Annotated in this window: 58 protein-coding genes and 1 pseudogene (2 of these 59 cut by a window edge); 31 read left to right on the top strand and 28 right to left on the bottom strand. The window is 68.0% G+C overall.

All coding sequences use genetic code 11. From position 1 onward, the window contains the following. Both ABD747_RS26240 and ABD747_RS26235 read left to right on the top strand, forming a co-directional pair. A protein-coding gene (locus tag ABD747_RS26240) for a helix-turn-helix transcriptional regulator (RefSeq protein WP_344810113.1) crosses the window boundary here: on the top strand, positions 1-1,031 show its 3' portion. Its footprint begins 1,897 nt before the window's first position; only the last 1,031 of its 2,928 coding nucleotides appear in the window; its start codon lies beyond the left edge, outside the window; it ends in the stop codon at positions 1,029-1,031. Positions 1,032-1,195: 164 nt separating this feature from the next. Further along, positions 1,196-1,783 carry a hypothetical protein gene (locus ABD747_RS26235; RefSeq protein WP_344810112.1) on the top strand — a complete coding sequence of 196 codons (588 nt, stop codon included), beginning with the start codon at positions 1,196-1,198 and terminating at the stop codon, positions 1,781-1,783. A gap of 124 nt (positions 1,784-1,907) precedes the next feature. On the opposite strand, the gene ABD747_RS26230 is transcribed toward ABD747_RS26235, so the two are convergent. Beyond that, on the bottom strand, positions 1,908-2,261 hold the full coding sequence (locus ABD747_RS26230) for a hypothetical protein (RefSeq protein WP_344810111.1): 354 nt from the start codon (positions 2,259-2,261) through the stop codon (positions 1,908-1,910). A gap of 216 nt (positions 2,262-2,477) precedes the next feature. Here ABD747_RS26230 and ABD747_RS26225 point away from each other — a divergent pair, with 216 nt between their 5' ends. Continuing rightward, on the top strand, positions 2,478-5,333 hold the full coding sequence (locus tag ABD747_RS26225) for a M15 family metallopeptidase (RefSeq protein ID WP_344810110.1): 2,856 nt from the start codon (positions 2,478-2,480) through the stop codon (positions 5,331-5,333). A 157-nt stretch (positions 5,334-5,490) separates the two neighbouring features. Then, entirely contained in the window at positions 5,491-6,081 is a 591-nt protein-coding gene (locus tag ABD747_RS26220) for a dihydrofolate reductase family protein (protein ID WP_344810109.1), read from the top strand. A 115-nt stretch (positions 6,082-6,196) separates the two neighbouring features. Here ABD747_RS26220 and ABD747_RS26215 read toward each other — a convergent pair whose 3' ends face one another. Beyond that, positions 6,197-7,483 carry a nickel-dependent lactate racemase family protein gene (locus ABD747_RS26215; RefSeq protein ID WP_344810108.1) on the bottom strand — a complete coding sequence of 429 codons (1,287 nt, stop codon included), beginning with the start codon at positions 7,481-7,483 and terminating at the stop codon, positions 6,197-6,199. A 185-nt stretch (positions 7,484-7,668) separates the two neighbouring features. Next, a complete protein-coding gene (locus tag ABD747_RS26210; protein WP_344810107.1) occupies positions 7,669-7,986 on the bottom strand; it encodes a hypothetical protein in 318 nt (105 codons plus the stop codon). 21 nt (positions 7,987-8,007) lie between these two features. Here ABD747_RS26210 and ABD747_RS26205 point away from each other — a divergent pair, with 21 nt between their 5' ends. Continuing rightward, entirely contained in the window at positions 8,008-8,430 is a 423-nt protein-coding gene (locus tag ABD747_RS26205; protein ID WP_344810106.1) for a TrmH family RNA methyltransferase, read from the top strand. Between the two features lie 84 nt (positions 8,431-8,514). Here the strand turns inward: ABD747_RS26205 and ABD747_RS26200 are convergent, their stop codons facing one another. Continuing rightward, on the bottom strand, positions 8,515-9,039 hold the full coding sequence (locus ABD747_RS26200; protein ID WP_344810105.1) for a DUF6326 family protein: 525 nt from the start codon (positions 9,037-9,039) through the stop codon (positions 8,515-8,517). 269 nt (positions 9,040-9,308) lie between these two features. On the opposite strand from ABD747_RS26200, the gene ABD747_RS26195 reads away from it, so the two are divergent. Both ABD747_RS26195 and ABD747_RS26190 read left to right on the top strand, forming a co-directional pair. Continuing rightward, complete coding sequence (locus ABD747_RS26195; protein ID WP_344810104.1) at positions 9,309-10,346, top strand: sensor histidine kinase; 1,038 nt, start codon at positions 9,309-9,311, stop codon at positions 10,344-10,346. Beyond that, on the top strand, positions 10,343-10,990 hold the full coding sequence (locus ABD747_RS26190) for a response regulator transcription factor (RefSeq protein ID WP_344810103.1): 648 nt from the start codon (positions 10,343-10,345) through the stop codon (positions 10,988-10,990). Before ABD747_RS26195 ends, ABD747_RS26190 begins: the two co-directional genes overlap by 4 nt. Positions 10,991-11,106: 116 nt before the next feature. Here the strand turns inward: ABD747_RS26190 and ABD747_RS26185 are convergent, their stop codons facing one another. The 9 genes and pseudogenes from ABD747_RS26185 to ABD747_RS26150 form a co-directional block, all read right to left on the bottom strand. After that, on the bottom strand, positions 11,107-11,853 hold the full coding sequence (locus ABD747_RS26185) for a nucleotidyltransferase domain-containing protein (RefSeq protein WP_344810102.1): 747 nt from the start codon (positions 11,851-11,853) through the stop codon (positions 11,107-11,109). Further along, a complete protein-coding gene (locus ABD747_RS26180) occupies positions 11,853-12,305 on the bottom strand; it encodes a hypothetical protein (RefSeq protein WP_344810101.1) in 453 nt (150 codons plus the stop codon). The genes ABD747_RS26185 and ABD747_RS26180 overlap by 1 nt, the downstream gene beginning before the upstream one ends. Positions 12,306-12,362: 57 nt before the next feature. Continuing rightward, entirely contained in the window at positions 12,363-12,893 is a 531-nt protein-coding gene (locus ABD747_RS26850) for a PLL family lectin (RefSeq protein ID WP_425562588.1), read from the bottom strand. Beyond that, positions 12,869-13,204, bottom strand: a pseudogene (locus ABD747_RS26845) (hypothetical protein); the annotation flags it as partial. The pseudogene ABD747_RS26845 and the gene ABD747_RS26850, both read right to left, overlap by 25 nt. 2,026 nt (positions 13,205-15,230) lie before the next feature. After that, a complete protein-coding gene (locus ABD747_RS26170) occupies positions 15,231-15,794 on the bottom strand; it encodes a GrpB family protein (RefSeq protein WP_344810099.1) in 564 nt (187 codons plus the stop codon). 242 nt (positions 15,795-16,036) lie between these two features. Further along, positions 16,037-17,104: an NHL repeat-containing protein gene (locus tag ABD747_RS26165; protein ID WP_344810098.1), complete on the bottom strand. Its 1,068-nt coding sequence runs from the start codon at positions 17,102-17,104 to the stop codon at positions 16,037-16,039. A gap of 674 nt (positions 17,105-17,778) precedes the next feature. Then, positions 17,779-18,714, bottom strand: a complete 936-nt coding sequence (locus ABD747_RS26160; RefSeq protein WP_344810097.1) for an aldo/keto reductase — start codon at positions 18,712-18,714, stop codon at positions 17,779-17,781. A gap of 84 nt (positions 18,715-18,798) precedes the next feature. Further along, entirely contained in the window at positions 18,799-19,275 is a 477-nt protein-coding gene (locus tag ABD747_RS26155) for an SRPBCC family protein (protein WP_344810096.1), read from the bottom strand. A 101-nt stretch (positions 19,276-19,376) separates the two neighbouring features. Then, positions 19,377-19,991, bottom strand: coding sequence for a GNAT family N-acetyltransferase (locus ABD747_RS26150; RefSeq protein WP_344810095.1), 615 nt, complete (start codon positions 19,989-19,991; stop codon positions 19,377-19,379). 134 nt (positions 19,992-20,125) lie between these two features. On the opposite strand from ABD747_RS26150, the gene ABD747_RS26145 reads away from it, so the two are divergent. From ABD747_RS26145 to ABD747_RS26135, 3 genes are all read left to right on the top strand, one after another. Next, positions 20,126-20,932: a class I SAM-dependent methyltransferase gene (locus tag ABD747_RS26145; RefSeq protein WP_344810094.1), complete on the top strand. Its 807-nt coding sequence runs from the start codon at positions 20,126-20,128 to the stop codon at positions 20,930-20,932. Between the two features lie 191 nt (positions 20,933-21,123). Further along, complete coding sequence (locus tag ABD747_RS26140) at positions 21,124-21,621, top strand: DUF6278 family protein (protein ID WP_344810093.1); 498 nt, start codon at positions 21,124-21,126, stop codon at positions 21,619-21,621. Positions 21,622-21,645: 24 nt separating this feature from the next. Further along, positions 21,646-22,425 carry a class I SAM-dependent methyltransferase gene (locus tag ABD747_RS26135; protein ID WP_344810092.1) on the top strand — a complete coding sequence of 260 codons (780 nt, stop codon included), beginning with the start codon at positions 21,646-21,648 and terminating at the stop codon, positions 22,423-22,425. A 95-nt stretch (positions 22,426-22,520) separates the two neighbouring features. Here the strand turns inward: ABD747_RS26135 and ABD747_RS26130 are convergent, their stop codons facing one another. Then, entirely contained in the window at positions 22,521-22,943 is a 423-nt protein-coding gene (locus tag ABD747_RS26130) for a VOC family protein (RefSeq protein ID WP_344810091.1), read from the bottom strand. Further along, positions 22,940-23,503 (bottom strand): dihydrofolate reductase family protein, encoded by a 564-nt coding sequence (locus tag ABD747_RS26125; RefSeq protein ID WP_344810090.1) that lies wholly within the window; start codon positions 23,501-23,503, stop codon positions 22,940-22,942. Before ABD747_RS26125 ends, ABD747_RS26130 begins: the two co-directional genes overlap by 4 nt. Positions 23,504-23,579: 76 nt before the next feature. Between ABD747_RS26125 and ABD747_RS26120 the strand changes: the two genes are divergently transcribed. After that, on the top strand, positions 23,580-23,753 hold the full coding sequence (locus ABD747_RS26120) for a hypothetical protein (protein ID WP_344810089.1): 174 nt from the start codon (positions 23,580-23,582) through the stop codon (positions 23,751-23,753). Positions 23,754-23,877: 124 nt separating this feature from the next. Here the strand turns inward: ABD747_RS26120 and ABD747_RS26115 are convergent, their stop codons facing one another. Both ABD747_RS26115 and ABD747_RS26110 read right to left on the bottom strand, forming a co-directional pair. Further along, positions 23,878-25,395, bottom strand: a complete 1,518-nt coding sequence (locus ABD747_RS26115) for a serine/threonine-protein kinase (RefSeq protein ID WP_344810088.1) — start codon at positions 25,393-25,395, stop codon at positions 23,878-23,880. Between the two features lie 293 nt (positions 25,396-25,688). Further along, complete coding sequence (locus ABD747_RS26110; protein WP_344810087.1) at positions 25,689-26,567, bottom strand: oxygenase MpaB family protein; 879 nt, start codon at positions 26,565-26,567, stop codon at positions 25,689-25,691. A gap of 228 nt (positions 26,568-26,795) precedes the next feature. On the opposite strand from ABD747_RS26110, the gene ABD747_RS26105 reads away from it, so the two are divergent. Both ABD747_RS26105 and ABD747_RS26100 read left to right on the top strand, forming a co-directional pair. Further along, entirely contained in the window at positions 26,796-27,059 is a 264-nt protein-coding gene (locus ABD747_RS26105; protein ID WP_344810086.1) for a hypothetical protein, read from the top strand. Positions 27,060-27,253: 194 nt separating this feature from the next. After that, positions 27,254-28,180, top strand: coding sequence for an arginase family protein (locus tag ABD747_RS26100; protein WP_344810085.1), 927 nt, complete (start codon positions 27,254-27,256; stop codon positions 28,178-28,180). A gap of 156 nt (positions 28,181-28,336) precedes the next feature. Here ABD747_RS26100 and ABD747_RS26095 read toward each other — a convergent pair whose 3' ends face one another. Then, positions 28,337-28,795 carry a nuclear transport factor 2 family protein gene (locus tag ABD747_RS26095; protein WP_344810084.1) on the bottom strand — a complete coding sequence of 153 codons (459 nt, stop codon included), beginning with the start codon at positions 28,793-28,795 and terminating at the stop codon, positions 28,337-28,339. 146 nt (positions 28,796-28,941) lie between these two features. Between ABD747_RS26095 and ABD747_RS26090 the strand changes: the two genes are divergently transcribed. Beyond that, positions 28,942-30,168 carry a phosphotransferase gene (locus tag ABD747_RS26090; RefSeq protein ID WP_344810083.1) on the top strand — a complete coding sequence of 409 codons (1,227 nt, stop codon included), beginning with the start codon at positions 28,942-28,944 and terminating at the stop codon, positions 30,166-30,168. A 132-nt stretch (positions 30,169-30,300) separates the two neighbouring features. After that, positions 30,301-30,438, top strand: coding sequence for a hypothetical protein (locus tag ABD747_RS26085; protein WP_344810082.1), 138 nt, complete (start codon positions 30,301-30,303; stop codon positions 30,436-30,438). Positions 30,439-30,531: 93 nt separating this feature from the next. Here ABD747_RS26085 and ABD747_RS26080 read toward each other — a convergent pair whose 3' ends face one another. Next, positions 30,532-30,954: a VOC family protein gene (locus ABD747_RS26080; RefSeq protein WP_344810081.1), complete on the bottom strand. Its 423-nt coding sequence runs from the start codon at positions 30,952-30,954 to the stop codon at positions 30,532-30,534. Between the two features lie 61 nt (positions 30,955-31,015). On the opposite strand from ABD747_RS26080, the gene ABD747_RS26075 reads away from it, so the two are divergent. Then, positions 31,016-31,303 carry a hypothetical protein gene (locus tag ABD747_RS26075; RefSeq protein ID WP_344810080.1) on the top strand — a complete coding sequence of 96 codons (288 nt, stop codon included), beginning with the start codon at positions 31,016-31,018 and terminating at the stop codon, positions 31,301-31,303. Between the two features lie 214 nt (positions 31,304-31,517). Then, positions 31,518-32,693 (top strand): MFS transporter, encoded by a 1,176-nt coding sequence (locus tag ABD747_RS26070; RefSeq protein WP_344810079.1) that lies wholly within the window; start codon positions 31,518-31,520, stop codon positions 32,691-32,693. A gap of 73 nt (positions 32,694-32,766) precedes the next feature. Here the strand turns inward: ABD747_RS26070 and ABD747_RS26065 are convergent, their stop codons facing one another. Next, complete coding sequence (locus tag ABD747_RS26065) at positions 32,767-33,708, bottom strand: ketopantoate reductase family protein (RefSeq protein ID WP_344810078.1); 942 nt, start codon at positions 33,706-33,708, stop codon at positions 32,767-32,769. Positions 33,709-33,784: 76 nt separating this feature from the next. Between ABD747_RS26065 and ABD747_RS26060 the strand changes: the two genes are divergently transcribed. The 5 genes from ABD747_RS26060 (at position 33,785) to ABD747_RS26040 (ending at position 39,462) form a co-directional block, all read left to right on the top strand. Beyond that, the gene (locus ABD747_RS26060; protein ID WP_344810077.1) at positions 33,785-34,333 is read left to right on the top strand and encodes a TetR/AcrR family transcriptional regulator; all 549 of its coding nucleotides are present in this window, start codon (positions 33,785-33,787) and stop codon (positions 34,331-34,333) included. Positions 34,334-34,399: 66 nt separating this feature from the next. Then, positions 34,400-35,257 carry a PHP domain-containing protein gene (locus ABD747_RS26055; RefSeq protein ID WP_344810076.1) on the top strand — a complete coding sequence of 286 codons (858 nt, stop codon included), beginning with the start codon at positions 34,400-34,402 and terminating at the stop codon, positions 35,255-35,257. Positions 35,258-35,343: 86 nt separating this feature from the next. Then, complete coding sequence (locus ABD747_RS26050; RefSeq protein ID WP_344810075.1) at positions 35,344-35,847, top strand: hypothetical protein; 504 nt, start codon at positions 35,344-35,346, stop codon at positions 35,845-35,847. A 466-nt stretch (positions 35,848-36,313) separates the two neighbouring features. Next, positions 36,314-37,606, top strand: a complete 1,293-nt coding sequence (locus ABD747_RS26045) for a BtrH N-terminal domain-containing protein (RefSeq protein WP_344810074.1) — start codon at positions 36,314-36,316, stop codon at positions 37,604-37,606. Positions 37,607-37,743: 137 nt separating this feature from the next. After that, positions 37,744-39,462: an alkaline phosphatase family protein gene (locus ABD747_RS26040; protein ID WP_344810073.1), complete on the top strand. Its 1,719-nt coding sequence runs from the start codon at positions 37,744-37,746 to the stop codon at positions 39,460-39,462. 73 nt (positions 39,463-39,535) lie between these two features. On the opposite strand, the gene ABD747_RS26035 is transcribed toward ABD747_RS26040, so the two are convergent. Further along, positions 39,536-40,669: an LLM class flavin-dependent oxidoreductase gene (locus ABD747_RS26035; protein ID WP_344810072.1), complete on the bottom strand. Its 1,134-nt coding sequence runs from the start codon at positions 40,667-40,669 to the stop codon at positions 39,536-39,538. A 177-nt stretch (positions 40,670-40,846) separates the two neighbouring features. Here ABD747_RS26035 and ABD747_RS26840 point away from each other — a divergent pair, with 177 nt between their 5' ends. Further along, entirely contained in the window at positions 40,847-41,008 is a 162-nt protein-coding gene (locus tag ABD747_RS26840) for a GNAT family protein (RefSeq protein WP_425562590.1), read from the top strand. A 113-nt stretch (positions 41,009-41,121) separates the two neighbouring features. Here ABD747_RS26840 and ABD747_RS26030 read toward each other — a convergent pair whose 3' ends face one another. Further along, the gene (locus ABD747_RS26030) at positions 41,122-41,766 is read right to left on the bottom strand and encodes a nucleotidyltransferase domain-containing protein (protein ID WP_344810071.1); all 645 of its coding nucleotides are present in this window, start codon (positions 41,764-41,766) and stop codon (positions 41,122-41,124) included. Between the two features lie 138 nt (positions 41,767-41,904). Next, complete coding sequence (locus tag ABD747_RS26025; protein WP_344810070.1) at positions 41,905-43,671, bottom strand: GMC oxidoreductase; 1,767 nt, start codon at positions 43,669-43,671, stop codon at positions 41,905-41,907. A 268-nt stretch (positions 43,672-43,939) separates the two neighbouring features. On the opposite strand from ABD747_RS26025, the gene ABD747_RS26020 reads away from it, so the two are divergent. Both ABD747_RS26020 and ABD747_RS26015 read left to right on the top strand, forming a co-directional pair. Further along, on the top strand, positions 43,940-46,537 hold the full coding sequence (locus tag ABD747_RS26020; RefSeq protein ID WP_344810069.1) for a WD40/YVTN/BNR-like repeat-containing protein: 2,598 nt from the start codon (positions 43,940-43,942) through the stop codon (positions 46,535-46,537). Between the two features lie 89 nt (positions 46,538-46,626). Continuing rightward, entirely contained in the window at positions 46,627-47,058 is a 432-nt protein-coding gene (locus ABD747_RS26015) for a PPOX class F420-dependent oxidoreductase (protein ID WP_344810068.1), read from the top strand. A gap of 298 nt (positions 47,059-47,356) precedes the next feature. Here ABD747_RS26015 and ABD747_RS26010 read toward each other — a convergent pair whose 3' ends face one another. Both ABD747_RS26010 and ABD747_RS26005 read right to left on the bottom strand, forming a co-directional pair. Next, positions 47,357-47,740 carry a cytochrome c maturation protein CcmE domain-containing protein gene (locus tag ABD747_RS26010; protein WP_344810067.1) on the bottom strand — a complete coding sequence of 128 codons (384 nt, stop codon included), beginning with the start codon at positions 47,738-47,740 and terminating at the stop codon, positions 47,357-47,359. Positions 47,741-47,776: 36 nt separating this feature from the next. Beyond that, positions 47,777-48,250 (bottom strand): SRPBCC family protein, encoded by a 474-nt coding sequence (locus ABD747_RS26005; protein WP_344810066.1) that lies wholly within the window; start codon positions 48,248-48,250, stop codon positions 47,777-47,779. 161 nt (positions 48,251-48,411) lie between these two features. Here ABD747_RS26005 and ABD747_RS26000 point away from each other — a divergent pair, with 161 nt between their 5' ends. Beyond that, positions 48,412-48,627: a hypothetical protein gene (locus ABD747_RS26000; protein WP_344810065.1), complete on the top strand. Its 216-nt coding sequence runs from the start codon at positions 48,412-48,414 to the stop codon at positions 48,625-48,627. A 175-nt stretch (positions 48,628-48,802) separates the two neighbouring features. On the opposite strand, the gene ABD747_RS25995 is transcribed toward ABD747_RS26000, so the two are convergent. Then, the gene (locus ABD747_RS25995; RefSeq protein ID WP_344810064.1) at positions 48,803-49,303 is read right to left on the bottom strand and encodes a hemerythrin domain-containing protein; all 501 of its coding nucleotides are present in this window, start codon (positions 49,301-49,303) and stop codon (positions 48,803-48,805) included. A gap of 264 nt (positions 49,304-49,567) precedes the next feature. On the opposite strand from ABD747_RS25995, the gene ABD747_RS25990 reads away from it, so the two are divergent. From ABD747_RS25990 to ABD747_RS25970, 5 genes are all read left to right on the top strand, one after another. Further along, positions 49,568-49,813, top strand: a complete 246-nt coding sequence (locus ABD747_RS25990; RefSeq protein WP_344810063.1) for a hypothetical protein — start codon at positions 49,568-49,570, stop codon at positions 49,811-49,813. A gap of 348 nt (positions 49,814-50,161) precedes the next feature. Continuing rightward, positions 50,162-50,455 (top strand): hypothetical protein, encoded by a 294-nt coding sequence (locus ABD747_RS25985; protein WP_344810062.1) that lies wholly within the window; start codon positions 50,162-50,164, stop codon positions 50,453-50,455. 409 nt (positions 50,456-50,864) lie between these two features. Continuing rightward, entirely contained in the window at positions 50,865-51,887 is a 1,023-nt protein-coding gene (locus ABD747_RS25980) for a 3-oxoacyl-ACP synthase III (protein ID WP_344810061.1), read from the top strand. After that, entirely contained in the window at positions 51,884-54,454 is a 2,571-nt protein-coding gene (locus ABD747_RS25975; RefSeq protein WP_344810060.1) for an alpha/beta fold hydrolase, read from the top strand. The genes ABD747_RS25980 and ABD747_RS25975 overlap by 4 nt, the downstream gene beginning before the upstream one ends. Then, positions 54,451-55,440, top strand: coding sequence for an NAD-dependent epimerase/dehydratase family protein (locus tag ABD747_RS25970; protein WP_344810059.1), 990 nt, complete (start codon positions 54,451-54,453; stop codon positions 55,438-55,440). The genes ABD747_RS25975 and ABD747_RS25970 overlap by 4 nt, the downstream gene beginning before the upstream one ends. Positions 55,441-55,534: 94 nt before the next feature. Here the strand turns inward: ABD747_RS25970 and ABD747_RS25965 are convergent, their stop codons facing one another. Next, a complete protein-coding gene (locus ABD747_RS25965; RefSeq protein WP_344810058.1) occupies positions 55,535-56,410 on the bottom strand; it encodes an SDR family NAD(P)-dependent oxidoreductase in 876 nt (291 codons plus the stop codon). Continuing rightward, a protein-coding gene (locus tag ABD747_RS25960; protein ID WP_344810057.1) for a flavin-containing monooxygenase crosses the window boundary here: on the bottom strand, positions 56,407-56,429 show its end. The gene runs 1,465 nt beyond the window's last position; the window shows 23 of its 1,488 coding nt (coding positions 1,466-1,488); the start codon falls outside the window, past its right edge — the gene reads right to left on this strand; the stop codon is at positions 56,407-56,409. Before ABD747_RS25960 ends, ABD747_RS25965 begins: the two co-directional genes overlap by 4 nt.

The following is a 56,429-nucleotide window of genomic DNA, read 5'->3' as shown; positions in this document are numbered from 1 at the left end:
GTGGGGACTGGCGATCGTGCCAAGACAGGTTGAGGGTGACATTCGGCGGCGACCCGGGGTCGTTCGCCGACGTGACCGCCCGACTGACCGCGGCTCGGCTCGCGGCTTGGCAGGGCCGGCTGGACGAAGCCGTCGCACATCTCGAGCGGGCGCAAGAGCTGGTCGACGAGCCGCGGCGCTACCTCAACTTCCCGTATGCCACGGTGCGCACCGAGGTGCTGTTGGCGAACCGGCGAGCCACTGAGGCCTACGAGGCAACGGTCGCCGGATTGTCGGGCACGGGTCCGTGGCCCGTGCTCAGCGAGTGGTTGGTCCCGCTGGCGGCGCGTGCACTCGCCGACTCGGCCGAGGATGCACGCGGCGCCGGCCGCTCCACGACAGCCATCCTTGCCGAGCTGAGCTGGTTCGTCGAGCGCTATCCGACCGTCGGCGCGGTCTCCTGGGATCCCCGCCCGGCTTCCCCATCGTCGGTCTTGACCTGCTGGTACCAGGCGGAGGTTGCCCGCGCACGGCATGATGCGTCGGCTGCGCGGCGCTGGCAGGCGACCAGAGACGCGGCCGCGAGCGGACGAGCGCCGTGGCTGCGCGCGTACGCCGGCTGGCGCACTGCCGAGGCCATGCTCGCGAGCGGGCAGGTACCGCGAGTCGAGGCACGCCGCGTGGTGCACGACACGTACGCGCTGGCGGTGCAGCTAGGGGCCAAACCCATCCTCGACGAGCTCCGCGAACTGACCCGGGTCGCTCGGATGGACCTCGTCGAGCCCGATCAGGAACCAGCCGTCGCCGTGCTGCCCGGCCTCACCGCTCGTGAACGCGAAATCCTCGAGCATGTCGTCCGAGGTTCGACCTACGCCGAGATCGCCCGATCCATGTTCATCAGCGAGAAGACCGTCTCGTCCCATATCTCCAATCTCCTGCGCAAGACGGGCACGGCCTCCCGGATCGAGCTCTCCCGGCTCGTCACTCGGGTCGACCGCACCGGCGCCGACCACCCGGCTGACGACACCCGGGATCGGCGTCGGCAAGGATGACCTACGGCGCAGGAAGCCGACGAGACCGCGGGCGCTCGAAGGCTCGTCCACCTCGGTTGCCACCGACTCATCAACTCGCGGAAGGTCACCGCGGCAGGCTGTTCGCGCGCCGCTCGCACGCCGAGACGCTCACCCCGCCCCGATCTCGCGACTAGGGTGAAGCGATGGGTGGGTGGCAGGCACTGAAGGGCGGCCCGCGGATGATCGTGATCGGCGAGCTCCTGCTCGTGCTCTGCAGCCTGTGCTACCTCGTCTGGTGGACGATCGCGTTCCGGCCGTCGGCGCGGACTTCCTCCGGCGGCGGGCTCTTCCTCGCGGGAGCCGTGCTCGGCGGGCTCGGCGGCTTGGTTTTGCTGGCCGTCGGCATCGCAGCTCTTCTCCCGAAGGCATCATCGCGGGCGGTCGGAGCGACGATCGTCGGCGGGGTGTTGGTCGGTGCGCTGTTGCTCTACCTCACCTCGAGCGTCGCCCACCGGCGCATCACCACCGAGCTGCCGCTGATCATTGTCTGGGCCACCCTGCAACTCACTGCCGGCATCACGTTGCGGACGTCCGGCGCACTGAGGGCGCCGGCGGCATCCGCTTGGATTGTCGCGACAGCGATCGCGACGCTGGTCGGGCTCGCCTGCTATCTGGTGTTCTATCGGCTCGATCCGATCCCCGCCTACTGGATCGGCATGGTCCCCCTCGCCGTCGACGGCGTGGTGGCGGCGATCCTGGCCGCCATCGCGGGGCTGGCGCGAGTTCCCTGAGTGACCACCTGTCGGTCCACCGGCGGCTGCCGGCTGAGGATCTCGAACGGGGTGCGCCCGAGCGTGACGGTGCCGAGTGCGGCAGGTGCCTGACGCCGGAACCTCCAGCTGCCTATCTGGAGGGTCAACGCAGCAGAGCCAGATCCCGTTGGATGTAGCGCAGGTGTGCCCACTCCTCCTCCAGAATCACCCGAATGCAGTCTCCGACGGTCGGGCGCCAGTCGCCGCCCCAAGGGCCCTCCCGGTCCTCTCCGAGCACTTCGTCCGTCGCCAAGACGAGGTGCCGCACAGTCTGGGCCAATGACCACTCATCCTCGACGTGGGCGTCAGCCAGGTCCGCCGGCGTGTCCGCCACCGTTGCCCGCCGGGCGGACTGGACGGCGGCCCAATCCTCGCGTAGGCCGGCCAGCGATTCCGCCTTCTGCAGTTCGCGGCCCGGGAACCGCCGGTTGAGTTCGGCATCCACGAGCGGCACCACGTCGACCCCGTTGACGACGAGACTGCCGAAGAAGAGATCGTGAGGGCCCGGGCGGCGCGTTCTTCGCCGGCGCCTGCGCCCGCAGGGCAGACCTGGGCGCCCTTTCGGGCACACCTTCGTTCGTGTCGAGGCTGCAGGACGCGGCCGCACTTATCATCGAATGTCATGGCCGGTGGCGTGCACCGCATAGCCGACGGGTCGGGGAACGAGGCCGTCATGTCCCGGCCTGTCCGTCGTCCGCCGCTGCAGAGCCAGCCCCCGCAACCCTGGCTGATCGCAGCCGAGGATCGTCGGCCGACCAGCGCGCCGGCCATTCTGGAGGTGCAGCAGACCGCCGGCAACCGGGCGGCGAGCGCGCTCGTCCGTCGGATCGCGGCGGACACCATTCAGCGCGACCACTCGGACGCGACGTCCGGCGGTGCGACCACGAAGACCGGCATCACGGTGCCGAAGAGTGGCAACTGGAACGCTCAGGACATCGTCATCGGCGCTGTACGACGCAAGCCGATCGAGGGCCTGACCGCCGGCAATGTACGCGACGACGCCAAGCTCGGCGACGAGTGGGGCGGCGAGGGGCGGGTGGCGACGATCACCGCCGAGAAGTCCGCCGTGAAGGAGACCCCGAAGTCCACCGGGAAGGAGCCGGGGAAGGAGCCGGCGAAGGAAGCCGGAAAGTCCACCGGCAAGGCGATCGTGCTGCTTCCGGAGCCGCTCGGCGCGGGGGTCAAGACGGTGGACGTGATGATCTATCTGCACGGCTTCGGGATCGGCTTCCGGCAACGCATCCACAGCCGGCAGAAGACGATCAAGGTGAAGGGGCGCAAGAAGAAGGGCGACACGGAGGAACCGAAGGATCGCGAGATCCAGGTCGACGAGGAGGGGATGGAGACCGGTACCGTCCGCGACATCGAGGTCGACCACATGGAGGAGCAGCTCGAGGCGGTGAACGCCGCCGCCGCGAAGGGGGGCGGCCGGCCCATGATCGCGGTGATGCCGCAGGGGACGTACACCGCAGGGAAGGACCGACCGCAGTTCGGCGAGAAGTTCCTCAGCGAGGCGTACCTCGACGATGTCTGGGGCAAGATACCCGCGCTGAAGGGGGTCGCTCGTGGTCGAGCCGTGCTGGCCGGTCACAGCGGCGCCGGCGGCACGCTGACCCCGCTGCTCGGCCGGGCCGTCGACGACAAGGGCCAGCTCAAGGACGCCGCCGACGCCGAGGCCGGTGGGCTGCCGAAGAACCTCGCCGAGGTAGTCCTGTTCGACGCGCTGAACTCGGAGGGCTTCTACGCGGGCCAGCGGGACCAGGTCGAGCGCTGGCTGATCGCCCAGATCCGCAAGGACATCCGGGCAATGGCGGATCCGAGTGTCGATCGGGACGCCTACCTGCAGAAGCAGATGGTGCGCTTTCGCGGCTACTACAGCAAGGGATCGGATTACGAGACCCGCTACAAGCACCTGAAGGAGAATGTCGCGGCCGCGCTCAAGGCCGAGCTCACCAAGGCGGAGGCGGGGAAGAAGGCGTCCAAGGATCGGCCGGCCATTCCAGGTTGGAGCCTGACCGCCGCTCAAAAGCAGGCAATGACCGACAACTACGTCGACAGCATCCAGGGCGTGGCCACCAGCCACGAGAAGATCATGGGACAGGGCAAGGTACGCGAGGCGCTCGGTGCGCTCCCGGTCCAGAAGGTGCAGGCTCACGATCGCCCGGCACCGCCGACGTACGCCGTCCAGCGAGAGCTCGTCAGCCTCCAGCGCGCCCCGGATCCGGATCTCATTCAATGGACCGCGGACTGGAACGACGCCCAGTACGCCGGCGCGCGAGGCTACTTCAGCGAGACCACCCGGCCCTCCGGCACGCCGGAGGACCGCTACAAGATCCTCTGTCCGCTGTACAAGGCGCATGGGATCGCACGTCCCCTGCCGTACCTGAAGAACTCGATCAACGGCAGTACCACGTTCTTCGGCGACAAGACGCCGGCGCACACGGGCATGCAGGCCATGCTGGCAGCGGCCGAGAAGACGCTGCGCGACCTCAAGGACGACAAGGGCAATCCGCGCTATCCGACGACGCCGCTGAAGCAACGCCCGTGGGCGCTCACGGTGCGGACCACCAGCTCGAACAAGTGGAGCAATCACGCCGACGGCCGGGCCATCGACCTCGACCCGGACACCAACCCGCACCTGGACAATGCCGAGCATCGGGCCATCATCAACGAGCTGACCGGCATGGATGTCGAGGCGCGCAACCCCGGTGCCTCTCTTCCCCTGCCGGCCCTGCTGACGCCGGACAGCTACGACTCGGTGAAGCTCATCAGCGACCAGTTCTCGGCGAACTACACCGAGGCCGGGCTCACCGCCCGATCCGACCAGCTCGCGGCAAGCCGGGCCGCGCTGGCCACCGAGCGGGACGGCATGAAGACCAGCCGAGCCGATCTCACCAAGCAGGCGAAGGACGTCGCCAAACAACGTGACCTCGCCGTCCGCCGCAAGGGGGCTACCGGGGCGGAGAAGACGGCGGCGCGAGAGCAGGCCAAGTCCGCTCTCAAGGACATCGCCGCCAAGCAGGCGGCCCTCAAGGGTCAGCTCGCCGCGAAGGACAAAGAGGTCGAAGCGATGACGAAGCGAGCGGACCGGATCGCCGCCGAGCTACGCAAGTTCACCCGCGAGCAGAAGCGGTTCGACGCGACCGTCGCCGCCGTCGGCGCGGCCGAAGCCGCGGTCGGCGCCGACACGACCGACCTCGCGGCCGCCACCGCGGCGAAGGTCACGGCGGATCAGGCACTTGCCCAGGCCTTGCAGGCGAAGAAGCCGAAGGCCGAGATCGCGTCACTCCGCAAGGAGCTGGCCAAGCAGATCCGCGCCGTCTCGGCGGCGAAGGCCGCGTTGCGCAAGCACCAGAAGTCGTTGAAGGACAAGACTGAGGATCGCGATCGGTACACGCTCCGCAAGTACGCCCGTGAGGGCATCCTCAATCTGCCGAAGGACGTCGTCGAGGCGATGACGAAGGCCGGCTTCACCTGGGGTGGCGACTGGGCCGTGCACAAGGACCTCATGCACTTCGACATGCCCTGACCACGCCAGTACCTGCGGAAGATCTGGCGGAGCGGGTAGAGGACATGATGGACCGCACGCCGGCGCGGTCGCAGGAGCCCGACGCGTACTGACGAGATGGCAGGGGCACCATTCGGGCTGGGAGACTCTGTACGGTCCGGTGACAGGCGATGAGGGCATGAAGGGGGAGCACAACAAGATGAGATCACTTCGATACTCGATCAACGTCACGCTCGACGGCTGCTGCCATCACGAGGCAGGGCTTCCCCCCGACGAGCAGTCGATGCGTTACTGGACCGCTGAGATGGAACGAGCCGATGCCCTGCTGTTCGGCCGGGTGACGTACGAGATGATGGAGGCGGCGTGGCGGCGGCCGGCCACGGGCACGTGGCCTGACTGGATGGGTGATTGGCAGGTCCCGTTCGCCGAAGCCATCGACCGGGCGAAGAAGTACGTCGTGTCGAGCACGCTGAGCCGGGTCGATTGGAATGCCGAACTGGTTCGAGGCGACGTGGGGCAAGCGGTACAGCGGCTCAAGGACGAGCCAGGGGAACGTCTGTGGGTGGGTGGTGTGACGCTCCCGTTGGCATTGGCAGATCTGGGATTGATCGACGAATACGCGTTTGTCGTGCAGCCGGTTCTTGCCGGACACGGGCCGACCCTGCTCGCCGGTTTACGCGAGCACATCCAGCTCGAGCTCGCGGATCGCCAGCAGTTCGGGTCGGGGGCGGTCGCCCTGCAATACCGGCCCACGCGCGTAGCAGGCTGACGCGATCTAGTCCGCAGATCCCCGATCCCGCCAGCCAGTTGCCAGTCCGAGGAGCATCCGGAGCGCTTTCGCGGTTGTCCGCGACAGAGTCGCATGAGCCGCGCAGTCGTTGTCCTCAGCCGATCACCGGCACGAGATACGGCCCCTCGGGGATCACCGCGACATGTGGGTCACCATGGCGGGCGACGGCCCGGGACAGTGCGACGGACACATCGTCGATCACCTCGACGCCGGTCGCCGCGCGCTCGGGTCCGTCGAGTCCACCGGTGAAGAGCTGAACGTCGGCGATCACCTGGGATCGCAGCTGCATCTGGGTCTGCCATTCGTCGATGTCGGCCAGTCGCTTGCCGGCCAGCTCGGCGAGGAATCCGTCGATGCCTCGGCTGCCGAGCCGGCGCTGCGCATCGGCGTACTCGGCCGAACCGAAACCCTCGCTGCACTCCGAGACGACGATGAGGGTGCCGCCGGGTCGCAGGATCCCCAGCGGTGTCACCATCGCCTTGACCGTCTGATAGTAGGTCTTGTCCAGCGGGTAGCCGGCCGCCGAGGTCAGCACGGTGCTGAAGCTCTGCTCGACCGGAACCTTCGACAGTTCCTCCGCGCGCCGGACCGCGTCCAGGTGGGACGCGCGGACCTCGCCGAAGTTGACGAAGAGCAGCCGCCGGTCCTCGTCGATGATCGTGTTGACCGCGTACACCTCGCCGACCATTGCCGCGATCTCGAGCTGCTCCTCGTGCAGTGGATTGCCGACGAGACGGCACTGGGTAGCGGCCGGATCGGCCATGAAGCGGTACGAGTGGAACGTGCGGATCGTCTCCTGGCCGGCGATGCCGGGGGCGATCACCTTGCGACCGCCGGACCAACCGGCCATGAAATGCGGCTCGACCAGGCCGGTCACGATCCTCAGCTCGGCATCGACGAAGAGCCGGTTGATCGCCACCGGAGTCCCGCGAGTACGGGTCCGGCCGAGATCGACGAGCTCCGACGAGGCGCGGGCGTCGTGATCGAGGACCCGGACGTTGGCCAGCACCCAGGGGTCGCCGACGATCTCGGCTAGATCGTCGCGTCCGCTGGGTCGATGGAGACCGGTCGCGACCAAGATCGTGATCTGCTCCAGTGCGATCCCGGCGGCCAGCATGATCTCGATCATCGGGCGCAGGAAGACCCCGTTCGGGACAGGCCGAGTGATGTCGCAGACGACGATGCAGGCGCTCCGCCGTCCGGCCGCCAGTGCGGCGAGGGTCGCGGCATCGACAGGCTCGGCCAGTGCCCGACCGACCGCTGCCGCCGGGTCGACGAGGGGTGTTCCGGCAGCCTTCGTGATCAGGGTCGGAACCACCTCCGCCGGCAACGACACGTCCAGCCCGCGGCGGCCGTACGCCATCGTTACCACGGTCTCCACAACACGTCATCCAAGCCCACCGGCCGACCTCGGTCCAGCCCGGCGACCGCCCGAACCAGCACCGCAGGCTCCGGTGATAGCGGAAACGACCGGCCGCGCAGCGTCTGACGAGCCGATTTGGAGAGGAGCTGGAAAGCGCGGACCAGTGTCCGCGGGAGGAGCCACGTGGTCGCGGGCAGCGAGCTTCAGCCTCGCGACTGGGTCTGGCGGACGACCTGACCGACGTCCAGGACGTGGCCCGGGTCGAACAGGTCGCCGAGTTCCGCCGGCCGGTGCCGGGTCTCCTCGTCGTAGCAGCGGCCGATCTCGGCCGGGTCGCTGCTTCCGGCGAAGTTGGCCAGCAGACCCTCGTCACTTCGTCGATGGACCGGCGCCGCCGCCGAAAGGCGCCTTCTGATGACCAGTTCGGGAGACCCGACGCTGCGCCGATGACCGGCGCCAAGTTCGACCCCAACGAGCTCCGGACCCAACGACGACGGGCTCAACACGGCTGTTGGGATCACCTGATCGTCGCGCCACTGTGGGTGGCCTACGAAGCGAACCTCGGCACGCTGCTGCGCACCTGCGACGCCGTCGGCGCCTGCCTTGCCGTGCCGCGCACCCCGCACTGTCGAGAGGCGCTCCGCATCGGTGACACACTCCGCAATCGGCGCCCATGCATCCACTGGGTGACGCCATCGAAGGAGCGTTGGCTCGACGACCAGCGGTCGGCCGGCAGACGGCTTCTTGCGCTGGAGCTCGCGGAGGACGCGACGCCACTCGCCCGACTGGCACCAGCGCGTACGTCGTCGGTGCTGCTGCTCGGTCATGAGCACTCCGGCATACCCGACGCGGTGCTGGTCGGTGTCGACGAATGTGTCGCGATCCCGATGATCGGCTGGGGCGCCAGTCTCAACGTTGCCGTTGCCGGCAGCCTGGTCGCCTACCGCCTCGCCGGACTGTCGTGAGCATTCGACGGCGGAGCCGCCGCCACCTCACCAGTCAGCGATTGCGTGCATCTTGCACGACGAGTGGTCGGGGCGCGGCGGCAGTCACGCCTGCTGCGGGGTGCGGAACGGCTCGCTCTCGAGGCTGCCTTCCAAGGTCACCGGCGATGCGCTGCGGCGTGGCCAGGTCCAGGCGGAGCGCAGGATGAAGGCCAGGAGCAGCACCTCCAGTCCGATGGACAGGCCGTAGAAGTAGAAGTAGGTCCAGGACTCTCCTGCCGCGTTGTACACCGTGACAGGGATGTAGAGCGTTGCGACCACGAGGTTGGTGATGCGGTTGACGCGGGCGTGCAGCGTCGCGGACAGCAGGATCATGAGGATCGGGACGGCGACGAGCGTGAGCGCAATGGCGACAAACGTCGGGCCGATATCGAACTCGTGGACGATGCCGGCCAGGATGTCGTCGACGACGCCGGGCTTGTACAGGGCTAGGTAGTCGACGTAGATGTAGAGGAACATGAAGCTGGTCCAGGCTGCTGCGAGTCGGGCCCGCACGGGCATGCGCTGATCGTCCAGCGCGCTCGGGGACGGCGGATTCTCCAGTGCGGTGTGGGATCGACGTGCTCTCATCGCAGGGCTCCTTGGCTTGATGGGGTTGGTGCTTCCACCTTCACGGATGCCGGCGCCGGGCACATCGGCCAAGGAGCCCGATTCGACGTGGCCGTTGGCACAGCCGAACTCTCGTACTTTCGGTGGATACGCCGAGCAGGCGGGTTGCCTAGGCTGCTCAGGTGGCCGCCGACGTACTTCGCTCGCTGTGGGCCGAACCCCGCCCCTCGAATGCCCCGGACCCGGGGCTGCGGGACTGGGCCTTGGTCGGAGTCCTGGTCGGCTGGTCCGTGCTCGACGTGGTGGTTCGCCAAGACATAGCGCCACGCCCGCTGCTGCTGCTCGCGATGCTCGCGGTCCTCGGCCCCCTGCTGTGGCGACGCACGCACCCGCTCGTAGCGGTTGCGGTCTCCTTCGGCACGTTGACGATCGTCGACACCGTCAGGATCCTCACCGAATCGCACGGCGCCCTGCTGAACAGCATCTCCGCGGCGCTGATCCTGGCCTACGCCCTGTTCCGGTGGGGCTCCGGTCGGGAAGCCGCATGCGGGCTCGGCGTCATCATGCTCTGGCTGGCGATCACCTACGTCGCCGACCCCATGAGCGCGTGGGAGACGGTCGCAGGGTACGGGTTCTTCCTGTTCGCCGCCGCGCTCGGCGCCGCGGTCCGCTATCGCGCGAAGGTCCGCATCCGCGACATCGACCAAGCCAAGGCGCGCGAACGCGAACAGCTCGCTCGTGAACTCCACGACACCGTCGCCCACCATGTCTCGGGCATCGCCATCCAGGCCCAAGCCGGTCGTGCGGTCGCGGCCTCCCATCCCGAGCGTGCCGTCGAAGCCCTGGCAGTCATCGAGGACGCAGCGACCCGCACCCTCACCGAGCTGCGCACCATCGTCGGCGTGCTCCGCGCCACGCCGGACGCCGAGTTCGCGCCGCAGCCCGGCGTGGCCGAGGTCGAGCAGCTCGCTAGCGATGGACAGACGCGTCCCCGCGTCGAGGTGCGGCTATTCGGCGAGTTCGACGACCTCAGCCCGGCGGTCGGGGCCGCGATCTATCGTCTGGCCCAGGAATCCATCACCAACGCTCGACGGCACGCCCGCCACGCGACCCGGGTCACCGTCAGCGTCACCGGCGACGCCGACAAGGTACGCCTGACCATCGACGACGACGGCTCCGCCGCTGGCGGCCGCGTCCCAGCAGGCTACGGTCTGGTGGGCATGCAGGAACGTGCCTCACTGCTCGGCGGCACCTTCCGCGCAGGCCCCGCCGCCGAGCGGGGCTGGCGGGTAGAAGCCGTCCTGCCCCGAACCGGGACTCCACGATGAGCATCAGGGTCCTCATCGCCGACGACCAGCCCATCGTGCGTACCGGGCTGGCGATGCTGCTCGACGCCCAACCTGAGATCGACGTGGTCGGCGCGGCCGCCGACGGGCGCGAGGCACTCCGCTTGGCGCTCCAGCTGCGACCCGACGTCGGCCTGTTCGACATCCGAATGCCGCTGATGGACGGCATCGAAGCCACCCGACGGCTCGCCGGTCCCGACGTCACCGACCCGCTGCCGATCGTGATCATCACCACCTTCGACCTCGACGAGTATGTTTACGGCGCGCTCAAAGCCGGCGCCCGAGGGTTCCTGCTCAAGGACGCCGGACCCGCCCTGCTGACCCAGGCCATCCGGGCCGCCGCCGACGGAGACGCACTGATCGCACCCAGCGTGACTGTCCGACTCCTCTCAGCGTTCGCGCAGGCACAGACCTCACCACCAAGGCAGCCGATGGAACCACTCACCGCCCGCGAGGAGGAAGTCCTCTTGCCTGTGGCTCAAGGCCTCACCAACAACGAGATCGCCAGCGAGCTCAACATCACCCCAAGCACCGTCAAAGCCCACCTCGCCAGCCTGATGCGAAAGCTCGGCGCCCGAAACCGCGTCGAGGTCGCCATGTGGGCTCACGAGACCGGCCGCATCTAGGAGCCAAAGCGACGTCGTCGAGCCAGCCCATGGTGCCGGCGATGCGACCGCACCTGCGGGTGGGTCGGCTGCATCCTGCGTGCCGCACGACGGCCCTTGGCTGAAACAGCTATCGGCTAGCTCTCAGCTCGCTGGAGCGGCGGAGCATTGAGATAGAAGCCGTCGCCGAGCCGGCCGCCAGCCTGTTGGAGGATCTCGTCGGCTACGACCGTCAGCGCGTCGGGCCGGCCGTCCAGCGCTTCGTGCAACCCGTCGTGCAGCCGATTCGCATAATCGCTTCCGTCGTCCTCATCGAGCGCCTGCACCTCCCGCACCAGCCACTTGCCAGTTCCCGTCCATCGCCCGGCACACGCAAGAAGCAACTCCGCCGAGCCACGCCATACATCGAACGCGATCGCGTCACGGACCGGTGGCGCAGCCCCGCCAGCCAGATCATCGAGCTGATCAGTGAGCGTGTACCGGGCGTACGCCAAGCCGACCGCGTCCAGGAACCCGGGGCCAGCAGCCAAGACGGCAGCACATTCGCGCCGGACTCCGTCACCGGCCGTGCCGGACACCAGGGGCACACCGGTGGAAATCATCCGAGCCAGCGATGGTCGCCGACGTGCCAGATCGAGGGCGAGGAACTGGTGAATCGACGCCTCGGTATGGACGAACAACTCGACCGGCCATCCCCGATACCTCAGCGTCTCGCGGTGCACCTCCACGGCGTCCAGCAGCACCGGAATGTCGAGGTCAGACGTCTCGGTCGCCAGCCCGAGCACGACCGAGCCTGCCAGCCACGCCTGACGCGCCTGAGGGAACCGTTCGACAACCAACTCACGTGCCGTTGCGACAGGATCAGCCTTGGTCATGATGAGCATCATCGCGCGGCATGGCGACGCCCAGGAGACGACCGCCGGCGTGCGGCAATGGGCAACGACCCCGCAGGAGGGCGCGGGCAACTGTCGTCCTCGATCTCGTCTTCGTGCGGCTTCCCGCTGATCAGTCCGACGACTTGATGATCAAGATCGGTGCGGATCGTCCTCGACGTCCTCGAGGTAGGGACGTTCACCAGGTGCTCGGTGCAGAAGGTGAGGCTTCCCGTCACGCGACCGTTCACCGCCGCCTCAAAGCCCGTCAGGTCGTCGAAGGATCCGGCGTTGCCGTAGTCGCTGTTGCGGAACGCGCGCAGGAGCCAGCCGCCGGACGCGTCCTCGACCCGGCCCTGTCGCACCACGTCGTGCAGATCAGGCGGCACATCGGCTGCGCCCACCTGAGTCAGCGTGTCCTCGGGCACGAGCCGCCAGAAGGCTTCATGGGCCCACATCCGCACATGATCGAGACTGTGACCGTGCCGTAGGAGGGTCTCGCATCGCGTCCTGCACCGACGTCAGGGGGTCCAACCTTTGTCATACCAGGTGTGTCGCAAGGTGTTGTCCGTGCCCTTGCTGAAAACGTCGATCCGGCCTTCGTCCCAAGAGACCGCAGCAGGCGTGGAAGCGGGGTCTCCGCCGAGCGACTGCCATCCGGTCCAGGAGTTTTCGTACGATCGCTGGTAGAGCGTGTGGTCGGAGCCGCGAGCGAACACGTCCAGCCGCCCAGCGGCCCACGAACTGGCCGCCGGCCCGGACGTCAGTACCCCACCCAACGACTCCCATGTCGACCAGTGGCCGTCGTACCAGACGTGCTTCAAGGCATTGTCCGCGCCGCGGGCGAACACGTCGATCCGCCCGCGGGCCCACGACACAGCGGCCGGATCAGAGGTGAGCACTCCGCCCAACGACTCCCACGCCGACCAGTTGCCGTCGTACCAGAGGTGCTGCAACGCATTGCCCGTGCCCCCAGCAAAGACGTCCAGTCTCCCTGGGGCCCAGGAGCTGACCGCGGGCCCGAGGTGAACGCACCACCTAACGATTCCCATGCCGACCAGTTGCCGTCGTACCAGACGTGCTTCAAGGCATTGTCCGAGCCGCGGGCGAACACGTCGATCCGCCCGCGTGTCCACGAAACAGCCGCGGGCGCCGACGCGAGATCCCCGCCGAGGGATTCCCAGCCCGACCAGGCGTTGCTGTCGTACCAGCGGTGCCAGAGTGCGTTGTCGGTACCGCGGACGAAGACGTCCAACCGGCGCGGTGCCCACGAGCTGACGGCCGGTTGCGATGTCAGCACCCCACCCAGCGACTCCCACGCATCCCCGGCCAAGAACGCAAGGATCTTGCCGCCCAACAGCATCGGTCGTTCCGCGTGCGCGGAATGGCCCGTCTGGTCGATGAAGAAGCTGTCGCCCTTCGTCTGACCCAGCCGCTGAGCCACGGCTCGCGTGTTGCTGAAGATGAGAGCCGGATCGATGTCGTCGGCTGCGCCGGCGCCGAGCAGTAGGCGCGACCGGAAATCGTGCAGAGCGGGGTCCTTCCAGCTGAACACCAGTTCCTCGAGGCTGATCCGCCAGTGCCAGTCGCGGAACAGACGCGTATAGGTCTCCCGACGATCCCTCCGCGCCTGGTCGATGTACGCGCGTTTCCACGGGAAGTCGTCGCGGAACCACTGCTCCGGCTGGGTCTTGACGGGAATGTGCTTGTCTAAGCAAAAGGCGAAGAAGTCGTCTCTGCTGGCGCCGGTCTCCGGTTGGTTGATCTGGGCGAAGGCGCCCGGCTGGCCCGGGAGTCCGCGAATGCCGGTCCAGAACTCGGTCAGGTACCACCCGGCTCGGATACCTCGATCCAGGTCCAGTGTCGTGGACAGCCCGATCGACCCGGGCGACCAGGCGACTGCGTTGCGGATCCAGGCGCCACGGCGCGCGAGGCGCAGCGAGAGGTTGCCGCCAAGGCTGCCGCCAACCACCGCGGCCAGCCGCGATTCGACCAGACCCGGCTGGCCGAGTTGTTCGCTGAGCGCCGCAATGAACCGGAGGACGAACTGCTCGAGGAAGTTGAGCATCGAGAAGGTCGCCGGCGCCAGGCCGGGAAAGGGCGGGAGGAGTGACCCGGCGGCGGGCGGCCAGACGCCGACGTCGGTATGCGCGATCGGGTTGGCGTAGCCCGATCCCGGCATGTCCATCGAGATCACCGCATAACCGGTCGGTCGGCCATCGGGCCAGAACAGAAGGCTCGGGATGAGCGCCTCCGACTCCTCCAACCGAGAATCCGATCCGTGGATGAACAAGATGACTCGGTCCCCGGCCGGCAAGTGCGGCGTGCTGTCCGCCGGCATGTCCCGACGCGGAACGGACGGTCCCAGCGCCGGCGGTCCGGCCGATGTGGCGATGGAATACCGGGTCTGCACGGCGACGGGCCCGAGATCGCCCGGAACCGTCACGGCCAGATCATGTTGCGGGTACGCGGTCCGAGGCACGTTGACCGGCCGGTGCGGCAAGTCGTCCTCACCCGACGTCGCGATCCACCGCAGGCCTCCTCGGTCCGTCGCACCGCGCAGGAACCAGGCAACCTCATACGCACGGTCCAAGACCTTCGTCGCGGCACTTCGTACCGACGCTGTGCTGACGTCTGGTCGGCCGCGAGCGGTGAGGATGGCCAGGGCCGCAGCTTCCTCGGGACCGCCCTCTTGTGGTCTGCGAGCAGCGAACGCGGCGAAGCCACGGCGGCCGGACACCAGCAGGTCGGCTCGGGCGGTTGCGTGACCCGGAGGTGAAATGCCTAGCCGGTCCTCGTGGGCCGCAACGATCGCGTCCGTCAGGTTCTGCGCCGCGTTCAGGGATCGGGCTGCATCACCCAGTTCCCGCACCAGTCGTCCTTCACGGCCCTGGGTGAGATAGACCGGTGCGTCCAAGGACAAAGCGGTAGGCGGCGCGGGCAGCTCATTCGGGACAGGCGACTCCAGATCACGAACTCTCATCAGACCCCGCAGACACCGGCACCGCGTCCGGATCTCAACTGGTGCCAGGCCAATCAGCGTCCGACCGCGTCGCACGACAATTTCCACCAGTGTCATCTCAGAGGGCCGGCAGGCAAGGGTCTACCGGAAGTGCGGCCGACTGGTCGCGCCTGCGACGGCGCCCTGCTGATCATCACACGCATCGTCGATCCCGGCGGGTTTCGACTCCGCCGATTCACTCGTGCTGGGTGGGGTAGTCGGATGCAGCGGTCGGCATCTCGCCTGGGAGAGAGTCGGCCCAGGCCCCGCTGTTGAACAGACAGCGGCGGGGCCGCCCCCTGGCCATGCGCTGACGGGCGTTGCCCGAGTTGTCGGCAGCTCCTCGACCCCTTGCGCGGTGTCCGACACGACCGAGATGGGTGGGTGCTCACACCTCGTCAGCGGCAGCTGTTCGTGCTCTGGAAATGACTTCCTCCACCACCGGCGACTTGGCGTCGGCGTAATCCTGGCCGTACGCCCACGATCTGCCGGCCAGCTCGCGTTTGATGCGCTCGTATAGTTCTCGGTCCTCGATGCAGCTGCGGAGCCGGTCACGGAACAACAACATGCGCTCCACCTCAGGTGATCCGGTGGTGAACACATGGAGATGCACCTGCGGGTCATGATCGACGAGGAACCGATGCTCATACCAAGACGGCTCGCGAAACTGCAACCGATAGCCGGCGGCCTCCAGATCCGGAACGTATCCGATCTCATCGGACGAATCAGTGACGACCAGGACAATGTCGATGACTGGTTTCGCCGCAAGGCCCGGTACCGACGTCGACCCGACGTGCTCGATCTGCACGACTCGTTCGCCAAGCGCGCGGCGGATGCGGCTCTCCTCCTGCGCATACCAGCGCGCCCACGAAGGGTCGGGCTCCGCGAGGAGCACCGGTCCGTCCAGCCTCGTGCGTGGGATCACGAAATCCGGTTGCGGAGTTTCGGTCACAGCGCCAATGGTCGCACCAACGCCTATCCCGCTTCGGCAGCTGCGCCGATGGCCCCGTCAGACTGTCAGTTCATGTTCAGTCGCCGGATGCCACCGACCGCGTCGAGGGTCTCGACGACGACCCCGCTGCGGGGCCACGGCTGCACGGGTTCACCAACGTTGCCCTGCGCAGCTGGACTTGCCCAACGCGAGTCACGACGGCTCGGACGGGCATTTGGAGCGTTGATCATGGCGTCAGCGGACTACTCGTTGGGTCTGATTTGCTCGCGCCAGACCGAGTCTGTGTAGTAGTTGACGATCCACAATGAGCCGAACGCGATGAGTGGAATCCCGCCGGCGCTCTGCGACTCCGCGGGATACAGGCCGGAGATCCGCTGGGTTGACGGATTGATTCGGGCGATGGTGGCGTTGTCGCGTCGAATCCACAGACTTCCGGCTCCAACCGCGACCGGTTGATCGGGTGCGGTGAGTTGCTCCCAACCGAAGACGGGTTTCTCGGTCGGCGTGCCGGAGGCCAGTTCGAAACGATACATTGTTGGGTTTGTAAATGGTTTGAACCATAGCGCCCCGAAACCGTACGTCATGTACGGGCCATCCATGCGCGATAGCCGGTATCGGGCCACGACGCGATTGGTGATCGGATCGATCTTGGCCAGGTGCCCGTTTGACTGCGAGCTCAGGTCGGCTGCGCCGGACCAGATGAATCGGCCGTCGAACGCCACCATGCCGGTCTCGACGCGGATCCTCTTTTCAATTTTCAGGGTCCGTGGGTTGATCCGCTTGAGCGCTGTTCCGCGATGGTTCGGAATCCACAACGAGTCGGCACCAGCCGCGGCGTTCATGCCTCCCGAGTCGGGGATGGTGCCTCGAATCGATCCGGACCGGCCATCCACCACGATGCTTTGTGTGCTGTCGATGCATGGCATGGTCAGCAGGTCGCCGAAGGCCTCGAGCAGTTGGCCGCAGGAGGCCTGACGGATGTCGACCGTCTGCACCACCCGATTGGTCGTCGGGTCGATCCTGAACAGATCGGGAGCGTTCTGGCTGGCGACCCACACGTCGCCGTCGACTGCGGCAAGACTGAGCGGGCGAGCGAAGTGTTGGAGGTGAATCGACGCAACAACCTCGGGCGGTAGCGACGCGGAGGTCGACGCCGCTGGCCTTGGCGATGCGTTGGAGGGCAGAAGTCCTGGCTCCGGACCGCCGGAGAGAAGGCTGCAGCCTGTTCCGGCGGCGAGTGCCGGCGCGCCAAGGAGAACGGTGATAGCGGCAGCCAGACGGCTGCGGAAATTCCGCCTTTGCGCCCTCATCGAGTCACCCCCCGAGGTATACGGCGATCATTCCCGGCCGCACCAGGTGATCTCCCCGACGCTCGACGATTTGCATCGCACTATAGTCCCGATGTGATTGCACGTCGATGCGGATGAATTTCCTCATTCCGCCTTGCTTAGTTTGGTCACGCATGTTCCACTCGCGTGCGCGCTGGAATGGGCAGCGTGCGAGCGCCTCTCCGCACGCTGACCGCGGCAGCCGCGCAGCGGGGCACTTCACGGTCAAGGGAGTAGGGGTCGGTGCGGCGCGTGGGTGAGGTCGAGGTCTCCTGAGGATACGAGTCCTCACGCTGATCTCCGACCACACTCCCACGGCGCGTCGATCGTGATGCGAGGACGTCTGTCGTGATGTGCCGCTTCTTCGAAGAAGAGGCGTACCTCCTCGGCGGACTCGGTCACGAACCGAGCTACGGCGCGCACCCCATTCGTCGTGATGATGAAGTCACCGACGACGTTCGACACACTCTGGCCCAGCCATCAAACGGGCAGGAGGCGATCTCAACGGGGTCCCAATGAGCGGTCGGCCTTAGGCGACCAGAGGCCCGACGAGGCGAGTAATCACCTCCGCACGATGGGCGGGGAAACGATCCTCCCTCAGCCAGGCTCAGGCCGTCGGTCCAGCGGACCGGCGTCTCGCAAGAGCCGCAAACAGGTCACGGAACCCGGTAGCCGGCCGCACGGAACAACTCGTACCACTCGGCCCTGGTCAGTGGCAGGTCCGAACCGGCCGCGGATCCAACTACGCGCTCCGGCGTCGTCGTGCCGAGCACGACCTGCATCCGTGCCGGATGACGGGTGATCCAGGCCGTCGCGATGGCGATCGGCGCGACGTCGTACGCCTTCGCCAGTCGGTCGATGACCTCATTGAGCTCCGGGTAGTCGTCCGAGCCCAAGAAGACACCGGTGAAGAATCCGGCCTGGAACGGCGACCACGCCTGCACGGTGATGTCGTGCAGGCGGCAATAGTCCAGGATCCCGCCACCGTCTGAGGTGACGGACTGGTCCAGATCTGCCATGTTCGCCGCGATTCCCTGAGCCACGATCGGCGCATGGGTGATGGACAGCTGCAACTGGTTGGCCACGATCGGCTGCGTCACAGACTTCTTCAGCAGGTCGATCTGCCGTGGCGTCTGATTGGACACCCCGAACGCACGGACCTTGCCAGCGGACTCGAGCTCATCGAACGCTCGCGCCACTTCGTCCGGCTCCACCAGCGCATCAGGCCGGTGCAGCAGCAAGATGTCGATGTAGTCCGTCTGCAGTGCCCGCAGCGACTCCTCGACCGATGCGATCAGGTGTTCGTAGGAGAAGTCGAAGTACGGGCCTGCGGGCACGATGCCGGCCTTGGTCTGGAGGGTGATCTCGGCGCGCTCGGCCGGAGTGAGCTGCATCGCCTCGGCGAAACGTCGCTCACACCCGTGGAGCTCGGAGCCGTATACGTCGGCGTGGTCGAAGAAGTCGATCCCGGCGTCACGCGCGGCACCGATCAGACCCCGCACGGCCCCATCGGCCAAGTCGTTGATCCGCATCAAACCGAGGACGACGTTGGGGACCCGTAGTGGCAGTGGCCCCAGAGGGACTGTTCTCATAGCGACTCCTGGTGGGTTCGTTGTGGTCGCACGCTCCACCGTACGGGTACCCCGGCGCGGTCGATGCAGTCACGGTGCGCGTCCCTAGCTCGGCGAGACCTTCGCAGCCAGGATCTTTTCCAGGTGGCCGAGCGTCTTGTTCGCGTACCCGGTCCACAGCCTCGCGAATGCCGGCATGAGCCATCGTGCGGCTGCTCGTGGCGTCGCTATCCAGGTCCAGGTGATCTTGGTCCCGAACGACCCGGATTCGAACATCCATCGACCTTCCACGCTCGCGATCAACGCGCGCATCGGACCGTGGACCTGGTCAAGGTGATAGCTGAACCCGTTCGGAGGGTCGACCTCCGTGAGCGTCTCGACCATCCAACCGGGCCCGGCGAGTACGACGCGACGCTGCTGCCTAGGCGTCCTCCACGGCTCCGGTCCGACGGTGCTGCGAACGGGCGGAAGCGGACCGTGCCAGTGAACGAAGACAAGCTCGAGCGGCATGGGTAGCAGCGCCTCGAAGACCTGCGAGCTATCCGCACTGACGGTACGACTCGACGACATCTCCCGGGCCACGGAGCAAGGGTCGCACGTGTGTGACCTGCCACCCGCAGCCGGTGGGACTGTCGACGCGCCCCGTTCGATCCCGGCGACTGCCGGCGCCGACGTGCTGAGCGTCAGCGGGGCGAACGGAGGAGCCATTCCGACGGCAGGGCGCCGTACCACATGACATCACGGCGTTCCCCTTGCCAGACCGCGTGCGACCGCATAGTGCCTTCGTAGACGAAGCCGGCTCGGAGTGCGACAGCGGCTGAGTTCTCATTGTCGGCGACCACGGTCAGAAAGACCCGAGCCGCCCCCAGCCCGAACAACCACCCGGTGAGGAGAACGACTGCCCGCGTCGCGTAACCGCGTCCTCGACCGGCCGGAATGAGCCAGTAGCCGATCTGCGCTACGTCCTCACCGGTCCAGTCATCCACTCCACAACATCCGACCAGCTGAGCAGTTTTGACGTCCTCGATGACGAATGCGACACCAGCAGGTGCGCCACTCTCGGCGAACGCGTCCATGGCCTGCTCAAAGCCCTCGATCATCGTCTGAGCCTGCGCGACGGACGGGACCGTTCCTGGGTGTCCATGCCGATCATGGGGGCCGTTGTACCGGCGGATCGCCGGGTCGGCGCTCGCGTCGGCCAGGAACTGGGCATCTTCCCGCGTCCAGGGCCGAAGCAGCACCCGATCGTCGGATAGCACCAGATTCGATGGGCCGCCGCCAGTCTCGTTCAGCGTCACCCGATCCTCCAGTAGCTCATCACTAGATCCCTCCCGAACTACGCCGCCGGCTCCCACTCACCATGCCGCAACTGCGCGCGGGAGACCGCCCGCGGCACCGGACCCACCAGTCTCGGTCGGCTAACGTTGCTGGCGTGGAGCTGACTGGGGTTCAGAAGACCCTCTCTCCTGTCCTCAAGGCGAAGGCACTGGACAACCGCCTGCCCGTCCCCATCCTTGGAGACGCCTTGGCCGAGCAGACGATGCGTCGCCTCGACCCCGACTACGACAAGGGCCGGTTCAGCACCAATCAATTGGGCCTCTCGGCCGTGGTTCGCGCAAAGGCGCACGACGACTGGGCCCGAACGTTCCTCGCCGACCGGCCCGAGGCGGTGGTGCTCCACCTGGGGTGCGGACTGGACGCTCGGGTCTACCGGATAGACCCGCCGGCCACGGTTGACTGGTACGACCTGGACTACCCGCCCGTCATCGAGCTCCGGCAGCAACTTCTCCCAAATCGAGAGCACTACATCTTGATCGGCTCGAGCGTCACCGACCTGACCTGGCTGGAACCCATCCCGCGAGGGCGCCCGGTGCTCGTGATCGCCGAAGGGCTGGTGCCTTACCTGATTGAAGCCGATCTCCGGCGGTTGCTGACCAGGGTCGTCGACACCTTCCCTGCAGGCCAGATCCAGCTCGACACCGTGTCGGTCTCAGCGTGGCGGACATCTAAATGGGATCCCCTCGCACGCAGGTACAACGCGCGGTTTCACTGCGGCTTCGACGACCCGGCCGTGCTGGCTGACTGGCATCCCCGGCTCCACTACGTCGACGAGGCGCCGATGAACGACTCGCCGGAATTGATGACTCGGGCGCCGACGGGAACCCGTCGGCTGTATCGCGTGATGAATGTGCTGCCCGGTTTCAGACACTCCAGCCGGATCGTGCGGTTTCGCTTTTAGCGCCGATCGAGCGAGCCCGAGCGCGCCTGCCCCATGGTCCCGACCGGACCTGGACACGACGGTCCGCGCTGGGCTCGCGCGTCCCAACACGGCCGACGTGAAGCCGATCGGCCTCGATGATCGACGAGGCCGGCCCGGTCGGGCAGAAATTCCCGTGCAGCTCGCGGCGCCTGCACCTGCACACTGCCTGGATGAGCAACATCAACAGCTCGCGGCGCCACAGGCGCAAGCATGGGACGGCTCGAGGCGTCGCTGTCTTCGGGACGTCCGGCTTCGCTGACGACTCGCAGGGGCTGACCGATCTGCTCGGCCGCCACGAACGGCTCATCGGCTGGATGCGGGCTGCCGGTCTCGACCTCGAGGTGTCGGCTGCCGGTCTTCAGACCGTCGACGCGATGGTCGGGACCTGGCGTGACGACCCGATCGTCGCACCCGGCCTGACGAACGACGTCGGAATCTTCCTCGGCGACGTCATGGTTCACGAGATCAGCGGCGCCCGCTGGCATGTCTGGCCGAATGGCCACCCGGTCATCCGCCTCGCCGACGGCAAAGAGATCGACGTGACTGCGCAGACCAGCACTCGAGTCCGCAAGGGTCGACCCCACCTCAACGCCATCCTCGACCAAGCCGCAGCAGCAGCCAAAGCCAGAGAGCGCACCGTGGGCGGCGTCGGTCGTAGCTTCGGTTGAGCCGACCGGCGTTACGCTCGCGGAATGAGTGAGGTCCTGCCTGAGCATGTCGCCGAGAACCGCCGCTACTGGAACGCGATGGCTCAGGACTGGGTGACTCCCGGGGAGCGCAGATGGTCGCAGGATGCGTGCTGGGGTACCTGGGCGATCCCGAACTCCGAACTCTTCCTCCTCCCCGACGACATGGCCGGTCACCGCGCCATCGAACTCGGCTGCGGGACCGGCTACGTGTCAGCGTGGATGCGGCGTCGCGGCGCGTCGGTGTACGCGATCGACAACTCCGAGGCCCAGCTGATGACGGCGCGACGCCTTGACGAAGTCCATGGGCTCGACGACATCGAATGGGTCCACGGCAGCGCGGAGTCCGTTGCCCAGCCAGACGATTCGTTCGACTTCGCGATCAGCGAGTACGGCGCAGCGATCTGGTGCGAGCCGGCATCATGGATCAGCGAGGCGCACCGGCTCCTCCGTCCCGGCGGCGAGCTCGTATTCCTCGGGCACCATCCGTTGGCGATGATATGCACTCCGATCGACGGTTCGACGTCGGCCAATGATCGTCTGGAACGCAGCTACTTCGGTCTGCAACGGCTCGACTGGCGCGACGCGGTCGAGGACCCGGGCGGCATCGAGTTCAACCTCCCGATCTCGTCGTGGATCAGGCTGTTCCACACCATCGGGTTCGACGTCATCGACTACATCGAGGTCAAGGCGCCCGATTCAGCCACTGGCACCAACGGCACGGTGTCTGCCGAATGGGCCAAAGACTTCCCATCCGAACAGGTCTGGCGCCTCCGCAATCGATAGCGGTGACCGACGGCGGTCCAGCCGCAGCACCGGAACGCTCTTGCCTCAGCCTCCATTCATGTCTTGAAGCAGCGCTGAACGATCACCTGACGCGTCTAGACCTGTCGTGCCCAGTCGGCCCCGCTGAGGCCAACAGCGTGGCGAGGCGGCCACTGGACCAGCTCGATCCGGTTGCCGTCGGCATCGGTGACCCAGCTGGTCAGGAAGTCGGCGGAGTCGTCCGGCGATGTGGGGTCAGCGACCTCGAGACCTCGACCGCGTAGCGCAGCGACCGTCGTAGTCATGGAGGGCACCTGGATCACGAAGTGGCTGAGGCCGCCAGCCCCGACAGCCACGGTCGCGGTGGGGTCGTACACGAGTTCGAGGGTGACGAACTCGTCGTCGGGAAGCTTGAGCATCGTCAACTGCCCAGAGGGCGACTCCGGGACGTGGCCGACGACCTCGTACCCGACCGCGGTGTAGAAGGCGAGAGCCCGTTCGGGGTCGGCGACCCGGAGGCCCAGGTGGAGGGTCCTCATGAGCCCGCCTCCGACCGCGGGGCCGGCCGCCGGACTCGATACCGCGGGTGCAGCACGCGGTGCTCGGGATCGGGGTACCCGGCGTCCAGCACGCGGACGAGCTCGAGCTCGGTCGGCCCGACCGGCAGATGGTCGAACGGCCGCCGGCCCTGCCCGAGGAGCACCGGCGCGACGTGCAGCTGGATCTCGTCGAGTTCGCCGGCTCGCAGCGACGACTGGGCGGCACTCGCGCCCATCACAAGGACGTCGGCGCCATCGGCGGCCACGCGTGCCTGGGCGGCGCAATCGCGGACGTCGGAGACGAAGCGGACGCTGCCCGGCGGAGGTTCGGCCGGCTCGTGCTGGGTCAACAAGATCGGGACGCCATCGTGGTGGTCACCCTGCCAGTGGCCAGCGTGCTCGTAGGTACGCCGGCCCGACACGACCGCGCGGGTGGCGTTCGCCTCGGCGAACACCTCACCGTTCGCCCCTGGATCGAGACGGTGATCCAGCCAGTTGAACAACCGGAACTCGCCCACCACCCCCATCGGTTGGCCGGTGGTGTCCTCGGGTCCGACCACGCTTGGTCCCCTTCCAGTCGGTGCGGTTGACCGTACAATGCGAGGAGTGGGCCGAGGTCGTGGAGTACGGATCGCGATGCTCGTCATTGGTGCCATCGCAGTGCTCATCGGTGCGCTGTGGATCGGACAGGGGCTCGACCTGATTCCTGGCAGCGCGATGAGCGGTGACAAGACGTGGTTCTACGTCGGCATCGCGGTCGTCGTGGGCGGTGTACTGCTGCTGGTGGCAGGGGTCCGTCGGCAACGCTGAACGACCTGAATCTGGCTGCGGCAAGTGCCCGATGGATCGTGTGCTTGCTCCCTGGCGGGATCGATGCGTCGGTTCCTTGATCCGCATCCCGTGACTTCTGAGCACCGGCCGAACGGCGGCCTTCCTACCCCCGCGATTCATTGTGGCCGTTGCCGTTGCCGTTGCCTCGGCCGGGCCCGCTGTCGGTGGGCTTCGTGGGCTTGGCGGGCTTAGTGGGCTTGGGAGGCTTCGGAGGACCGGGCTTCTCTGAGGTTCCGGTGGGAGCGGGTGCCTTGGTGGGTTCGTTGGACTTCGGCGACTTGTCCTGGGCATTGCTCGTCGTCTGCTCGTCAGTGACCGTGGTCTCGCCGGAACCGGCGTCCTGAGTCGCCTGGGTTGTGCTCTTCTTGCTGGCGGGTTTGTGAGTCTGGGCCTGGGACGCGCCAGGCTGCGAGCTGGCGTACGGACCCGGTCCCGGTGTGAGCGGGTGCTGCCACAGCACGCCCACCACCGCGACCGCTGCGATCAGTGTCACAGCGGCGACTGCCGCAGTGATCCGGCCGCGCCGTGTCGTGCGGTTCGGAGGACCAGGCGGATCGCCGGCCGATGGCGCTGCTGCAGTCGGCACTGACTCGGCCGGCGTGGCCGGGGCGCGTCCGGCGGACGGCAACGTCGTCGCCGAACTCAGCGGCACGGTCGACCCCGCGCCCAGGTCGGTCGCGGCGCCACTCCCTGCGCCGAGCGCCGTTCCCACGCCCACTCCACGTGATGCGCCCGTGGGCGGCTCGATGGCAACTGTCGACACGCCCGTGCCGCCCTCACTCAGATGGTCAGCATCGGTGCTGCCGAGTTCGGTCAGAAGAGTCGCTACCTGGTCCATCTCCGGCCGGGCGGGCGGCTGGCGAGCGAGCATCCGACCGAGCAGCGGAGTCAGGTCGCCAGCCCGTCGAGGTGTCGGTACGTCGCCCTCCGCCACCTTGTGGAGCAATGCGATCGCGTTACCGTCGGTGCCGAACGGCGGGGTACCTTCCAGTACCGAATACAGAGTTGCTCCGAGTGAGAAGACGTCGGACGCCGCGGTCGCCTCGCTGCCACGAGCCACCTCGGGCGCAAGATACGCGGGTGTGCCGCTGATCATGCCGGTCATGGTCAAGGTGGTGTCGCCGATCGCCCGCGAGATCCCGAAATCGCTGATGCAGGCCCGGCCGTCGGCACTGATGAGGATGTTGCTCGGCTTGATGTCGCGGTGCACGATGCCCAGGCGGTGGGCGGCAGCCAATGCGGCAGCGACCTGCGACCCGACGCGAGCGACGTACGACGACTCCAACGCGTGCGACCCGCTCTGCCGCACTACATCCGCAAGAGTCCGCGACGACATCAGCTCCATCACCAGACAGGGCCGACCATCGTGCTCGACGACATCAAAGATGGTCACCGCGTGCGGGTGCTGCAACCGGGCGTTGATCCGCGCCTCCCGCATGGCCCGCTCGGCGACCGTCCGAGCCTCCTCTGCGCTCAGGCCGGGCTGAAGACGCAGCTCTTTGACGGCGACTCGGCGATCCAGAAGTTCGTCGCGTGCCTCCCACACCACGCTCATACCGCCCGACCCGAGTGTGCGCACGAGCCGATAGCGGTTGCCGATCAGGACATCGGGCGTCGCCATCGGTCCTCGCTTCCCGGCCGAACAAGTGATGTCGGTGAGCCTGTCTCGACTGAGCAGGCAATCATCGAGCCTACGTCAGCAGGAAGTTTGTGTTCGGCGTCGCGTTCGGCTAGCGGCCGGCCCACTGCTGATCTCCTACCCCGTTTCCGGGCCGTCCTGCGCTACCACTCGGCCCGAGCAGCGAGCGATGACGACCGAGGGCGACGCGTGCCCGAAGACGGGCAACCGACATCCTGGGGCGGCCGTCTGTCGGTACGGCTGAGTGCGGAACGGTCCGTTCGGCCGTGCCGCTGTCAGCTGATCGGGGCCTGAAGAGCCCAGCGCAGGGTGCCGAGCAGCTGGCGGGCCAGCGGCCGGGTCACCAGCCGATCGGTGATCGGTAGGGTCGGCAGTCCGAGCTCGGCTCGAACCCACGGCGGAAGCAAGGAAACTGCGCCGGCCGCCAGCACGCGGTAGCCGGGGCGAGCCGAACCGGTCAAGGGCGGATCAGCGAGCAGCAGCGCCGCTGCGTCCCGGGCGGCAGGTGTGCTTGCCAGCGCCGGCCGAAACGCGGCCAGCCGCTCAGCGATATCGGCCCGGGACCGGGGCGGCTCCGGCACCCCGAGCCGCGCGGCCACCTGGGCAGTCTGGGCGACGTAGCGGTCGGCCTCGGTATCGGAGAGGGGTCGCGGACCGAAGGCCTGGTAGGCGGTCAGGAAGCTGTCGGCCTCGGCGACGTGGATCCAGCTCAACAGGTCCGGGTCGTCCGCGCAGTAGGCGGTGCCGTCGGCCGCGGTGCCACGGACCGTGCGGTGGACGGCCCGGACGACATCAATGCTGCGTTCCGCATCCGGGACCGGGCCGTACGTGGTAACGGCGAGGAAGTGACTGATCCGCTGCAGCCGGCCCCACGGGTCGCTGCGGTAGCCCGAGTGGTCGGCCACGGCCGCCATGGCGACCGGATGCAGCGACTGGAGCAGCAACGCCCGAATTCCGCCGACGAACATCGCCGCGTCGTCGTGAACCAGCCAGATCGGGTCCTCCGGTCCGAACCAGCGCGCGCCGGGCGCGTCCCAGATCCGAACCCGTTCCGCGGCGAAGTCGGGCCCGGCGATCCGCAGCCGGACCGAACGTGCGAGCCGACGTCGGGGCCCATCGAGGAGAGGCCCGCCGGACAGGGTCACATCAGGCACAAGGCGCCCAGCGGGGATCGAGCGAGCGAGGTTCGAACACTCCTCGACGCTACCCGAGCTGGTCCCGCCTCGGCCGTGTCGGAGGAATCCACCCCCACTCGCTCCACGGTACGACGGTCGGCTCGTGGCGAGCCGGCGCCGGGCACGGCCACTCAACCACGTGTGTGCCGGCGTTGGGGGTGGCACGCTGCTGACCTGCTGTCGGAACCGCACGGCACCATTGCAGAGATGAACTGGAGTCTCGATTCCCCCGTCTCCTTCGTCGGCACTCACGGCCGGCTGATCGATCGGCGTCGGCTGGGCGTCATGTGCGGCGGACGCGACGCCGCCGGCCCGATCGCAGCACTGGACGCCTACCGAAGCACCGATGGCGGCTACGGCTGGTCACTGGAGCCTGACCACCGCTCGGCCGCCGCCGGACCGATGTCGCAACTCATCCCTGGCTGCTGGCGGCGACCGACTTCTGCATCGGCGCCGACCTCGAACGACTAGCGAACGGCCAACAGGAGGACGGCGGATGGACCGTCGAGTACGCCATGTTCAGCCCGGCCGCAGCACTGGAGTGGCGAGGGTACGTGACCGTACAGGCCGTTTGAGTGCTCCGTGGTGCCGCCCTCTGATGGTTGCGCAGGCCAGACTGGCTTGTCAGTGCGTCCGGGTAGCGTCCGCCGAATGAGATCAGCACCGTGTTGAACACTGGACGACACTGGGGGGTGCTCGGAGTTCCGTCGAGTGCGGGCGGGCACACGCCCGGAATGGACTTGGCGCCAGGAGCGCTGCGGGCCGCTGGTCTGCTCGCCGGTCTCGCCGCGTCCGGCGGAAGCGTCGTCGATCATGGTGATGTGGCCGGGTTTCGGCGCGTGCCGGACCCGTCCCATCCTGACCGGCAGAACATCGGTGCGGTTGCGCGCGTGGCCCGCGAGACGGCATCGGCGGTCGCTTCGATAGTGAAGGCAAACCAGGTGCCACTGGTGATCGGTGGGGACTGCACGGTCACCATCGGCGTCGTGGCCGGCATGCGGCTCGCCGCCGCCCCAACAGCGCTGCTCTATTTCGACGGTGGACCCGACCTGTACACCCCCGGCCGCATCGAGTTCGGCAATGTGGACGCCATGGGCTTGGCGCACATGCTCGCGATACCGGGCAGCGACCCGGTCCTCACCGACATCGGCGGTACGCCACCTTTGCTCCAGTCGCAGCATGTCGTCCTCTACGGCGATGCCGTCCCCGACAATCCGACGGATCTCGAGAGCGTGCTGATGCAGCAACTGGCACTGACGCGAATCCAAGCCGAACTGATCCACGCCGACGTCGGCGGTGCCGCGGAGACCGCGAAGGCGCGCATCGAGGGTGCGGGCGATCGCTTCATCGTTCATTTCGATGTCGACGTGCTCGGACACATGCACATGCCGCTGGCGAACATGCCCAACTCCGACGCCGCACCACTGGGGCTCACCGTCCAAGAAGTGATCACCAGCCTGCAGATCATCGCGGCCAGCCCCAAGTTCGCCGGCATCGTGCTCACCGAGGTGAACCCCAACAACGCGCCCGCCGACGATCATCTCGATCGGTACATCCAGATGATCATCCAGGGGCTGTCCCACGTTCGATAGGCATCACGCCATCGACGATCCTCTCCCCCAGCACAAATAGCACCGCACGCGTTCCCCACGACCGCCCGCCCCTCTGTGCCGGCTGCTGTGCCGACGCGCGCCGCCCCTTGCTGGAAGGTCCGGCTGTTCCGTGTGGCCTCGGAGGTCGCGCCTGACTCAGTGAGGAACGAGTGCACCGGCCCAGGCGGCCCGGTCCGCGTGGGTCGCGGTCTTGTTCATGTCCTTCCAGACGCCGTCGATCCGCAGCAGTGCGTGGATGTCGACCCAAGCGCTGGAGGGGTCGGCGACATCGTGCATCTCGAGCAAAACCGAAGCCACGTCGCCGGCCTGGATGACCGAGAGGATCTGGTAGGTGCAGCCGCGATATTCCGGAGTGGTCCAAGTGGGGAGGGATTCGGCCACCGGGTGCTGCTCGAAGGTGCCGTCTGCCGTCGTGCACGCCCACCAGGCGTTCTCCTGGAAGCATGTGTGGAAGCTGTCGATGTCGGAGTTGTTGAACCCGTCGATGTACAGCTGGATCACGGCGACGATGTCGTCGTAGTCGGGTGCTGGGGGTGGGTTGCCGATCGCTCCCGTAGTCGCGCTGACCTGGGCCGGTGCTGACGCTTCTGGCACTTGTGTCTCCCGCCGCGAGAACATCCAAGCTCAATCGAATCTAGACCTCTCGCGCCGGTCGTCAAGGGCCGAAACGAGTGCTTCCGGTGGTGTGGTGGCCGAGAGGCCCGCAGTACGGCGCCAGCGCGGTTTCTAGACTCCTAGCCGTGCAGGTTGCCGGGCGTGAGGCAGTGGTGGTGCTGTGCTCCCGCGATCGCCGTCGCGGTGATCGGCTCTGGGGTGCGCTGCCGCCGATGCCAGTCGTGGCGCCGTGGTGGCCGGAGGCGTGGGATGTCGTCGAGGCTGTTCGGCAGCGGTTCGGGATTGATGTGACCGTACTGAGACTGCTCACGACGTCTCGCCTGCGGATGCCGGGTGGCACCGTCAGCTACCTCGCCGAGATCAACCCGGCGGCGGACCTGTCGGAACTACCCCTGACGCCTTGGACTGCGGGTGACCCGCTCGCGCCCGAACCGCTGCGGCAGGCCTGGGCGCACCCGGACGGCCCGCGCCGGCTCGTGGCATGGGCGCAGGACCGCCTGGAGGCCGCCGGGATTGCCCTCCGCGGAGTGCCCGAGCAGCGCAAGACGTGGAACCTGTCCACCTTGTGGCGGCTGCCGACCGAGCGTGGGCCGGTCTGGCTGAAGGCCGTTCCGGACTTCTTCGCACACGAGGGCGCGCTGATGCAGCGGCTCGGGCCGGCGGTCACCCCAGAGGTGTACGCGGCCGAGCCCGGGCGGCTGCTCCTCGCCGACGCGCCCGGCGACAACATGGAAACCCGCGGGCCGGCGCTCGCCCCGATGGTGGACCTGCTGACCGGCGTGCAGGCGGGCTGGGCGGACCGGATCCAGGATCTGCTCGCCCTCGGTGTGCCGGACCGACGGCTGGCGGCCGAGATACCGCGGATCGAGCAGGTGGTGGGCGAGTACGAGGCCGGGCTCGACGCGACGGATCGAGCCGACCTCGAGCGCCTTCTGGCGGGCCTCGCCACCCGGGCCACGGCGATCGCCGACTGCGGTGTGCCCGAGACACTGACGCACGGCGACTTCCACCCGGGGAACGTCCGCGGGCTGAACGGCCGGTTTCTGATCATGGACTGGGGCGACTCCTGCATCTCGCACCCGATGACCGACGAGTTGGCGTTCACCCGCCCGCTCGACCCGGCGGACCGCGAGTCCGCCGCGGACTGGTTCATGACGGCATGGCGGGGGCTGGTGCCCGGCTGCGAGCCCGAGCGGGCGGCGGAGCTGCTGCGGCCGCTCTCCCCGCTGATCGGAGCAGTCGCCTACGCGGAATTCGTGCGCCAGATCGAACCCGACGAGCGGATCTACCACATCGACGACGTTTGCGACCATCTGGCGATCGCCGCCGCCGAGTATCGCGCGAGACAATGAGAGGCGACGACCGTGGCCGGCGAACGCGATGTGCCACCGCAAGATCAGGGGAATATCGGGGTCGCGCCCCGGTCGCGGACGGTGCCCGCACGCGTAGCGTGGAATGCCCAGCCGACCGTTCGCGGAGCAATCATGACCTTCATCGTTCTTCTCATCCTCGTCGTCACCGGCGTCGTGGCCTATCGCTACCGAGTGCCGCTGATTGCCAGAATCACGGGCCAGAAGGAGAGTCGGATTCGTCGCGCCCTGGACCAGCGCAAGCGCAACTAGCACCTGACCTATCGGGCTCGGCGCTGACCTCGACCCGACCGGGCTTCGGCGAGTACCCGCACGCCCGCCGCGCCGGTCCGTGGTGGCGTGGTGTTACGACACAGGTACGCGGGCGGCGATCGGATGACGGGGCTGGTAGACGCCGATCGAGCCTCCACTGGGGAGACCCACCGTCGCCAGCAGCCCCCAACCTTGGTCGCTGACGTCGCTCACGGCGACGCCATCCTCGCTGAGCTCACTGACCAGACCAGCGATGTCGTCACACATCAGGTACAGCTCGTGCTTCGGCATGTCAGCCGTCGGGTGCACGGCGATCTCAGCGGGCGGCAGCGCAACGATGAGCCAACCGCCACCGGCATCGACCGAAGGAGTCCCCAACAGGTCACGCAGAAATGCCCGATCCGCCTTCGCGTCAGTGCTGTACAAGATCACGTGGGCTCCGGTGATCACTGTTCCTCCCAGCTCGGGATCGACCTGATAGCGGCGACGATTCCACGCCTGAACGGAAATCACCATTCGCTGCGCCGGTCCAGGCTCCGCAGCCGTACGCGGCCGGGGGGCGGACTACGGTCGAGTGATGGCGACGTTCGCGATGATCGGGAGTGGGTGGCGCAGGCGGATGTTCCTCGATGTCGCTCGAGCAATCGGCACTGTGCAATGCGCCGGCGAGCTCCACAACGACGAGGTCGTCCGGTTGGCCGCCCCGCGCAGCCTGATCGGGAGCCCGCTGGTGCGGCGGCAGATCGGTCACGACCTCGACGTGAACGGCTTCGACACCGAGCACATCTCGTTGGCCATCGAGCAGTCCGCCATCACCGGCACCACCGTGAGGACCGGCCCAGAATCCTGGACGCAGACAGCGTGACCCCGTCGGCTACGGCCGGATGCCACTCACCCCTGGGGGTGTACCCGACAACAAGGGCGCCTGACTATGGTGACCACATCTGTGCTGGGTGGCCGGCCGCGTGGCTGTAGGACGAACGATGGATCGCGCTCCCCGGGGGAAGCCGCAGTAGCGGCCGGGCACCCGGCACACTATCGGCGCGGTTCGGCCCGCTCCCCCCCACTACCGTGGGCGGGTGACGGAACAAGCCAGCGTGTGGCGGGCGCCCGGGATGCTCGCGTTGGCGGTCATGTCGATGTTCGGGTTCAGCGGGTACGCCGCCCTCCTCGCTGTCGCCCCCTTGTGGGTCGTGGAAGGCGGAGCGACGGCAGCCGGCGCCGGGCTGGTCAACGCCGTCTTGCTGGCTGCGACGGTGCTGACCCAACTTGCCGTTCCCCGGTCGCTGGCCCGATGGGGTACGGGTCGAGTGCTGGTCGTCGGGCTCCTCTTGTTGGGCGCACCAGCTCCGGCCTACCTGCTCTCCGACGGCATCGGCTGGGTTCTCATGCTGTCGGCCGTGCGGGGCATGGGTTTCGGCATTCTCACTGTCGTCGGGTCCACTGTGGCGGTCCAGCTGGTGCCGTCGCACCGCCGTGGTGCCGCGATCGGGATCTACGGGTTGTCGGTCGCCGTCCCGAACCTGGTGCTGCTGCCGGGCTCGGTGCCGGTCGTCGACCGCTTCGGCTTCGCACCCGTCTTCTGGCTGGCAGCGCTCCCGTTGGCCGGCGTGCCGGCCGCCCTTCGGCTCGCGCATGTGCTCCGAGCGATGGACGTCAACCCGCCAGCGCGTGCCGGCCAGAGGTCTCCGGTGAGCTTGCGAGGCCTCCGCGGAATCATCGTCCCGACAGTGGTGCTGTTCAGCGTGACCATGGCGGGCGGCGCATTGCTGACCTTCGCGCCCCAGCTCACCAGTGCCGGCACGGCGGCCCTCGTGCTGTTCGCGATCGGCGTCACGAGTGCGTTGTCGCGTTGGTTGATCGGCACCCTGGCCGACCGACTCGGGCCCTGGCTCTTCATCGCACCGGGACTGGTCTGCCTGGGTTCCGCCATGGCGATCTCTGCCTGGGCCGTCGCCCACGACCACGCATCTGTGCTCGTTGCGGCGGCTGTCGTGGTCGGGTTGTGCTACGGCGCGCTGCAGAACCTGACGTTGGTGGCGGCCTTCGCCGCCGTCGAGCGCTCGAATCTGCCGGCCGCGAGCGCAGGCTGGAACATCGGCTTCGACGCGGGCACTGCGTCCGGCTCGGTGGCGGCCGGGGCGCTCGCCGCGGCCTACTCGTTTCCGGTGTCCCTCGTCACGCTGGGCTGCATCTGCTTCCTCGTGGTCGTGGTGACCCTGGTAGCCGCTCCTCGCCGCACCATCGCTCGATAGCTCATTCGACGACAACGGCCCGGCTCGGGTTCGAGCTGTCGGTCGACGCCACCCACGACAGGCTGCTGACCCCTCACGGATGGAGCTGGAGCGACGCCTCCAGGCGCGGGGCCGGGACACCGAGCCGGCGGGCCTCGTGCACGGTATCGCGCAGGACGGCACGCGGCTCAGCAGCTTCCGGGTCGGTGTGGGCCGCCAGGCTCGCCCGGGCGATCGGGACATGGACGCTTGCCCATGCCATGCCGGCAGCCGCCGGCGCCGATAGGTGGTAGCCGATCGTGCTGCGACGGTGCCGACGAAGGTCGATGCCGCGAGCCTGGAGAACGGGCAGCAACTCGCGGCTGGTCAGCAACGCCTCACGGAATGCCTGGCGGTCCCCGATCATTGCCGCCAGACCGCCACGCCGAAGGCCCTCGGCATGCATGCCCGCGTCAGCCACGAAGTGCAGCCACAGCCAGCCCCGCATGTCCCGTTGGGTCCGGACCGCGAGTCCCGCCGTACGGAACGCTTCCTGCACAGCTGACTCCCGCAGGCTCGGCGCTTCACCGGACGTACCGACGATGACCCTGCCGAGCAGTCCGCCGTGCAGCACGCCGTCCTCGCCGAAGCCGCCGCCCGCCTGGGGGAACCCGAATACGACCTGGGCGGACGGAAGCGGCGCGACGGCTGCGATGGGCTCGTCCCAGATGTTGCCGAACACCAGAACCGTGGCGTCACCGATGCGGGGAGCCAGGAACTCTGCTGCGGCCGGGAGCTGATGGTGGCCCACACTCAGCACGACCAGCTCGAAACCGTCACCAGGCTCGACAGACTCGCGCAAGCGGGTCGGGACCACCTGGCGAACCCGCCCGCCCAGTCGCCGGGAGCGCGTGTCGACGAGGTCCAGCTGGACTTCGTAACCGTACGCGGCGGCTCGGCCACGGCGTACGTAGAACTCCACGTCGTGCCCGGCTTCCTGAAGCGCCTGACCGTAGATCGTCGCGATGACGCCACGACCGAACATCAAGATCCGCATGTGCACCTCCGCATAACTGGAGACTATCTCCGAATGATAGGATACGGAAGTTGTCTCCGATTACCGTGAGGTATGGATGGCGGAAAGCAAGCGGCTGCGGGCCGACGCCCGCCGCAACCGGCAAGCGATCGTGGCCGCCGCACGCGAGGTGTTCGATCGCGACGAGAAGCTGCGATTCGACGACTTCGCGATTCGCGCGGGTGTCGGCGTCGGGACTCTCTATCGACACTTCCCCACCCGAGAAGCGCTCGCTGCAGCCGTGTACCAGGACGAGGTGACCGCGCTCTGCGAGCACGCACGCGCCTCGACCCGACCCGCCGGGGAAACACTCGAAGCATTCCTCCGCGGCTTCGCGGACCACGTCATCGCACACGCGGCGCTGGCGCGGACCCTTGCAGCCCTGGTCAACCCCGCCATCCAAGCCGACGGCGGGAGTGAACTAGAGCAGACGATCGCCGAACTGATGGCAACGGCGGCCGTCGACGGCACCATCCGCGCCGACGCTCCCCCGGGCGCGGTGATGGTCGTCCTCCACGGAATCGGATCGACAACGGATCGCCCCGAGTGGCAACTGGAAGCCCGCGCAGCAGTGGAGCTGTTGATCGACGGACTCAAACCGTCATGACGATCGGCAGGCGCCGAGGCGGTCGCCGCGCCGCGAGCTTGTGGGTTGGCATGCGAGGGTGGAGGCATGCCAGCGCTGCCGGCAGATACCCACGTCCATAGCGAATACTCCTGGGACACCGGTGGCCCGGACTCGCCCTCGGCTGCCGGCACGATGAGACGCACCTGTGCACGAGCCATCCGCATCGGTGTCCCGGTCGTCATCTTCACCGAACATCTCGACATCACCGGGTGGAAAGCCGACCCCGACGACTTCGCCGAGCACCAGCGCCGGCTCATCGACCGCGACGGGTGGATGCAACCGCCGCCACTCGACATCGACGGCTACCTCGACTCCATCGATCGATGCCGACACGAGTTCCCCGACCTCCGCATCCTCACCGGCATCGAATTCGGCCAGCCGCATCTCGACGGCCAGGCAGCCGCCGCTCTCGTCGATTTCTCCACCCTCGACCGGATCAACGGCTCGCTGCACACCCTGCCCTTCGCCGGCCACCGCAGCGAGCCGGTGACGATGTTCCGCCAGCTCCCGGATCCCGCCGAGGTGATCTGGGCCTACCTCGGCGAAATCTCGGCCGTGGTCAGCGGCGGAGACTTCGACGTCTTCACCCACATCGACTACGCGGCCCGCTACTGGCCTGCCGACCAACACGGACCGTTCGACCCGAGACAGTTCGAAGACGGTTTCCGACAAGCCATGCGTGCCATCGCCGGCACCGGCCGCGCCCTTGAAATGAACACCGCACGCCCCCTTCGACCCTGGATCCCGCAATGGTGGGCAGAGGAAGGCGGACGCGCCGTCAGCTTCGGCAGCGACGACCACGAAACCTCCGGCCTCGCCGCCAACTTCCACGAAGCCACCGCCCTGCTCGACTACTTCGGCTTCAGAGCCCGCAGCCGACCCGAAGACTTCTGGACCCGCTGATTACCGCTCAGCTTCCGGCCCTCGCTGCTGACCGAAGGCGGCCACCATGTGCGGCCCGCGACAAAGAACACAGAGGGTCCGAGTGTGTGGCGATGGAGTCCGGATTTCGACTCAGCCGGCCCGCGGTGTATGAGATAGAGGTGACGACACCCTCAGCGCTCGAAAACGACCATCGTCTCTCCGAGCGCATCTCCGCCTTCCTTCGATCCTGGACGGATCTGGCACGGCAGGACCAGTCCGACATGCTCGCCGAGAATGTGCTGATCGGCACCGAGTCCTCGACCGCCATCATCAGCCGGGATGCCTTCCTCGCGGCGGTCCGCGCGCGGCACACCAAGATCGGCGGTAGGTCCACGTCTCAGCTGTCCACGTGGACGGCGACGGGCGTCGGCAGAGGGCTTCTCCTCGTCACCGCTACCTGGGTCTTCGACGGTGCCGGAGCGGACATCTCGCTGGTGAGCGACTTCCTGCTGCAGGATGCGTCCGGTGGCGGACTACGGTGCGCGGCATACCTGCCGCGCCAAGATGTCACGGCGATGCTGTCGTCAGCGTCGTCACCGGTCACCGCCGACTCTGCGGGGCAGCCATAGCCGGCGGCGCAACGGTGAGTAACACCGGAGCCATCCGTGCACCCGATGCCGACAGACAGACACCGACACGGCGCGTCCGAGAGCCCCGTCGACGCTGAATGCCTCACCCCCGCTCAACGACGCGCACGCAGACCATGCCCCGCACGGCCGAGCCACTGGGCCGAGTGGATCGGCCAGCCGTGATCGAGACCGCACGACGATCCCGCATCGACGTCAGGGGCGCTAGTGCTTGCACTAGTCTTCAGGGTACGGCGGGTCTGACGCCGAACTTCCTGACCGAGTCTCCACGCGGCTCGGCGACGCGGAAGCAAAGGGGACTTCGAGAGCCTCCTGGACAGCCAGTCGATGTGGACATCTGAAGCAGGGCAGCGGCGACGTTTCGAGCGTGGGGTCGAGCGTCGGTACGCGCCCGAGAGGTTTCGATGTGACCACCCAGAAGCAACTCAAGGCTCGGATCCGGGAACGGATGGCCGCCACCGGCGAACGGTACGCCGCCGCCCGCGCCCAGCTCGTCGGGGCCAAGCCCGAGCAACATGGCGCGCCGCTGGTGGATGCCGGCTGGTCCTTTCGGGGCGGGTCCGATCCGGATGCGGCGGCTCTGGCACATGTGCTGGCCAACACAGGGGTGTTCGGCTCCGAGGGCCCGTTGTCAGAGGAGTTGATCTTGCTCATTGCCGGCGGGCTCGGCGCTGGCTACATCCTCTGGGAGTTCCAACACGACGACAGCCGGATTGTCACGCTCGGGTTCACCAACTCCGGGCACTATTTCGACCGACGGCTTGCGGCGGCGATCAGCCGGCTGGGTGTGCACGCGGACTGGTCGCGTACGTCGGGTGCCGTGGGCGCGGCGGCCGAGCTCCGGCGGGAACTGCAGTCCGGGCAGCCGGTCATCGTCTGGCCCGACCGTTATCAGATCGGGTACTGGCAGCTACCCGCTTCCCTCGACGGCCACGGTGGACACCCGGTGGTCGCCTACGCCGAGCAGGACGGGCGGATCCGCCTGGACGACCGCACCGTGGCCCCGTTGAGCGTCACGGGTGAGAACCTCGACCGGGCGCGAGCCCGGGTCGGCAGCTACCGGAACGCCATGATCGCCGTTCGAACCCGCGATTGCGTGATCCCCGACGATCGGCTACGAGCAGCGATCAGCGCCGGCCTGACGGATATGGTCGAGACGCTGGGTGGCCGATCGGACTCCTTCGCTGCGCCTGCGTGGCGGAAGTGGGCCCGAATGTTGGCGTCATCTCGGCCCGCGAAGGCCTGGCCTCGGGTCTTCGCCGATGGTGCGGGCCTTTTTCGGGCCTTGCTGAGCGTGTGGGAAGGCGTCGAGCCGTTCGGAATGACCGGCGGCAACCTGCGACGCGAGTTCGCGGCCTCGCTCACTGAGGCGGCAGCGTGGCTCGACGAGCCGATGCTCGGCACTGAGGCCGAGCGGTGGTTGGAGACAGCGGAGCTGTGGCACGCTCTCGCCGAGGCTGCGGCACCAGCCAGCGTTCCTGCGTTCAACCGCGCGCGCCAACTCACCGCAACCGTCACCGGCGCGGTCGCGGAGGGCGATGCCGGTGACGCTGAGCGGGCCGCAGCGGCAAAGGAGCTCTGGACCTTGCACGGTCGCTACGCGATGCGGCCGCCCCTCGACACCGATGACATCACTGCGATCCTGGTCGCGATGAGCGGAACTCTCGAGGAGATCTACAGCGCGGAAAGGGCGGCAGTCCACCGGCTTCGATTGCTAGCGCCACCGCGACGCGTGGAATAGCAATCCGGCCGTTCGGCCGCCTGGGGGCCTGCGTAGATCTGCGTATACCGTTCGGCGAGCTCGACTGATAGAGCTGAGAGTGCGTCCATCCCCCAGGACCGCCCGGGATCTCCGAGCCGTCCGGACAGGAGCCTCCCATGCGTCGTTCGGGTCTTGTCGGCGTCGCGGCAGCCGTCCTGATCGCCGGCAGCGCTGTCGTGCCACACGGTCCGCAGGCATTCGCTGCACCGATCTCCGGCACCTCGGCCGCGGCCGGGGTCACCGCGGTTGCGTCCGCAGGCAACCACCACGACTCCCGCCCGGGGAGGGACCGGGCGGTGCTGGGCAGGTACAAGCGAATCGTGGTGATCTACCAGGAGAACCACAGTTTCGACAATCTGTTCGGCGCGTGGGGATCCGTCGACGGTGAGCGGGTGGAGGGGGTCGATCAGGCGGATCCCGCCCATGCCACCCAGGTCGCCCAGAATTCCTCCCCGCTGTCCTGCCTGCCCCAGAACGACGTCAACCTCGCCTCGCCTCCGCAAGCGGTCTCGTGCGTCGATGCGGCGCGCAGCATCACGAGCGCGTTCGAGAACCGGCCGTTCACCATCGACGACTACATCAAGCCAGCTGACAACACCTGTCCGGCAGAGGGCGTGTCCGCACCGTTCGGCGTGCTCAAAGACTCACCGGGAGCGCTCACCGGCGGCTGCACCCGCGACCTGGTGCACCGCTTCTACCAGGAGAAGTATCAGATCGATCATGGCAAACAAGATCGCTACCTCATCGGGTCGGACGCGATCGGGCTGACGATGGGCGTGTACGACACGAAGCAGCTGCCGATCTATACCTACCTGCACGAATCCGGCGCGCCGAACTACGTCATTGCCGATCGGTTCTTCCAGGGCGCCAATGGTGGTTCGTTCCTCAATCACCAGTGGCTGATCGCGGGACGCGCGCCGTACGTCGATCAAACGGGTGAGATTCCTGGCACGGCCCGGCCGGTCAATTCGATCGTCGACTCGAACGGGATGCCGACCAGCTATCCCTTCTACGTGGCCACCGGTCCGGTCCTCGATCGCCAGCTCACGGTGGCATGCCCGCCCTCCGCGGATCGCGCCGATCCCGTCGACACCGAGAACTACCGACTCGGCTGCGGGAACTTCGCCGTGAACACGGTGCAGCCCGCGAGCCGGCCGTACAACGCCAACGGACCGTTCATGCCACTGATCGACGACGAGGAGTACCCGAACATCGGCGATCGCCTGACCGACCGGGGCATCTCGTGGGCGTGGTACTCCGGCGGCTGGGACGCCGCCGAGGCGGGCGCGCCGGGCAAACTGTTCCAGTACCACCACCAGCCGTTCAACTACTTCAAGGCATACAGCGCCGGGCGGCCGGGTCGACACCACCTGCAAGACGAAACCGACTTCATCGACGCGGCGAGGATCGGCAATCTGCCCACGGTGAGTTTCGTCAAGCCCTGTGGCGCGGAGAACGAGCATCCTGGCTACGCGAGCGCCACCAGTGGCAGCAAGCACCTCGTCGACCTCATCGACGCGGTGGTCACCGGTCCCCAGGGGAAGGACACCCTTGTGATCGTGACCTACGACGAGTTCGGCGGCCAGTGGGACCATGTCTCGCCACCGGGACGAGGCAGCCCGACCAAGGGAGCGTACGACGCGTTCGGCCCGGGCACCCGGATCCCCGCACTGCTGGTCTCGGCGGGAATGACGAGCTCGGGGGTCGACCACACGTCGTACGACACCACGTCGATCCTGACCACGCTCGAGCACGCGTTCGGGCTGGCGCCGGTGGGCATCCGGGACACGAAGGTCAATGACCTTCGCAAGGCGGTCCGGGTCGGCAGCCGCTAGGACGCAGCGGAGCCGCCGCCTTCGGCAACTCGTCGGATGCCGCGCCGTCTGCAGAAGGGGCTCGGTCGGTGTGCTATCCACCGTTCCGCAGGGCCAAGGAGATCTCTCCCAGCGCTCGGCGGGTGTAGTCCGCGGCGTCGGGCGAGACCAATGCAGACGGCACCCAGGGGACGACGTGGCGCAGCCCGGCCTCCCCGAATGCGCGGAGCTTCTCCACGATCTGGGGCGGCGTCCCCCAGATGGCCAACTCGATCAGGCCCTGCGGCACTGCCGCGATCGCCGCGTCGAGCGCCTCGCGATCACGGCACTGCTCGGGCAGGATGTCCAGGTAGCCCCGAAACTGCTGCCCGAACGGGTGCTGTGCACCGAACAGCCGCCAGATGTCCGCCGAGAAGAGCAGCCCCCAGAACCGGACCGGGTTGGTGTCCAGCATCGCCCGCGCCTCCGCCTCCGTGCGCCCGATCACGGTGAGGCAGGTCCATGATGGTGTGATCGTTTCCGGGTCCCGTCCTGCGTCCGAGGCCGCAGCGCGGATCACACCGAGGCGGGCGGCGTAGTCCTCCGGTGAGCCGATCGCGAACGGGTACCACCCGTTTCCGTAGCGGCCGGTCAGACGGAGCATGCGCGGCCCGTGTGCCGCGATCCAGATCTCCGGGGTTCGACCCGGCGGCGGAAGCAGGTCGAGCACCGCACCGTCCAGTTGGTAGTGACGGCCGTGGAAGTCGAAGGGACCCTGGGATGTGAAGGCGGTACGGATGATCTGCACCGCCTCCTCCAGCCGGCCGACCGGCTGGTCGAACGGGAGCCCGTACGGGTCGGTGTTTTCCCGCTCGCCGGCACCGATGCCGAGGATGGGCGGCCGATGGCTCAAGTGCGCCAGGGTCGCCGCCGCCTGGGCGATGACGATCGGGTGGCGCCGGAACGACTCCGTGACCCCCACCCCGAGCCGCAAGCCGCCGGCGCGCGCGGCCACGTAACCCAGCAGGGTCTGGTAGTCGAACCAGGTGTGGGGCGACGCGTGCTCGTCCGCATACAGCCCGAAGCCGTGATCCCACAGTGCACTCGGATAGAAGTCCTGGAGGTGATCCCACACCATCACCGCGTCCAGGTCCTGCTCCTGCGCCGCAGCCACATCACGCTCCACCAATGCCAGCGGCGGCTTGGCGTTCACCGTCATCCCGACGTCGATCCTCGGTCGCGCGACCATCCCACCTCCCGACCCCGACGCCTCGGCCGCCCGCGACTCCGAACCGGGGACCCGGCCAATGACGCTAACGCCGCTCGCGATGGAGTGCATCCACCATCTGTCCGGGTTCCGCCCGTGGCCGGATGACGGTCCGCTCGTTGTGCGCCGAGCCTCGGGCTCGACGGGCTCGGCTGGGCGCTGCGACCGGAGGAAACGGGTCACGGTTACGCGACCGAGGCAGTTCAGGCGGCACTACGGATCTGCTTCGACATTCTCGGCCTGCCGGCGGGCGACAGCGAGCTGCTTCGCCGCCAACGCCGCCTCCTCCCGGCTGATGGAACGGGTAGGCATGCGTCGTGAGGCCTACACCGTCAAAGACGCACTCCACCACCCCTCCGGGCAGTGGATGGACGGCTGCAGCTATGCCCTGCTCGCCGACCAATGGCGCGGTCTCGCGGGCCCGACCGACAGGACTACAGGGCCGCCAGCCAGCGATGACCCGGGTGCGCCAAACTCAAGGCTTCGCGCAGCCACGTCCGTCGCGCACGATCCAAAGCAGGAAGCACCACGTCGAAGTCGCCCTGATCCTTGGCTCGCAGACCCTGTGCTTTGAGCAGCAACTGGACTTCCGGCCGCAGGTAGGGCACCTGGTCGTGGAACCAGCGGATCTCGCTCAGCGGCAGCCGGATCCGACGATCCCGCTTGAACTCCCACATGTCGTGGTCGCCGGTCATCAGCAACACGTCATACTCCCACGGCTCGGCCCCGCTGTGCCGGAGCCACAACTGGCCGCAGCCGGGCGGCAGCACCACGTCTGCGGACCCATCAGGATCGTCGCCGGGTAGCAGCGGCCGGAGCGAACCATCACTCGCCGTCCACACATCCAGCCGATCCGCGAGATGGCCTCGTAGCTGCGGCAAATCGACCCGCGGCACTTCCAGATCAAGATCGTCGTGATGCCGCTCGACCCCGGTGAACGCCTCGATCGCCCAACCCCCGGCGATCCACCAGAGTCCCCGATAGTTGGCGAACAGCCGAGCGGCGTCCGCGGGCAACCGCCCGCTCCACGGCCCGTACAGCCGCGCCAGCTCATCGCTGCCGAGTTCGCGAATGGGCACCCGCAAACCCTAGCGACCACGAACGCGGACGCCCACGCTTCGCCGCGAGGAGACCTCGAGCGGTTGGCTTGACCGTCGTCCGCCGCGCTCGTCGAGGCGGACGACCACCGATCGAGCCGTCGACGGCGGCATCGCCGATCAGCCCAAGTGGCCGGCAAGGCGCAGGGCGAGGGCGGCCAGGGTCAGGCTGGGGTTGGCCGCCGGTGAGGCGGGAAAGACAGAATTGTCACAGGCGAAGAGATTGTCGTACGTGAGGAACTTCAAGTCCGCATCCACGACGCCGGTGCCGTCTCCCGCCATCCGAAGGGTACCGACCTCGTGGGCGACGCCGCCGAGATCGGCTGGCTGAAGCCACAACCCTCCCTCACCGAGCACCGGCTCCGCGCCGAGCGCGTCGAACAGTGACGCGGCCAGCTGATCGGTCTCAGCCAGGTCCGGCCCGGACACGGGAGCCGGGGCGACCGTGACCGCGACGGGATCCGCCGGGTTGCCGGTGACCGTCAATAGGTTGGTTTCCACCAGATTCGCATAGGTCATGAAGACGAGTTCGCACAACATCCAGTCATTGCGCGCGGACCGTTCCTCGGCGAGGTTCTCCGGGTCGACGTAGCGTCCCTGGTTGAAGTCGGCGCCGAGTTCGACGACGACGTCGAACGCGTGAGTGCCGGGCGCCGCGCCGGGGTGCTGGAGCAGCACTTTGGCCGAGTCCGTGGCGCTGGCATACGGCGACCCCGGTGGAAGCGTGAAGTGGCGGTATCGGATCGTGTGATCGGTCAGCCCGCGCCCGATCCGTCCGTTCGGGTCTCGCAGGCCGCTCTGCAACGCGATCTTGGCCGACTCCAAGGTGCCTGCGGAGAGCACCACGGTCTTCGCCGCGAACGTGCGTTGCCGGCGGCCGAGCAGGTCGTAGCCGGTGACGCCGGTGACTCGTGCGGGATCGGCGGGGTCGGCCAGCACCGAGTGCACCGCGATGTTCAGGTTGATCTGAGGTCGGGTACGGCCGGCGCCGGGATCGTCGACCAGCCGATCCTCCATGATCAGGTCTGCGGTAGAGAACAGGCCGGCCGGGATCGAGAGCCGCCGCGCCCCCTTGTACTGGACCGCGACCATGCCGTCCCTGGCCTGGTAGCCGGGCAGTGCGGCCTCGAGGAACGTGCGTGCCTGCGCCTGATAGGCCGAGGCCTCGGGAGCGACCGCGTTCATCGCCTGCTCGGCCGCATCGTAGCCCGTCGTGAGCAGATAATCGCGAACGGCGGCGGGCCAGGCGGCCAGCTCCCAGGGCGCCTGCCGCGGGATCAGACCACCCCAGAACAGGGACCGGCCGCCGAGATTGAAGGCTTGACCTCCAGCGAACGCCGAGCCAGGCGTATTCACATAATTGGTGACCTTGAAGTCTGGCCACAGCGACCAGATGTGCTTGTCGAACTGGCCGATCTTCAACCGCCTCGGAAGGTTTCCGACATGGGTGGGAAAGAGGTAGGACCCGGCCTCGAGGACGAGCACGTCGGCGCCCTTGTCGGCAAGCCGGGACGCAAGCACACCGCCGCCCATGCCCGAGCCGACGATGATGACGTCGTAGACGTGGTCGGGCGTGAGGTTGCGAGGAAAGAATCGCTGCGCGACCAATGGGTTCTCGATCGCGAGCTCGGTGCGTTGCGGAAAGACGACCAGCGGAGCCGTGTAGTCGTGCACGCCCGGCAACTCGCCGGGAGCCAGCCTGAGATTGTCGCCGGCCATCCACGTTCCGGGCACCCGCACGAACTTGAACTCGATGCCGGCCGGGAACTGCTCGTCATCCAGGTCGAATCGCCAGGCTCCGTCGGTGTAGACCCCGCCGCGGTCGACGTCCCAGGCGGGTCCCCAACGCATGGTCACCGTCTGTCCGGGCGCGTACTCTTCCGTCACAAATCGGATCGTGAACATCGCCAGCCTCCACGCTCTCAACGACCGGCGCGGCACTGGACCGGAACATGGTCTCCGGCCGGACGACCCGGCCGGTACAACCGTCGGGAACGCTACCGAGCACGACCTCCCGCTGTGAAGTGAAATTCCGCGAGGCGCCCGAACTCGTTCGCGTCCCGGGATCGTCGCCGGCACTCGACGTCGCCAGACCCGGGGGATTGCCAAAGCGGTCCGATCGCAGTGTCCTTGTTGTTGGAGGAGATGAGCGCAGATGCGGCGTCGATTGGCGGTGTTCGTGGCCGCGTTGGTGGCGGTGCTGTTCGCAGCCACACCAGGGTTCGCCGACGGACCTGGGTCACCGGCAGGCAAGGAGGCGGGCGAAGAGAGTCAAGAGGTCGCCGACGCCACCGATTGGTTCATGTCACAGCGGTTGGCACCCAACGGGGCGGTCGATCCGGACGCCTATGCGGCCGGCGCCGCCCAGGCGGCCGCCGTGTCGCAGGTGGGCGGCTCGTGGACCGAGCGGACCGCACGGTCTGGCAGCGATGGGAACGACTTCTCGGACTCGCCGCAATACATCGACCCGACGAGCGATGCCAGCAACTCCGGCGCCGGCGACCGGTGGGTTTCCGGCCGGATGACCGCGCTGGCGGCGGCGCCCGACGGGTCGCTTTTCGCCGGCGCCGCCGACGGCGGGGTGTGGAAGTCGAGTGACGGCGGCCAGCGCTGGGTCCCGACGACCGACGGGCAGAAGACCCTGTCCATCGGCGCGTTGTTGGCGACGGGCTCCGGCAGCGACTACACCATCTACGCCGGCACCGGTGAGGCCAACACGAGCCAGGACAGCTACGCCGGCGTCGGCGTGCTCGCCTCCGGCGACGGCGGCGCCAGCTGGCACCGAGTCGGCGGATCCGAACTCAACGGCGCGCTCATCTTCCGTCTCGCCCAGGACGGCAGCAGGCTGTTCGCCGCCACCTCCCACGGCCTCTACAGCCTCGATACGACCGCCTTGAACGCGATCTGGACTGCGGTGCTGCAACCGGCCGGCTACCCGACCGGGAGCACCAACGCCAACCTCGTCGTCGGCAACATGATCAGTGATGTTGCCGTCCGACCCGGCACCAACGGACGTCAGGTCCTGGCCGTCGCCGGCTGGCGGGGCGGCTGGCCCACCAACGGTCTCTACCTGTCGAACGATGCCGGCGCACACTTCAGCTATCTGGTCAACCCGAAGGGATGGGTCCCGCCGAAGGCCGAGGGCCGGACGACGCTCGCCTACTCGGCCGCCGGCGATCGCGCATATGCAATCGTGCAGAGCCCGTACCTGCTCAACGTCGGCACCAACGGCAAAACGCTGCTGCAGGGCATCTACGAGTCCAAGAACGGCGATCCGACCGGTCCGTGGACCAAGATCGCCACATCCAGCAAGCTGGCCTCGAGCGGCTCGGCACAAACCATCTCTCGGATCGGCAAGGGTTACGCGCCGGGCATCCAGGCCTGGTACAACCAATTCCTCATCGTCGACCCGGCGAACAAGGACCACGTCTACGCCGGTCTGGAGGAGGTCTACGAGACCCAGAACGCGGGCGCAGGCTGGAATACGGTCGGCCCGTATTGGAACTTCGGTTTCAGGTGCTTCGCGTACGTGCCGTTCGAGGGGACCTGCAACCACAACCAGGCGCACTCCGACCAGCATGCCGCGGTCATCGCCGGCGGCCGGCTCTATGTCGGCAACGACGGCGGGGTGTACGCCCGCGCCCTGACCGATCATCACGCCGGCAACTGGGCGAACCTCAACGCGCATATGGACGTCCTGCAGTACTACGGGGCTCAGGGCAGCCGCGATTCGACCATCTACGGCGGCATGCAGGACAACGGCAGCAACAAGGTGTTCCCGACCACCGGGACCGTGCTCGACGACCTCGGCCAGCCGATCACAGTCAGCTCCGTCCAGGTCTTCGGCGGCGATGGCGGCTACACCCTCGTCGATCCCGACAACTCGAAGAATGTGATCACCGAATACACGGAGCTGGCCGCGGCCAAGTCGACCGACGGCGGAGCCAACTGGCACTCCATCGCACCGGCCGATCCCGATCCGCGCTTCATCGCCCCGATCGTCATGGACCGGGCCGACTCCAGCCATCTCGTGGCCGGCGGTGCGTTCGTCTGGAACTCGAACTCGGGCGTCGCGGGCACCACCGCCAACACCGGCGCCGCGACCGACTGGAAGAACATCTTCGACGTACGCACGGCACTGGGCGGAAACACCACGTCCCAGATCACGGCGCTCGACGCCATCACGATCGGCGACACCCAGCACGTCGCGGCGGCATGGTGCGGTCCGTGCAATCCGAGCCTCCCGAGCGGGAGCGGCTTCGAGGCCGGCATCGTGATGCTCAGCAACAGCGGCGGCAGCTGGCACGCCACGGCTCAGGAATGCACCGGCACCGCGGCGTGCCCGGACACCGGCCTGCCGAACCGCTACATCACCGGCATCAAGATCGACCCGGCCGATCCGAACCATGCGTACGTGTCGTTGTCCGGGTACTCCCGGCACTGGATCGTCGGTCCGGACGACCCGGGCGTCGGCCACGTGTTTCAAACGAGCACGGGCGGCTCATCCTGGACCGACATCTCCGGGAACCTGCCGGACATCCCGGCCAACGACATCGTGCTGAACGGGCGACAGCTCATCGTCGCCTCCGACATCGGCGTCTACACCTCCACCGACAACGGCAGCACATGGAGCAGGCTGGGCACCAATCTTCCCAACGTCGTGGTCAGCCAAATACTGCTCGATCCCAACGCAAACCTGGTCGCCGCCACCCACGGCCGCGGGATCTGGACCATCCCCACCGCGGCGGGCTGACCTCGACGCACGGCAGCAACTGCGGTCGTCGATCCCGACCCCGGGCTGTCGCTGTGGGGCGGCGTCATCCTGGGCGTAGCCTGTTGATCATGGTGGACGACGCGACGCTGTTGGCCCTGTTCGGATCCTCGGGCACAGGCGCCCTCGCCACTCTCAAGCGCGACGGCCGACCGCAGATCTCCAACGTCCGGTATGCATTCGACCCGCAGACGCGGATCTTCCGGGTATCGGTCACCGACAGCAGGGCGAAGACGAGGAACCTGCGCCGCGACCCGCGGGCCGGCATGTACACCACGAGCCGCGACGGGTGGTCCTACGCGGTCGCCGACTGTGATGCGACGCTGAGCCCGGTCGCAGCCGCTCCCGACGACGCCACCGTCGAGGCGCTGGTCGACCTCTACCGCACGCTGGCCGGCGAACACCCCGATTGGGACGACTACAGGCGTGCGATGGTCTCCGACGGACGCCTGGTGCTGACCCTGGCGGTCACTCACGTCTACGGGACACCCGCTGACAGGTGATCCGACGTTCACCTGTCAGCCAACTCCGGATCCCGGCCGCTGGTCCCCGTAAGCCCCCGGATTTACTTCTCGCGACGCTGGGTAGTCGGATGCGGGTTGACAGTCACCCTTCATCTGGGAGAAAGCCAGCCCGGCCGGGCCTCGCTGTTGAGCAGCCAGCAGCGAGGCTCACCTTCGGGCGGCCGAGTTGGCCTCTCGCTCAGCATAGGTGTCGCGCCGGTGTCGAGCGCCTACCGCACGTGCCAGGGTGGCTCGGCGAAAGCGGCTCGACCAATGCGAGTCCAGTTGGACGTGCCCATCACCTATGGGGGAACCGGGAGATGTTTCCGACCTGATCAATGACCTGGTCGGCCACCCACACTCCGTCGGATCGCATCTGTCCCTCGACGACCACTTGTTGAGCTTCCCCGACGATGCCGGGAAGTGCCGCGTCGCTGACCACGGGGATCTGCCTGCCGCGGGTCTCGAGCGTGAACGACGTGCCGAGCCCGTTTGCCTGAACCGTGCCGGGAATCACCATGCCTGTCAGCCGGACTTCACCGTTGGTGGGGCTTGCGGTGTAGCTGGCCTGCGGTCCACCGGCGGGGTCGCCGTCCATAGCTGCGCCGAAGATCACGATGGCCAGGCCGGATAGGGCCGCCCAGGTCAGCAGCCGGGGCTGGCCGATCAGCAAGCGGCTCATCGTGTCACCTCCGTCGGTCCAGCCTCATGAATTGATCTATCCGGTGGTCGTGCTGCCGCCGACATCGCCTCGCCAGGCGCCGGTCTCGGCTCCGCGGCTTTCGACGAACTGCTTGAAGTCGTCGGCCGATTTGTCGACCTGACGCTGGTCGAAGTTCAGCGCGGCACCGATCTTTTCGGTCAGTCCGTCCGGCTGCCAGCCCAGCTCGATGTTGACGCGGGTGGTCGTCGGACCCAGCGGCTCGAAGGTGACCCGACCTGTGTGGCCTTCGGTGTCCCCGCCGGTGCTACGCCAGGAGACGATCTGGTCCGGGGTCTGTTGGACGATCTCGGTGTCGAACTCGCGACGGACCCCGCCGACCTTCACCACCCAGTGGGTCTGCGTGTCGCCTTCTTGGGTGATCGACTCGACGCCGTCCATGAACTCCGGGAACGACTCGAACTGCGTCCACTGGTTGTAGGCCGTGCTGACAGGTACGTCGACCTCTACGCTCTTCTCGACCGTTGCCATTCCAATGCCTCCTGATATTTGCCGTTCGTCTGGAAGGCTGACGCATACCCCGGCGGCTCTGGCCGAAACTGATTGAGCCGCCCGCGAGCGGCAACGGCCGGCTTGTTGCCAAGGCTCAAGACGTCGGGTCTCGGCGCCTCGAAACCATGAGAGGCCGCCCCATGAGCGCCCTAGACCAGCTGAGTGAACGCGAGTTGGTGTCCGAACTCGACGACGTCGAGCACGCCATCGCCTGCAGCTCCACCTATGAGCGGTACGCCGATGGAACCGGCCGCCTGCGGATGCGCGTGAGCGGAGAGCTCCTGGCGTTGGTCGAACGCGAACAGTCGGTCATCACCGAGCTGCACCGCCGACGCCGAGCACCAGCAACAGCCTGATCATCAGCGCAGAGCCCGAGCGCGGGCAGATCGGGGTGTCACCACTCGGTCGCTGTCTCGACCCAGCTTCACGGGTGTTACCGCTCGGTTGAATGAGAGCGGCAGGCGGCGCGTTGCGCTAGCCGCACCCGGCCTACTCCAAGCCAGCCAGGCGGCTGCGGAAGTCTGCGAACGGTCAGGAGATGACCGCGTCGATCGACTTCTTCAGCGCACTGGGTTGGGCCGGGCTCCGCGGGGCGGACTTCTTCTGCTCGATCATCCGGGCACCGAGCTCGGAGAGCTGCTTTCGGTTCAGCCCGGCGCGCACCTTGGGAAACCAGTCCTGTTCCTCCTCGTCCATGTGATGTGTGACGTTCTCGATCAACACGGTCATCTTCGCCACGAAGCGCTCGTTGTCGGCGTCCATTGCGGCCAGTTCGGAAACCAGGACGTCGGCGACATGATGCTCCTCGTACGACTCCAGGACGTCGTCCTCCAGTTCTGGCAGAAGTCGACGCACCTCGGGATACATCGTCTCGTTCTCGATATAGGTGTGCACGGTCAAGGCGGCGATGATCTTGTCGGCGATCTGACCCCTCGCCGCCACGGCGGCCTCGCCGGTCTGCGCGAACTCCCGGAAAAGTCGCCTGATCTCCTTGTGGTCGTCGCGGAGAAGGACGATGGCGTCCGTAGACACTGGTGGATCTCCCTTGCTTGGGCGGCTGGAGGCGACACGGGCCTCGGTGAGCGAGCGGCCCTTTGCCTTTGACGGCACGTGTCAGGCCGCTCACCGCACCGATGCTTCACTGGTCTGGCATCGACGGTCATATCCACCAAACGGAAACGACAAACGGGCTCCTTGCGTCGACGACCCTCCGCGCACGACTGCAGGCCGAGAGATTCGACCGTGCCACTGCGGGTATGAGCGAAGTCACCTGTCTCTCAGGGTGAGAGGATCGATATGTCTGAAGCACGTTCGGCGATCGAACCTGACCTCGCTCCGCAACTGGTCGAGGCGCTGGCAGCCGAAGTTGCGGCGGCGGCGGAGCCGCAGGACCGGGCGCTCGTCGTCGATCATGTGGTCGAGCAACTGGTGAGCGCCATCGCGAGCGATCCGGCGGTCGGCGAAGTCGAGCGGCAAAGCGTCATGCCGGTGCTCGATGCCGCCGACGAGCACTGCGAACGGATGGGCGCCTTCACGTCCTAGCTCGCCGAGGCCGGTACCCAAACGGCCACGTGACGACCTCTGCTGCGTAGCCGACTTGCCCCGACCCAGCGGACTCGGCCAGCTGCAGAGTTCCGCGAGATGCAATGCCGATCCGACGCTCGCCGCGACGGGATCGCCCCGGGCCCGGGAGTTCGAGGCCGCAGGAACGAGGCGTTTCATCACTTCCGCATGGGCTACTTGGCGGCTGGACTCAGCAGAGAGTCGTCCTGGACCGGGAACCGACGGCATCCGAGCTCGGGTGGGCGGACTCGTGGCAACCCGCCATCGACGTTTCCGACCGTAGCTGGGCGTGTCGATCAGGCCACCCAGCCGCTCCGAGGAGTCGCCGTGATCATCACTGTCTTCCTGCTGAACGCCGTCCTGGTCCTCGCCATTCTGATCGCCCTCGGGGCGCGGCACGCGCTCCGCAGGCTGAGGTACCGCCGATCAGCCGTCAGCGCACCACCGGCAGCGATCTTCGACGCCGGCCGCAGCGTGCATCTCGTGCCCGACAGTGTCGAGCAGCATGTCATCGACGAGAGCGGCGAGTGCTGGTGTCATCCGCAGTGTTGCTTGAGTCGACGCGCATCCGGCAGCCTGATCGTCTTCGTGGATCACGTCGCCAGACGCCGGGTGACGTAAGCGGGGACCGGCTCGATCGTCCGGCTGAGCCGGCTCACCGGTGAGTCCCCGGTCCCCGCATCAGGCGGTGCCGCCCAGGCGTCGGCGGCGGCCGGAGGTCGGCGTTGACGGGCTACGGGTCTTGAACCGTCACCGCAGAAGCGATCGCCAAGCTCTGAACTGGGGGCGCTCGAGGACGTCCGTACCACGACTCGTCCGCCAACTGGAGCTCACGGCACGCAGCCCCGTCCGGGTCCGCCGCTGCGCCCCCGTTGCCACCCGGCGGCGAGGTGCCCGCGGACGCCCTGGATCGGCAACTACCATTGGCTCGGCCCGGAAGCAGTCGGTGGGTGCTGGAGTGCGGTACGCCGAGGGACCGCAGTTCGCCACCACCATGTGATCCGACTGTCATCGGGGTACGAGAGGACACATGAGCGGGAACGCGAGCTTCCGGATCCAGCACGCGACGGTGCTGTCGGTCTGCGCCGTCGAGGCGCCCATCGTCATGACGTCTGCGGCGTTCGACGAACGCCTCGCCGACACCTACCAGCGCGTCGGCGCCCGGCCCGGCATGCTCGAGCGGCTGGCCGGCGTGGTCGAGCGGCGCTGGTGGCCCGAAGACGTGAGCTTCGCCGACGCCGCGGCCATGGCCGGCGCGAAGGCCCTGGCCGAGTCGGGGATCCAGCCTGAACAGGTCGGGCTGATGATCAACAGCTCGGTGTCCCGCTCGTATCTCGAACCGTCGACGGCGGTCGCGATCCACCACCAGCTGGGACTGCCCAGCAGTTGCCTGAACTTCGACGTCGCGAACGCCTGCCTCGGCTTCCTGAACGCCATCCAGCTCGCGGCGACGATGATCGACGCGGGCCAGATCGAGTACGCCCTGCTGGTCGACGGCGAAGGCTCTCGCTACACCCAGGAGACCACGCTGTCTCGGCTGGAGGGCGCCGATACCACGGCCCAGCAGCTACGCTCGCAGTTCGCCACCTTGACCCTCGGCTCGGGCGCCGCCGCCATGGTGCTGGGCAGAGCCGACCGGCACCCGGAGGGCCACCGGCTGGTCGGCGGGGTCAGCCGTGCCGGGACTGAGCACCACGACCTGTGCGTCGGCGATCTCGACCGGATGCGGACCGACACCAAGCGCCTGTTCGACGCAGGACTCGAGCTGGCCGTGGCAACCTGGCGAGCAGCCGTGACCGAGTTCGACTGGAGCGGCGTCGACTGGTTCGTCGCGCACCAGACCTCGGTCGTGCACATCAACGCGATGGCCCGAACCCTGGGCGTCGACCCTGATCGCTTCCCGCTCACCCTCCCCCATTACGGCAACATGGGGCCGGCCGCCGTCCCGTTCACCCTGGCTCGGCACGCCGAGTCGTTCCGGTCGAACGACCGCATCGTCATGCTCGGCATCGGATCCGGGCTCAATACCTCCTACGCCGAGCTCATCTGGTGACCACTCCTGCCGGCACTCGTGGAGTCCACGTGCCGGGCCTGGAGCCGCAGTGGTCACGCTTCGTGACCGTTCGCGACGCGGCCGGAGTCGAGCGTCGTTGGCATCTGTTGGACAACGGAGCCCGCGGCGAGCGAGGCACCATGCTCTGCGTCCACGGCAATCCCACCTGGTCATATCTGTGGCGCCGGTTCCTGGCCGACGCGCCGCCCGGCTGGCGGGTGATCGCTGTCGACCAGCTCGGCATGGGTTTCTCCGAGCGGCTGGACCGTCCCCGGAGCCTCGCCGAACGGATCGACGATCTCGGCCGGCTGACCGCCGAGCTCGGGATCGGCGGTCGCGTCGTGACGGTCGCTCACGACTGGGGTGGTCCGATCGCTCTCGGCTGGGCCCAGGCCCACCGAGACTCCGTCGCCGCCATCGTGCTGGCCAACACCGGTGTCGCGGTCCCCGCCGACGCCGCCGCACCGACTCTGATCCGGCTGTCCCGAACCACCGGGCTTCGCGAGCTGATCTGTGTCCGGACGTCGCTGTTCGTCCGGGGCGCGCCCGCGCTGTCTCGACCGGCGCTGCCCCGATCCGTTCGCGCCGGCCTTCGCGTGCCGTACCGCACCGCCGCGCGGCGCAGAGCGATCGGGGACTTCGTCGCCGACATCCCGCTCGAAGCGGATCACCCGAGTCAGCTCCGGCTGCAAGAGCTCGTCTGCGGACTCGCCGACCTGGCGGACGTACCGGTCCTGCTGCTGTGGGGTCCGCGCGACCCGATCTTCGGTGCGGGCTACCTTCGCGACCTGCTCTCTCGGCTGCCGCACGCCGACGTCCAGCGCTATCCGGGCGCGTCCCACCTCGTCACCGAGGACCGTCCACACGCCGCCGCCGACGCGTGGCGATGGATCGGCGACCACGTCGACGGCACTCAGCCGGCCGAGCGCCCGCAACCGGCGCCGACCGCGGCCCCGTTGGGCCGGGCGCTCCGCGACCGCGCGGACGATCCAGCCGTGGCCATGGCCGAGCTCGGCGGGCCAGAACCCGGCGCGACCTCGTTCCGCGAGCTCGCCGCGAAGGTCGACGCCCTCGCCGGCGGGCTGTCCCGGGCCGGGGTGCGAACCGGCGACCGGGTCGGGCTGCTGATCCGGCCCGGCGTCGACCTGACCGCCACGGTGTACGCGTGCTGGCGGCTGGGCGCGGCCGTCGTCGTCGCCGACGCCGGACTGGGTGTACGGCCCCTGGCCGAGGCGCTGCGCAGCGCCGACCCGCAGTGGCTGATCGCCATCCCCACCGGGCTGGCGGCGGCGGCCACGATGGGCCTGCCCGGCCGCCGGATCGCGGCCGGCTCGCTCCCTGAGCCGCTGATCCGGGCCTGGCGGGTGGAGCACGTCCTGACGGAGCTGGCTGCCAGCTCACCGCTGCCGGAGAGCACGCCACCGGACGACGAGCTGGAAGCTGCGGTGCTGTTCACGTCGGGGGCCACCGGCCCGCCGAAAGGCGTGGTCTATCGGCATCGCCAGCTCCGAACCCAGCTCGATGCCGTCCGCCGGCTCTGCGGCATCACGCCCGACGACCGGCTGGTGGCCGCCTTCGCGCCCTTCGCGCTGTACGGCCCCGGCCTCGGCATCGGTGCCGCCGTTCCCGACATGGACGTCACCCGGCCCGGAACGCTCACCGCGGCGGCGCTCGCCGACGCCGCAGCCGCCGTGAACGCGACACTCGTCTTCGCCTCGCCCGCGGCGCTGCGCAACGTCGCCGCGACCACCAGCCGGCTCGATCCGCAGCAGCGAGAGGCGCTGGCGCGGATCCGGCTCGTGCTGTCCGCCGGCGCGCCGGTCTCCGTAGCCCTCCTGCGCAGGGTCGCCGCGGCGCTGCCGCAGGCAGATCTGCATACTCCGTACGGGATGACCGAGGTGCTGCCGGTCACCGACATCTCCCTGGCGCAGATCGAGGCGGCCGGACCGGGCAACGGCGTCTGTGTCGGGCACCCGCTTCCGGGTGTGCAACTCAGGATCAGCGCACTGGACGCCACCGGCACGGCATCGGGCGGTCTGTCGCGCCAACCGGGTGTCACCGGCGAGATCTGCGTCTCGGCGGCGCACGTCAAGGACCGCTACGACCGTCTGTGGGCCGTCGAGCGAGCCAGTTCTCGCGATGCTGGCTGGCACCGGACCGGCGACGTCGGGCACCTCGACGAGAACGGCAGGCTGTGGGTCGAGGGCCGGCTGGTCCACGTGATCAGCACCCCCGACGGGCCGGTCACTCCGGTGGGGGTCGAGCATCGAATCGAGACCGCAGCGGGAGTCGCGGCCGCTGCCGTCGTCGGGATCGGACCGGTCGGAACCCAGCAGATCATCGCGGTGGTGACCCTGCAGGCCGAAAACGACCCCGCAAAGCGCGGCCCGCTGGCCGAGCCTGACTTGGCCGAGGCGGTTCGGGCTGCGGCCGCGGTGCCGATCACCGCGGTCTTGGTGACCCGAGCGCTACCGGTGGACATCCGCCACCAGTCCAAGATCGATCGGCAGCGGTTGGCGCGGTGGGCCAACCGCGTACTCGCCGGTGGTCGGCCCGGTCGGCCGTGAGAGTGCTCGTCACCGGCGCCAGCGGGATGCTCGGCGCAGGAGTGGCTCGGCGGCTGGCCGAACGCGGGGACCGGGTCACCGTGCTGCAGCGCCGTCCCGCCCGTCTCGGGCTACCCGAGATCCTCGCCGACGTGGCCGATCCGGCCGCCGTCCGCTCGGCCTGCGAGGGTCAGGACGCGGTCGTCCATCTGGCAGCCAAGGTCAACGTCGTCGGCAACTGGCAGGCGTACGAGCGGGTCAACGTCGGTGGCACCCGGGCCATCCTCGACGGTTGTCGAGCGACGGACGTGCACCGCCTGGTTCACGTCTCCTCGCCGTCCGTCGCACATTCGGGGGCATCGCTGATCGGTGCCGGCGCGGGCCCGGCCACGCCGGACAGCGCCGGCGGCCCATACGCCCGAAGCAAGGCGATCGCCGAACTGACGGCGCTGCGCGGCGACGGCGCCGGTCTTGCGGTCGTCGCCATCCGGCCGCATCTGGTCTGGGGTCCGGGCGACACCCAACTGGTCGCCCGAATCGTCGAGCGGGCCCGCAGCGGACGGCTCCCCGTCGTCGGCAGCGGCGCTGCGCTGGTGGACAGCACCTACGTCGACAACGCGGTGGATGCGCTGGTCGCCGCACTCGACCGCTGCGAGCAGGCCCACGGGCAGGCGCTGGTGGTCACCAACGGGGAGCCGCGCCCGATCGCGGAGCTGATCGGCGATCTCTGTGCCGCCGCAGGCGCGCCCCGCCCGACCCGCCGGGTGCCGGTTCCGCTGGCCCGAGTCGCGGGCACCGCGGTGCAGAGCCTCTGGTCGCTGACTGACCGCCTGACGCCGGGTGAGCGGAGCCTGGACCCGCCGATCACCCGGTTCGTGGTCGAGCAGCTCTCGACGGCGCACTGGTTCGACCAGCGACGGACCCGGGCCGAGCTCTGCTGGTCCCCACGGGTGAGCCTCGACGAAGGACTCGAACGGCTTCACCGGTGGTACGCCGACCGGCCGTGACGATCCGCCCACCACACAGGCGACGCGGTGTGGGTTTCGATACCGACACGTGAACACGACGTACCCGGCCCGTGGGCCCCGGCGGGCCGGGATGTCAGTAGCGGCGGTCGAACCAGGCGGTCAGCGCGGGTCCGGCGGTCGGCAGCAGCCGGGTCAGACGGTCGAGCCGACGTGCACCTGCGCCGACGACGATCCGCGGCCGCCTGGCCGCCACCCCGCGCAGGATGATCTCCGCGGCGTCGACCGGGTCCATCGTCAGCAGCCGGCTGTTGTAGTAGGCGACCCGCTCTTCGTCCCGTGCTGTGATCGTCTGTCCGCGCGAGCGGGCCAGGTCCAGGCTCGCGTTGGCGATGTTGGTCCGCACTCCGCCTGGATGGACCACCGTGACCGCGACCGGATGGTGGTCCGCCAGCATTTCGGCACGGACGGTCTCGGTGAACCCGCGTACGGCGAACTTCGAGGTGCAGTACGCGCTCAGCCCCGGCTGCGCGAGCAGACCGTTCAGGCTCGAGATGTTCACCAGGTGCCCGTCGCCGGACGCGATCAGGTGCGGCAGGAAGGCCTTGGTGCCGTTCACCACACCACCCAGGTTCACCGCGAGCACCAGGTCGAGCTCCTCGTCCGAGGCTTCCAGCAGGCGTCGGCCGCCGGCGATCCCGGCGTTGTTGTACAGCTGGTGCACGACGCCGTACGTCGCGGCGACGTCGGCAGCGAAGCCCCGTACGGCGTCCCGGTCGGCGACGTCGAGCACCGCGTCGGAGACGGTCGCGCCGACGGCCTCCGCACGGATCCGCGTGATCGCCAGACCGTGCGGGTCCAGGTCCGCCAACGCCAGCCGGCACCCGCGGCGCGCCAGACCGATCGCCAGCGCGCGACCGAGACCGGAACCGGCACCGGTCACCACGGCGACCTTCCCGATGCTCTGCCCGGTCCGGCCGAGCACTCGCTCGCCCGAGTCCTCCCGGCTCACGATGCATCCTGCCCGGCGC

The sequence above is a fragment of the Microlunatus ginsengisoli genome, assembly GCF_039537205.1.
In the GTDB taxonomy this organism is placed as follows: Bacteria; Actinomycetota; Actinomycetes; order Propionibacteriales; family Propionibacteriaceae; genus Microlunatus; species Microlunatus ginsengisoli.
The sequence above is the reverse complement of the archived record's forward strand: the minus strand, read 5'-3'. Positions and strand labels throughout refer to the sequence as shown.

Coding starts and splice junctions, on each gene's coding strand:
- ABD747_RS26235 (WP_344810112.1), top strand. CDS start 1,196: ATGGGTGGGTGGCAGGCACTGAAGGGCGGCCCGCGGATGATCGTGATC.
- ABD747_RS26225 (WP_344810110.1), top strand. CDS start 2,478: ATGTCCCGGCCTGTCCGTCGTCCGCCGCTGCAGAGCCAGCCCCCGCAA.
- ABD747_RS26220 (WP_344810109.1), top strand. CDS start 5,491: ATGAAGGGGGAGCACAACAAGATGAGATCACTTCGATACTCGATCAAC.
- ABD747_RS26200 (WP_344810105.1), bottom strand. CDS start 9,039: ATGAGAGCACGTCGATCCCACACCGCACTGGAGAATCCGCCGTCCCCG.
- ABD747_RS26190 (WP_344810103.1), top strand. CDS start 10,343: ATGAGCATCAGGGTCCTCATCGCCGACGACCAGCCCATCGTGCGTACC.
- ABD747_RS26185 (WP_344810102.1), bottom strand. CDS start 11,853: ATGCTCATCATGACCAAGGCTGATCCTGTCGCAACGGCACGTGAGTTG.
- ABD747_RS26850 (WP_425562588.1), bottom strand. CDS start 12,893: ATGGGAATCGTTAGGTGGTGCGTTCACCTCGGGCCCGCGGTCAGCTCC.
- ABD747_RS26165 (WP_344810098.1), bottom strand. CDS start 17,104: ATGAGGGCGCAAAGGCGGAATTTCCGCAGCCGTCTGGCTGCCGCTATC.
- ABD747_RS26160 (WP_344810097.1), bottom strand. CDS start 18,714: ATGAGAACAGTCCCTCTGGGGCCACTGCCACTACGGGTCCCCAACGTC.
- ABD747_RS26140 (WP_344810093.1), top strand. CDS start 21,124: ATGAGCAACATCAACAGCTCGCGGCGCCACAGGCGCAAGCATGGGACG.
- ABD747_RS26135 (WP_344810092.1), top strand. CDS start 21,646: ATGAGTGAGGTCCTGCCTGAGCATGTCGCCGAGAACCGCCGCTACTGG.
- ABD747_RS26130 (WP_344810091.1), bottom strand. CDS start 22,943: ATGAGGACCCTCCACCTGGGCCTCCGGGTCGCCGACCCCGAACGGGCT.
- ABD747_RS26120 (WP_344810089.1), top strand. CDS start 23,580: ATGCTCGTCATTGGTGCCATCGCAGTGCTCATCGGTGCGCTGTGGATC.
- ABD747_RS26115 (WP_344810088.1), bottom strand. CDS start 25,395: ATGGCGACGCCCGATGTCCTGATCGGCAACCGCTATCGGCTCGTGCGC.
- ABD747_RS26105 (WP_344810086.1), top strand. CDS start 26,796: ATGAACTGGAGTCTCGATTCCCCCGTCTCCTTCGTCGGCACTCACGGC.
- ABD747_RS26085 (WP_344810082.1), top strand. CDS start 30,301: ATGACCTTCATCGTTCTTCTCATCCTCGTCGTCACCGGCGTCGTGGCC.
- ABD747_RS26080 (WP_344810081.1), bottom strand. CDS start 30,954: ATGGTGATTTCCGTTCAGGCGTGGAATCGTCGCCGCTATCAGGTCGAT.
- ABD747_RS26075 (WP_344810080.1), top strand. CDS start 31,016: ATGGCGACGTTCGCGATGATCGGGAGTGGGTGGCGCAGGCGGATGTTC.
- ABD747_RS26065 (WP_344810078.1), bottom strand. CDS start 33,708: ATGCGGATCTTGATGTTCGGTCGTGGCGTCATCGCGACGATCTACGGT.
- ABD747_RS26060 (WP_344810077.1), top strand. CDS start 33,785: ATGGCGGAAAGCAAGCGGCTGCGGGCCGACGCCCGCCGCAACCGGCAA.
- ABD747_RS26055 (WP_344810076.1), top strand. CDS start 34,400: ATGCCAGCGCTGCCGGCAGATACCCACGTCCATAGCGAATACTCCTGG.
- ABD747_RS26045 (WP_344810074.1), top strand. CDS start 36,314: ATGGCCGCCACCGGCGAACGGTACGCCGCCGCCCGCGCCCAGCTCGTC.
- ABD747_RS26040 (WP_344810073.1), top strand. CDS start 37,744: ATGCGTCGTTCGGGTCTTGTCGGCGTCGCGGCAGCCGTCCTGATCGCC.
- ABD747_RS26035 (WP_344810072.1), bottom strand. CDS start 40,669: ATGGTCGCGCGACCGAGGATCGACGTCGGGATGACGGTGAACGCCAAG.
- ABD747_RS26020 (WP_344810069.1), top strand. CDS start 43,940: ATGCGGCGTCGATTGGCGGTGTTCGTGGCCGCGTTGGTGGCGGTGCTG.
- ABD747_RS26015 (WP_344810068.1), top strand. CDS start 46,627: ATGGTGGACGACGCGACGCTGTTGGCCCTGTTCGGATCCTCGGGCACA.
- ABD747_RS26010 (WP_344810067.1), bottom strand. CDS start 47,740: ATGAGCCGCTTGCTGATCGGCCAGCCCCGGCTGCTGACCTGGGCGGCC.
- ABD747_RS26005 (WP_344810066.1), bottom strand. CDS start 48,250: ATGGCAACGGTCGAGAAGAGCGTAGAGGTCGACGTACCTGTCAGCACG.
- ABD747_RS26000 (WP_344810065.1), top strand. CDS start 48,412: ATGAGCGCCCTAGACCAGCTGAGTGAACGCGAGTTGGTGTCCGAACTC.
- ABD747_RS25990 (WP_344810063.1), top strand. CDS start 49,568: ATGTCTGAAGCACGTTCGGCGATCGAACCTGACCTCGCTCCGCAACTG.
- ABD747_RS25980 (WP_344810061.1), top strand. CDS start 50,865: ATGAGCGGGAACGCGAGCTTCCGGATCCAGCACGCGACGGTGCTGTCG.